The 57,671-nt window shown below is 44.5% G+C and carries 50 protein-coding genes, 1 tRNA gene and 1 riboswitch (1 of these 52 running past the window's edge); of the genes, 38 read left to right on the top strand and 13 right to left on the bottom strand.

The genetic code is table 11. The features are described from left to right. Positions 1 to 1,030, top strand: partial view of a melibiose:sodium transporter MelB gene (gene melB, locus AB4507_RS06765; protein WP_102394332.1) — the 3' portion only. Its footprint begins 344 nt before the window's first position; the window shows 1,030 of its 1,374 coding nt (coding positions 345-1,374); the start codon falls outside the window, past its left edge; its stop codon occupies positions 1,028 to 1,030. A 288-nt stretch (positions 1,031 to 1,318) separates the two neighbouring features. Here the strand turns inward: melB and AB4507_RS06760 are convergent. Further along, a tRNA-Asn gene (locus AB4507_RS06760) sits at positions 1,319 to 1,394 on the bottom strand. A 508-nt stretch (positions 1,395 to 1,902) separates the two neighbouring features. Between AB4507_RS06760 and uvrB the strand changes: the two genes are divergently transcribed. The 3 genes from uvrB (at position 1,903) to luxU (ending at position 5,993) form a co-directional block, all read left to right on the top strand. Next, positions 1,903 to 3,933, top strand: coding sequence for an excinuclease ABC subunit UvrB (gene uvrB, locus AB4507_RS06755; protein WP_017066592.1), 2,031 nt, complete (start codon positions 1,903 to 1,905; stop codon positions 3,931 to 3,933). Between the two features lie 302 nt (positions 3,934 to 4,235). After that, positions 4,236 to 5,624, top strand: a complete 1,389-nt coding sequence (gene luxO / locus AB4507_RS06750) for a quorum-sensing sigma-54 dependent transcriptional regulator LuxO (protein WP_004734031.1) — start codon at positions 4,236 to 4,238, stop codon at positions 5,622 to 5,624. Between the two features lie 24 nt (positions 5,625 to 5,648). After that, positions 5,649 to 5,993, top strand: coding sequence for a quorum-sensing phosphorelay protein LuxU (gene luxU / locus AB4507_RS06745; RefSeq protein WP_017062179.1), 345 nt, complete (start codon positions 5,649 to 5,651; stop codon positions 5,991 to 5,993). Positions 5,994 to 6,067: 74 nt separating this feature from the next. Here luxU and AB4507_RS06740 read toward each other — a convergent pair whose 3' ends face one another. After that, positions 6,068 to 6,955: a YvcK family protein gene (locus tag AB4507_RS06740; RefSeq protein WP_017062178.1), complete on the bottom strand. Its 888-nt coding sequence runs from the start codon at positions 6,953 to 6,955 to the stop codon at positions 6,068 to 6,070. Positions 6,956 to 7,149: 194 nt separating this feature from the next. Beyond that, positions 7,150 to 7,302, top strand: a riboswitch (molybdenum cofactor riboswitch). On the opposite strand from AB4507_RS06740, the gene moaA reads away from it, so the two are divergent. The 11 genes from moaA (at position 7,291) to AB4507_RS06685 (ending at position 17,449) form a co-directional block, all read left to right on the top strand. Beyond that, on the top strand, positions 7,291 to 8,280 hold the full coding sequence (gene moaA / locus AB4507_RS06735) for a GTP 3',8-cyclase MoaA (RefSeq protein ID WP_009848642.1): 990 nt from the start codon (positions 7,291 to 7,293) through the stop codon (positions 8,278 to 8,280). (Overlaps the previous riboswitch by 12 nt.) An 86-nt stretch (positions 8,281 to 8,366) precedes the next feature. Then, positions 8,367 to 8,879: a molybdenum cofactor biosynthesis protein B gene (gene moaB / locus AB4507_RS06730; protein WP_004734027.1), complete on the top strand. Its 513-nt coding sequence runs from the start codon at positions 8,367 to 8,369 to the stop codon at positions 8,877 to 8,879. 12 nt (positions 8,880 to 8,891) lie between these two features. Beyond that, entirely contained in the window at positions 8,892 to 9,371 is a 480-nt protein-coding gene (gene moaC, locus AB4507_RS06725; protein WP_004734026.1) for a cyclic pyranopterin monophosphate synthase MoaC, read from the top strand. Then, positions 9,368 to 9,613: a molybdopterin synthase sulfur carrier subunit gene (gene moaD, locus AB4507_RS06720; RefSeq protein ID WP_136978365.1), complete on the top strand. Its 246-nt coding sequence runs from the start codon at positions 9,368 to 9,370 to the stop codon at positions 9,611 to 9,613. Before moaC ends, moaD begins: the two co-directional genes overlap by 4 nt. 2 nt (positions 9,614 to 9,615) lie before the next feature. Further along, the gene (gene moaE, locus AB4507_RS06715; RefSeq protein ID WP_017062176.1) at positions 9,616 to 10,071 is read left to right on the top strand and encodes a molybdopterin synthase catalytic subunit MoaE; all 456 of its coding nucleotides are present in this window, start codon (positions 9,616 to 9,618) and stop codon (positions 10,069 to 10,071) included. Between the two features lie 652 nt (positions 10,072 to 10,723). Then, the gene (locus AB4507_RS06710; protein ID WP_017062175.1) at positions 10,724 to 12,355 is read left to right on the top strand and encodes an ABC transporter substrate-binding protein; all 1,632 of its coding nucleotides are present in this window, start codon (positions 10,724 to 10,726) and stop codon (positions 12,353 to 12,355) included. Between the two features lie 114 nt (positions 12,356 to 12,469). After that, on the top strand, positions 12,470 to 13,390 hold the full coding sequence (gene oppB / locus AB4507_RS06705; protein ID WP_017062174.1) for an oligopeptide ABC transporter permease OppB: 921 nt from the start codon (positions 12,470 to 12,472) through the stop codon (positions 13,388 to 13,390). A gap of 15 nt (positions 13,391 to 13,405) precedes the next feature. Beyond that, positions 13,406 to 14,308: an oligopeptide ABC transporter permease OppC gene (gene oppC, locus AB4507_RS06700; protein ID WP_017062173.1), complete on the top strand. Its 903-nt coding sequence runs from the start codon at positions 13,406 to 13,408 to the stop codon at positions 14,306 to 14,308. 42 nt (positions 14,309 to 14,350) lie between these two features. Further along, complete coding sequence (locus AB4507_RS06695) at positions 14,351 to 15,322, top strand: ABC transporter ATP-binding protein (protein WP_012603544.1); 972 nt, start codon at positions 14,351 to 14,353, stop codon at positions 15,320 to 15,322. After that, positions 15,319 to 16,305: a murein tripeptide/oligopeptide ABC transporter ATP binding protein OppF gene (gene oppF, locus AB4507_RS06690; protein WP_017062172.1), complete on the top strand. Its 987-nt coding sequence runs from the start codon at positions 15,319 to 15,321 to the stop codon at positions 16,303 to 16,305. The genes AB4507_RS06695 and oppF overlap by 4 nt, the downstream gene beginning before the upstream one ends. Before the next feature lie 205 nt (positions 16,306 to 16,510). Further along, the gene (locus AB4507_RS06685; RefSeq protein ID WP_017069190.1) at positions 16,511 to 17,449 is read left to right on the top strand and encodes a glutathione S-transferase family protein; all 939 of its coding nucleotides are present in this window, start codon (positions 16,511 to 16,513) and stop codon (positions 17,447 to 17,449) included. Between the two features lie 82 nt (positions 17,450 to 17,531). On the opposite strand, the gene pta is transcribed toward AB4507_RS06685, so the two are convergent. Continuing rightward, on the bottom strand, positions 17,532 to 19,697 hold the full coding sequence (gene pta / locus AB4507_RS06680) for a phosphate acetyltransferase (RefSeq protein WP_017062170.1): 2,166 nt from the start codon (positions 19,695 to 19,697) through the stop codon (positions 17,532 to 17,534). A 147-nt stretch (positions 19,698 to 19,844) separates the two neighbouring features. Further along, entirely contained in the window at positions 19,845 to 21,041 is a 1,197-nt protein-coding gene (locus AB4507_RS06675; protein WP_017062169.1) for an acetate kinase, read from the bottom strand. Between the two features lie 341 nt (positions 21,042 to 21,382). On the opposite strand from AB4507_RS06675, the gene yfbV reads away from it, so the two are divergent. The 3 genes from yfbV (at position 21,383) to AB4507_RS06660 (ending at position 24,821) form a co-directional block, all read left to right on the top strand. Next, positions 21,383 to 21,835 carry a terminus macrodomain insulation protein YfbV gene (yfbV, locus tag AB4507_RS06670; RefSeq protein WP_017062168.1) on the top strand — a complete coding sequence of 151 codons (453 nt, stop codon included), beginning with the start codon at positions 21,383 to 21,385 and terminating at the stop codon, positions 21,833 to 21,835. A 302-nt stretch (positions 21,836 to 22,137) separates the two neighbouring features. Beyond that, the gene (locus AB4507_RS06665; RefSeq protein ID WP_017062167.1) at positions 22,138 to 23,103 is read left to right on the top strand and encodes an ABC transporter substrate-binding protein; all 966 of its coding nucleotides are present in this window, start codon (positions 22,138 to 22,140) and stop codon (positions 23,101 to 23,103) included. A 251-nt stretch (positions 23,104 to 23,354) separates the two neighbouring features. Then, positions 23,355 to 24,821 (top strand): sensor domain-containing diguanylate cyclase, encoded by a 1,467-nt coding sequence (locus AB4507_RS06660; RefSeq protein WP_017069188.1) that lies wholly within the window; start codon positions 23,355 to 23,357, stop codon positions 24,819 to 24,821. 132 nt (positions 24,822 to 24,953) lie between these two features. Here AB4507_RS06660 and dusC read toward each other — a convergent pair whose 3' ends face one another. Next, positions 24,954 to 25,910: a tRNA dihydrouridine(16) synthase DusC gene (dusC, locus tag AB4507_RS06655; protein ID WP_372182439.1), complete on the bottom strand. Its 957-nt coding sequence runs from the start codon at positions 25,908 to 25,910 to the stop codon at positions 24,954 to 24,956. A gap of 175 nt (positions 25,911 to 26,085) precedes the next feature. Between dusC and AB4507_RS06650 the strand changes: the two genes are divergently transcribed. Then, on the top strand, positions 26,086 to 26,706 hold the full coding sequence (locus AB4507_RS06650) for a YecA family protein (protein ID WP_017062164.1): 621 nt from the start codon (positions 26,086 to 26,088) through the stop codon (positions 26,704 to 26,706). Between the two features lie 121 nt (positions 26,707 to 26,827). Here AB4507_RS06650 and dsbB read toward each other — a convergent pair whose 3' ends face one another. Then, complete coding sequence (gene dsbB / locus AB4507_RS06645) at positions 26,828 to 27,343, bottom strand: disulfide bond formation protein DsbB (RefSeq protein ID WP_029235613.1); 516 nt, start codon at positions 27,341 to 27,343, stop codon at positions 26,828 to 26,830. A 147-nt stretch (positions 27,344 to 27,490) separates the two neighbouring features. Beyond that, on the bottom strand, positions 27,491 to 29,083 hold the full coding sequence (nhaB, locus tag AB4507_RS06640) for a Na(+)/H(+) antiporter NhaB (protein WP_372182438.1): 1,593 nt from the start codon (positions 29,081 to 29,083) through the stop codon (positions 27,491 to 27,493). 640 nt (positions 29,084 to 29,723) lie between these two features. Here nhaB and fadR point away from each other — a divergent pair. Further along, positions 29,724 to 30,563, top strand: coding sequence for a fatty acid metabolism transcriptional regulator FadR (gene fadR, locus AB4507_RS06635; protein ID WP_372182436.1), 840 nt, complete (start codon positions 29,724 to 29,726; stop codon positions 30,561 to 30,563). Positions 30,564 to 30,759: 196 nt separating this feature from the next. On the opposite strand, the gene AB4507_RS06630 is transcribed toward fadR, so the two are convergent. Beyond that, complete coding sequence (locus AB4507_RS06630; RefSeq protein ID WP_010437231.1) at positions 30,760 to 31,239, bottom strand: DUF1456 family protein; 480 nt, start codon at positions 31,237 to 31,239, stop codon at positions 30,760 to 30,762. Positions 31,240 to 31,460: 221 nt separating this feature from the next. Beyond that, positions 31,461 to 33,521: a methionine--tRNA ligase gene (metG, locus tag AB4507_RS06625; protein WP_017062160.1), complete on the bottom strand. Its 2,061-nt coding sequence runs from the start codon at positions 33,519 to 33,521 to the stop codon at positions 31,461 to 31,463. A gap of 157 nt (positions 33,522 to 33,678) precedes the next feature. On the opposite strand from metG, the gene apbC reads away from it, so the two are divergent. The 3 genes from apbC (at position 33,679) to AB4507_RS06610 (ending at position 37,900) form a co-directional block, all read left to right on the top strand. Further along, complete coding sequence (gene apbC, locus AB4507_RS06620) at positions 33,679 to 34,755, top strand: iron-sulfur cluster carrier protein ApbC (protein WP_372182435.1); 1,077 nt, start codon at positions 33,679 to 33,681, stop codon at positions 34,753 to 34,755. 258 nt (positions 34,756 to 35,013) lie between these two features. Then, on the top strand, positions 35,014 to 35,655 hold the full coding sequence (gene udk / locus AB4507_RS06615; RefSeq protein ID WP_004734002.1) for a uridine kinase: 642 nt from the start codon (positions 35,014 to 35,016) through the stop codon (positions 35,653 to 35,655). A 106-nt stretch (positions 35,656 to 35,761) separates the two neighbouring features. Further along, positions 35,762 to 37,900: an AsmA family protein gene (locus AB4507_RS06610; protein ID WP_372182434.1), complete on the top strand. Its 2,139-nt coding sequence runs from the start codon at positions 35,762 to 35,764 to the stop codon at positions 37,898 to 37,900. Positions 37,901 to 38,123: 223 nt separating this feature from the next. On the opposite strand, the gene cobO is transcribed toward AB4507_RS06610, so the two are convergent. After that, positions 38,124 to 38,729: a cob(I)yrinic acid a,c-diamide adenosyltransferase gene (cobO, locus tag AB4507_RS06605; protein WP_017062158.1), complete on the bottom strand. Its 606-nt coding sequence runs from the start codon at positions 38,727 to 38,729 to the stop codon at positions 38,124 to 38,126. 84 nt (positions 38,730 to 38,813) lie between these two features. Between cobO and AB4507_RS06600 the strand changes: the two genes are divergently transcribed. After that, positions 38,814 to 39,263, top strand: coding sequence for a low molecular weight protein-tyrosine-phosphatase (locus tag AB4507_RS06600; protein ID WP_017067202.1), 450 nt, complete (start codon positions 38,814 to 38,816; stop codon positions 39,261 to 39,263). Between the two features lie 114 nt (positions 39,264 to 39,377). Here the strand turns inward: AB4507_RS06600 and AB4507_RS06595 are convergent, their stop codons facing one another. Both AB4507_RS06595 and rne read right to left on the bottom strand, forming a co-directional pair. Beyond that, positions 39,378 to 40,925 (bottom strand): SulP family inorganic anion transporter, encoded by a 1,548-nt coding sequence (locus AB4507_RS06595; RefSeq protein ID WP_017063477.1) that lies wholly within the window; start codon positions 40,923 to 40,925, stop codon positions 39,378 to 39,380. Between the two features lie 258 nt (positions 40,926 to 41,183). Continuing rightward, a complete protein-coding gene (gene rne / locus AB4507_RS06590) occupies positions 41,184 to 44,351 on the bottom strand; it encodes a ribonuclease E (RefSeq protein WP_371724735.1) in 3,168 nt (1,055 codons plus the stop codon). A 618-nt stretch (positions 44,352 to 44,969) separates the two neighbouring features. Between rne and rluC the strand changes: the two genes are divergently transcribed. After that, complete coding sequence (gene rluC / locus AB4507_RS06585) at positions 44,970 to 45,914, top strand: 23S rRNA pseudouridine(955/2504/2580) synthase RluC (RefSeq protein ID WP_372182433.1); 945 nt, start codon at positions 44,970 to 44,972, stop codon at positions 45,912 to 45,914. A gap of 265 nt (positions 45,915 to 46,179) precedes the next feature. Here rluC and AB4507_RS06580 read toward each other — a convergent pair whose 3' ends face one another. After that, the gene (locus AB4507_RS06580; protein ID WP_017067204.1) at positions 46,180 to 46,761 is read right to left on the bottom strand and encodes a nucleoside triphosphate pyrophosphatase; all 582 of its coding nucleotides are present in this window, start codon (positions 46,759 to 46,761) and stop codon (positions 46,180 to 46,182) included. Positions 46,762 to 46,910: 149 nt separating this feature from the next. Between AB4507_RS06580 and yceD the strand changes: the two genes are divergently transcribed. From yceD to AB4507_RS06515, 13 genes are all read left to right on the top strand, one after another. Beyond that, positions 46,911 to 47,438, top strand: coding sequence for a 23S rRNA accumulation protein YceD (gene yceD / locus AB4507_RS06575; RefSeq protein WP_372182432.1), 528 nt, complete (start codon positions 46,911 to 46,913; stop codon positions 47,436 to 47,438). A gap of 35 nt (positions 47,439 to 47,473) precedes the next feature. Next, positions 47,474 to 47,644 (top strand): 50S ribosomal protein L32, encoded by a 171-nt coding sequence (rpmF, locus tag AB4507_RS06570; protein WP_004737376.1) that lies wholly within the window; start codon positions 47,474 to 47,476, stop codon positions 47,642 to 47,644. A gap of 9 nt (positions 47,645 to 47,653) precedes the next feature. Then, positions 47,654 to 48,679 (top strand): phosphate acyltransferase PlsX, encoded by a 1,026-nt coding sequence (gene plsX / locus AB4507_RS06565; protein ID WP_017062152.1) that lies wholly within the window; start codon positions 47,654 to 47,656, stop codon positions 48,677 to 48,679. A 5-nt stretch (positions 48,680 to 48,684) separates the two neighbouring features. Then, positions 48,685 to 49,635 carry a beta-ketoacyl-ACP synthase III gene (locus AB4507_RS06560; protein WP_017054985.1) on the top strand — a complete coding sequence of 317 codons (951 nt, stop codon included), beginning with the start codon at positions 48,685 to 48,687 and terminating at the stop codon, positions 49,633 to 49,635. An 80-nt stretch (positions 49,636 to 49,715) separates the two neighbouring features. After that, on the top strand, positions 49,716 to 50,639 hold the full coding sequence (gene fabD, locus AB4507_RS06555) for an ACP S-malonyltransferase (protein WP_372182430.1): 924 nt from the start codon (positions 49,716 to 49,718) through the stop codon (positions 50,637 to 50,639). A gap of 25 nt (positions 50,640 to 50,664) precedes the next feature. Further along, entirely contained in the window at positions 50,665 to 51,399 is a 735-nt protein-coding gene (gene fabG / locus AB4507_RS06550; RefSeq protein WP_029235138.1) for a 3-oxoacyl-ACP reductase FabG, read from the top strand. Between the two features lie 166 nt (positions 51,400 to 51,565). Then, complete coding sequence (gene acpP, locus AB4507_RS06545) at positions 51,566 to 51,799, top strand: acyl carrier protein (RefSeq protein ID WP_004737381.1); 234 nt, start codon at positions 51,566 to 51,568, stop codon at positions 51,797 to 51,799. 93 nt (positions 51,800 to 51,892) lie between these two features. Further along, entirely contained in the window at positions 51,893 to 53,137 is a 1,245-nt protein-coding gene (fabF, locus tag AB4507_RS06540) for a beta-ketoacyl-ACP synthase II (RefSeq protein WP_010437291.1), read from the top strand. A 104-nt stretch (positions 53,138 to 53,241) separates the two neighbouring features. Further along, the gene (gene pabC, locus AB4507_RS06535) at positions 53,242 to 54,120 is read left to right on the top strand and encodes an aminodeoxychorismate lyase (protein WP_065583975.1); all 879 of its coding nucleotides are present in this window, start codon (positions 53,242 to 53,244) and stop codon (positions 54,118 to 54,120) included. After that, positions 54,117 to 55,133 (top strand): endolytic transglycosylase MltG, encoded by a 1,017-nt coding sequence (gene mltG / locus AB4507_RS06530; RefSeq protein WP_372147745.1) that lies wholly within the window; start codon positions 54,117 to 54,119, stop codon positions 55,131 to 55,133. Before pabC ends, mltG begins: the two co-directional genes overlap by 4 nt. Positions 55,134 to 55,143: 10 nt before the next feature. Then, complete coding sequence (tmk, locus tag AB4507_RS06525; protein ID WP_017062148.1) at positions 55,144 to 55,776, top strand: dTMP kinase; 633 nt, start codon at positions 55,144 to 55,146, stop codon at positions 55,774 to 55,776. A gap of 6 nt (positions 55,777 to 55,782) precedes the next feature. Further along, on the top strand, positions 55,783 to 56,748 hold the full coding sequence (locus AB4507_RS06520) for a DNA polymerase III subunit delta' (RefSeq protein WP_372182428.1): 966 nt from the start codon (positions 55,783 to 55,785) through the stop codon (positions 56,746 to 56,748). Then, positions 56,739 to 57,506, top strand: a complete 768-nt coding sequence (locus AB4507_RS06515) for a TatD family hydrolase (RefSeq protein ID WP_017067206.1) — start codon at positions 56,739 to 56,741, stop codon at positions 57,504 to 57,506. Before AB4507_RS06520 ends, AB4507_RS06515 begins: the two co-directional genes overlap by 10 nt. The last annotated feature ends 165 nt before the right edge of the window (positions 57,507 to 57,671 follow it).

Raw genomic sequence — 57,671 nt, 5'->3', positions numbered from 1 at the left:
TATTCTGTGGGGCCTTACGTACACTATTATGGACATTCCATATTGGTCTTTGATTCCTGCACTATCGAGCTCTCGTCAAGAACGTGAAAAGCTGGTTGTTTGGCCACGATTATTTGCTAGCTTGGCGTGGTTTATTACGGGTACTTACGGGCTACATATTGTCGGTAAACTGGGTGACGGCGACCAAGGACAAGGTTTCTTCAACGTTGCTATGTTGATTGCTGTGCTGTTCGTGATGAGTGCATTCTTGATTGCTCGCAACGTAAAAGAAAAATCGGCACCAGCAAATGCGAAACCAGCTGAGCGTTTCAGCTTTAAAGATGTAATGGTTATCATTGGTAAGAATGACCAACTAAAAGCACTTATTGGTACCGTATTGTCGTTCCAAATAGCAAACTTGTTGGTGGGTGGTTTTGCGATTTACTACTTCTCTTACGCTTTAGGCAACGCTGACTTGTTCCCCGTTTATATGATGGTGGCAGGTATCGCTGAAGTTGCAGGCGTATTCTTGTTCCCTCGTATTGCATCAGTGTTACCACGCAAACACCTATGGGTTATCGCTTGTGGCTTCCCAGTGCTGTCTTGTACCACTCTACTTATCATGGGCTTTATCGCTCCAGGTAACGCGATTCTAATCGGTATCGCAGGTGCTGCTATCAAGTTTGGTGTGGGTATCGCTAACGCACTGCAAACTGTAATGCTTGCCGATGTTGTTGATTACGGTGAACACAAAACGGGTCGTCGCAGTGAGAGTGTTATCTTCTCTGTTCAAACGATGCTTGTTAAGTTTGCAGGCGCGGCTGGTGGTTTTATTGTTGGTATGGGCTTGTCTGTGGTGGGTTATGTACCAAACGTGGAACAGTCTGACAGCACTATCATGGGACTGCAGTTTATGATGGTAGGTTTACCAGCGATTCTAATGACGGTAAGTGCTCTTGTTTATAAGCGCTACTACCACCTGCATGAAGGATTTGATCAAGACCAAGCCGGTAAAGAGACTCAGACAAATGTTGTTACAGCAGAAGCATAACCGCTAAACGACGTCTAATCTAGAATAAAGCTCAGTTTAGTCACTAAGCCCAAACGCCTCCTTGTGAGGCGTTTTTTTATGGATGTGAGTTAATCAAAGCTGTGCCTGTAGGGCTTTTGTTTCGACTAAAACGCAAAAAGCCGCATCGAGTGATGCGGCTTCTTTAAATTTGGCCCCCTTGTCGAGACTTGAACGCGGGCGGCTAGGTTTGTGACATTAACTTGGAACAAGTTAGTCGCAGTTATATACGAAAAAGCCCAATCTTTCGATTGAGCTTTTTTCTGAATTTGGCTCCCCTTGCAAGACTTGAACTTGCGACATACGGATTAACAGTCCGCCGTTCTACCAACTGAACTAAAGGGGAATTGCTTGTTAGCGACGCGAATTCTAATAATTGTCCGGATTTCTGTCAATAAAAAATATCAGAAAAAAGTAAGATAAAAAACTTTACTTTCTTGAACGCCTTATAGGATTTAGCTTTGCTTTAGTTATCCACCAAAATTGTGGATAAGTGTGTGTGTGAAACTTTAACAACAATAATCGGGATAAATCGAAAAATGTAAAAACCTTATCTAACGTAATGTATTTAAAAGATTTATAGCAAAATGTCGCAATTGTATAACTTTTGTAGATTATAAAACGAACAGTAAAACAAGCGGTATTTTTAGGTTTTTTGGGGAAAAGTAGTGGATTAAAATTCGAGTAATTTAGCTGGGGAAACTTTGCAGGGCACGGATAATACCAAGTTCTAAAAATAAAAGCTATAACTGATCTCTGATCTTAAGATGCATTTCTCTAGATAATTGTTGCAACGACACTCCTCCTAGAGTGACAATGACCTGATTAAAAAAACAGTATGGAAATGGCGACCTATGAGTAAACTCTTTGACTTGGTATCGGACTACAGCCCGTCCGGTGATCAGCCGACAGCGATAACCAAATTACTAGACGGATTAGATTCTGGTTTGGCACATCAAACTCTACTAGGGGTAACGGGCTCAGGTAAAACCTTTACCCTTGCCAACGTCATTTCCCAATCTCAAAGACCTGCGATTCTGTTAGCGCCTAACAAGACATTGGCGGCTCAACTTTACGGTGAGATGAAATCTTTCTTTCCAAACAATGCCGTTGAGTATTTCGTTTCTTACTACGATTACTACCAACCTGAAGCCTACGTTCCAACCACGGACACGTTCATCGAGAAAGATGCGTCTGTGAACGCTCATATCGAACAAATGAGGCTTTCGGCAACCAAAGCCTTATTAGAACGAAAAGACGCCATCATTGTGGCTTCTGTGTCGGCTATCTACGGTCTGGGTGATCCTAAGTCTTATTTGAAGATGATGCTTCATTTGAGTCGTGGCGAGGTGATGGATCAGCGAGACATCCTGCGTCGATTGGCTGAGCTGCAATATTCAAGAAACGATGTCGCCTTTGAACGTGGTCAGTTCCGTGTTCGTGGTGAGGTGATTGATATCTTTCCGGCTGAATCTGACCAAGATGCGGTTCGAATTGAGATGTTCGATGACGAAGTGGACTGCATTAGTATTTTTGATCCTCTGACTGGTGCGGTGAAACAAAGAGACTTGCCGCGCTTTACGGTTTATCCAAAAACTCACTATGTAACGCCAAGAGAAAAAATCCTTGAGGCGATTGAGAACATCAAGGACGAACTGCGCGATCGTGCTCAATACTTAAAAGACAACAATAAGCTTTTGGAAGAGCAGCGTATCTCTCAAAGAACTCAGTTTGATATTGAGATGATGACTGAGCTTGGCTTCTGTTCCGGTATCGAAAACTATTCACGATACTTGAGCGGCCGTGCGGAAGGGGAAGCGCCGCCAACGTTATTTGACTACCTGCCTGATGATGGTTTGCTGATCATCGATGAGTCACACGTGACTGTGCCGCAAATTGGTGCGATGTATAAAGGTGACCGTTCTCGTAAAGAAACCTTGGTCGAGTTTGGTTTTAGACTGCCTTCTGCATTGGATAACCGTCCAATGAAGTTTGAAGAATTTGAGTCTATAGCCCCACAAACGATTTTTGTGTCGGCAACACCAGGTAATTACGAGATTGAAAAATCAGATGGCGAGATTGCTGATCAAGTGGTACGTCCTACTGGTCTGTTAGACCCAATCATCGAAGTAAGACCTGTCGCGACGCAGGTGGATGACTTGCTGTCTGAAATCAGAATCCGTTCAGTGAAAGAAGAGCGTGTTTTGGTTACCACGTTGACCAAGAGAATGGCAGAAGACTTAACCGAATACCTAAGTGAGCACGGCGTTAAAGTGCGTTACTTGCACTCGGATATCGATACCGTTGAGCGTGTAGAGATCATCCGAGACCTACGTTTGGGCAAGTTCGATGTGTTAGTGGGCATTAACTTACTTCGTGAAGGTTTGGATATGCCTGAAGTGTCGCTGGTGGCGATTCTTGATGCAGATAAAGAGGGCTTCTTGCGTTCTGAGCGTTCTCTGATTCAAACCATTGGTCGTGCTGCTCGTAACTTGGAAGGTCGAGCAATCCTTTATGGTGATTCGATTACTAAGTCGATGAGAAAAGCGATTGATGAAACCGATCGTCGTCGCGAGAAACAGCAAGCCTACAACGAAGAGCAAGGCATCACTCCGCAAGCGTTGAAACGCAATATCAAAGACATTATGGAACTGGGTGATCTAACCAAGTCGAAGCAGCAGCGCCAATCGAAACAAGTTCCACTATCTAAGGTGGCAGAGCCTTCTGAAAGTTATGCAGTACTTACGCCGCAACAGCTTGATAAAGAGATCAGCAAGCTAGAATCTGCGATGTATCAGCATGCTCAGAATCTGGAATTTGAATTGGCCGCACAGAAGCGTGATGAAATTGATCAGTTAAGAAAGCAGTTTATTACCAACAGCTAATCTCACTTTTCGCTCGAGAATTGATCCCCCTCAACACAAGAATTGAGAGTGTTTCAGACAAAAAAACAGCCAGTAGTAAATGTTCTACTGGCTTACGTTTGTGAACAATCGGTCCACTAACAACGTCAGTTGGCTAGGTGACCCGAAGGTCATTTATACCGTTGCATCGTTCGTGCCAGATAGATAAAACATTGATTGTTTGAAGCAAGTAAAAAAACACACTACAAATACTGTGGCTAATTTGCATAATGCAAAGCGGAATGCGACTATAATAAGAAATGCAAATTATAAATGGCTAGGATATGCAATCAAAAACGCTAGATAACAAATCGAAGTATTTGTTGATGGTAGAGGATACCGCTTCGGTAGCAGCTTTATATCGCTCGTATCTTACACCGCTCGAAATTGATATCAACATTGTCGGCACTGGCCGCGATGCAATCGAGAGTTTGAATCATCGAATCCCAGACCTTATTTTATTAGATCTACGTCTGCCTGATATGACGGGTATGGACGTACTATTTGCTGTAAAACAAAAATACCCTGAAGTTCCAGTTATCTTCATGACGGCTCACGGCTCTATCGATACCGCTGTAGAAGCGATGCGTCATGGCTCTCAAGATTTCCTTATCAAACCGTGTGAAGCCGACCGACTCCGTATTACGGTGAATAATGCGATCCGCAAAGCCACCAAACTTAAAAATAGCTCGGAACACCCGGGAAACCAGAACTACCAAGGTTTTATCGGCAGCAGCCAAACCATGCAGCAGGTTTACCGAACTATCGATTCTGCTGCATCGAGTAAGGCGAGCATTTTCATTACTGGTGAAAGTGGTACCGGTAAAGAGGTATGTGCAGAAGCCATTCATGCGGCGAGTAAGCGTGGCGATAAGCCGTTCATCGCGATTAACTGTGCCGCTATCCCTAAAGACCTGATTGAAAGTGAGCTGTTTGGCCACGTTAAAGGTGCCTTTACCGGTGCTGCGACCGATCGCCAAGGTGCTGCTGAGCTTGCTGATGGTGGAACACTGTTCCTTGATGAACTGTGCGAAATGGACTTAGAGCTGCAAACCAAGCTGCTGCGCTTTATCCAAACCGGTACTTTCCAAAAAGTCGGCTCTTCGAAGATGAAGAGTGTCGACGTTCGTTTTGTGTGTGCGACCAACCGTGACCCTTGGAAAGAAGTACAAGAAGGTCGCTTTAGAGAAGATTTATACTATCGTTTATACGTGATTCCATTGCACTTGCCGCCATTGCGTGAGCGTGGTGAAGATGTCATCGAGATCGCGTATTCTCTGCTAGGCTATATGTCGGTCGAGGAGGGGAAGGCGTTTGTACGTTTTGCTCAGGAAGTACTTGATCGCTTTAATCAATATGAGTGGCCGGGTAACGTTCGTCAGCTACAAAACGTGTTGCGGAACGTGGTGGTTTTGAATAACGGCAAAGAGATTACTCTCAACATGCTTCCACCACCGTTGAACCAACCGATTGAAAACAGTCTGCGATTGAAAGAGAAGCAGAATGAAGACATCACGGTAAAAGATATTTTCCCATTGTGGATCACTGAGAAAACGGCTATCGAGCAGGCCATTAAAGCGTGTGATGGCAACATCCCTCGTGCGGCAGGTTTCTTAGATGTCAGTCCATCGACGATATACCGTAAGTTGCAAACGTGGAATGCGAAGCAGTAATCAACAAACAATAAGAAAATAATAATGACGAAAGTATTAAATCAGCAAAAAGTTGATGAGCTTGCCGGCGAAATAGGCCAAGAGAATGTCCCGGTTTTACTGGAAATCTTTTTAGGTGAGTTGAAAGGCTACTACGAACACCTAGAGATAAATAAAGAGTCGGATACCTCTAAGTACTTGGCTGATATCAGTCATGCGCTTAAGAGCAGCGCAGCAAGCTTTGGTGCGGATTCTTTGTGTAGTTTTGCGATTAGCTTAGACGCAAAAGTGAAGCAAGCGTTGCCTGTAACCGAGATTGATTTTCAAGATATGCAAGACCTCCTGTTATCGACGTACACTGAATATCAGCAGTTGATGACGGACCTTTAAAACAGCGAGTTATTACTGAGATTAAAAAAGGAGCAGCATGCTCCTTTTTTGTTGTTTGTCGCTTGAACCTATGGCTACGCCAACTGGGCTTCAATGGCTTGTTGAAGCTTCACACGGTCGTGTCGCCAATCTCGGTTTGCCGATGCAAGATCTGTGGTCACACAATTCCATTGCACTTCTAGTTCCGGGTGAGGTTCATTGCCTAACACGATGTCTATTTTCCTTGCCTTACAGGTACGTTCACACCACTCCAATTGCTCTTGAAGCGTCATTTTCCCTGCGGGACCGTGCTCTGGTGAAAGGTTTTCAACGAAGATAACTTTTGCCTTGGTGTTCTCAGAGATTGCTTTGCCAATCTCTGGAAGGAGAAGAGGGGGCATCACACTGGTTAAAAAGCTTCCAGGGCCAAGGACAATGCAGTCTGCTTGCTCAACGGCAGCAACGGCTTCTTTGGTTGCTGGCACTTCTGGAGACAAGTCCATCATGCGCAGCTTTTCCGTCATGTCATCAACGTTGGTTTCGCCGGTAACCCAGCGGCCGTCCATTGATAGAGCCGTGAGGTCTGAAGGATGCTCAGTCATCGGCACGATATTGACATCGACCTTGAGCATATTTCGAATCAGGTTAATTGCTTCCAATGGGCGAACGGAAAGGTTGTCTAACGCCGTCAGCATTAGGTTACCCAAGTTATGACCGTCTAGCTCACCTTGACCACGAAAGCGGTATTCGAACATCATCGAACTGATTGAAGGCTCTGTGATTAATTGGTTGATACAGTTGCGTGTATCTCCCCATGCGATGCCACCTTGGCAATCTCTAATACGTCCGGTGGAACCGCCGTTATCTGTCGTTGCAACAATGCCAGTTGCGTTGTTACCAAAGTCTTTTAATGCAGCTAACATGCGACCTAAGCCATGGCCACCGCCGATTGCTACGACTTTCTTTGAAGAGTAAATATTCATTTATTGTTCTTGTTAGGTTATTACCAACTATAATTTAGGTTAAATGCTTCTCGCTATATACTCAACAAGAGTTATTTTGAGCGTTTGATACGTTTTTTTTGCCGATGTGACCCGTTTTTTACCATCAGAGCTAGATTCACGTACAAATATTAAGTATTTTATTACTCAGCTACTGCGCGTGTGAATATAACGCTCAGTTGCCATAACTCCGAGCTCTCGCATGCTAAGTCGCACAGTGGTATTTGCTGTACCGATACGCATCAAGAGCCAGTGACATGTTGTCACAAGGGCTTAATTGGAAATGATTATGCCTCCCGTGTTTGGAAAGGTGTTCCGTGGCGCAACAATTCGAAGATAGATTCCATCGCAAGTTTTATTACTTGCGCTTGTCGGTTACAGACGTCTGTAACTTTAAATGTACTTACTGCTTGCCAGATGGTTACAAACCGTCAGGGCAAAAAAACTCGTCTTTTTTAAGTGTTCCCGAGATCAAACGCGTTGTTAAAGCGTTTGCAGATTGTGGTACCTCAAAGATCCGCATTACAGGCGGAGAGCCGAGTCTGCGTAAAGACTTTCCTGAAATCATACATACCGTTGCTTCTACTCCAGGCATCGAAAAAGTAGCCACCACAACGAATGGCTACCGCATGGAGAAACAAGTAGGGCAATGGCGTGATGCTGGTTTAACCCATATAAACGTGAGCGTGGATAGTTTAGATTCGCGCATGTTCCATCAGATCACTGGTGAGAATAAGTTTACTGAGGTTATGCGAGGCATTGATAAAGCGTTTGAGGTTGGCTTTGAACAAGTCAAAGTCAACGTCGTATTAATGAAAGACCTCAATAGTCAGGAATTACCAGCCTTCCTTAATTGGATCAAAGACAAACCTATTCAATTACGTTTTATCGAGCTGATGAAAACCGGCGAGATGGACGAGTTGTTCGATAAACATCATGTGTCTGGCGTTGCGATTCGCAACCAGCTTATTGCTAATGGTTGGCTGTTAAAAGTCAAAGCCGTTAACGATGGCCCGGCGCAAGTGTTTGTCCACCCAGACTACAAGGGTGAAATCGGTTTGATCATGCCTTACGAGAAAGACTTTTGTGAGAGTTGTAACCGACTGCGCGTTTCTGCGACCGGTAAACTTCACTTATGTCTGTTTGGCGACCATGGTGTTGAACTGAGAGATCTGATTCAAGAAGATCAACAAGAGCAAGAACTCATTGATCGAATTCAGGCTCAGCTTCAAACCAAGTCCGTTAGCCACTTCTTACACGATGGCAACAGCGGCATGACTCCAAACTTGGCGTCAATCGGCGGTTAACCCGCTACACACTCTAAAGCATTTTATCGCTCAGCTTCTTCAGGCTGGGCGAATCAGTCTAATGAAAAATTTATATAGGTGAACAAATGGGTCACGCAGAAAGCAAATTCCAAGCAGCAAACATCGCAGTACTAACGGTTTCAGATACTCGTACAGAAGAAAACGACACTTCAGGCGGTTACCTAGCAGAGCATGCTAAAGAAGCGGGTCACAACGTGGTTGATAAGCAAATCGTTATTGATGACATGTACAAGATCCGTGCGATCGTATCTAAATGGATCGCTGATGAAAGCGTACAAGCTATCATGATCACGGGTGGTACTGGTTTCACTTCTCGTGACAGCACGCCTGAAGCGCTTAAGCCACTGTTCGACAAAGAAGTAGAAGGCTTTGGTGAGCTATTCCGTCAAGTATCTTACGAAGAGATCGGTACTTCGACAATTCAATCTCGTGCGATTGCGGGTTTTGCTAACCACACGGTTATCTTTGCGATGCCAGGTTCTACAGGCGCTTGCCGCACCGGTTGGACTAAGATCATCAAGCAACAGATGGATGCTAGCCACCGTCCTTGTAACTTCATGCCACACCTTTCTGTATAAGGCGGTTTGAGTATGAGCCAATTTACACACATTAACGCGTCTGGCGAAGCAAACATGGTCGATGTATCGGCTAAAGCGGAAACAGTACGTGAAGCGAGAGCGGAAGCCTTCGTTCAAATGTCGGCAGAAACGCTAGAGCTGATTGTCTCTGGTAGCCACCATAAAGGTGATGTTTTCGCAACGGCACGTATTGCGGGTATTCAAGCGGCGAAGAAGACGTGGGATCTGATTCCCCTGTGTCACCCTCTGCTATTAACTAAAGTAGAAGTGCAGCTTGAAGCTATCGAGTCTGAAAACAAGGTTCGCATCGAATCTGTTTGTAAGCTTGCGGGTAAGACGGGCGTAGAGATGGAAGCGCTAACGGCTGCTTCTGTGGCTGCGTTAACGATTTACGATATGTGTAAAGCTGTTCAGAAAGACATTGTTATCGAAAACGTGCGCCTGCTAGAGAAGACAGGTGGTAAATCTGGTCACTTTAAGGTGGAGTCATGATTACAGTACTTTTCTTTGCTCAAACTCGTGAACTTGTTGGTGTGGACAGCGTTGAAGTTGATGCACATTTTAAGACGATTGAAGCGATTCGTAGTCATCTTGTGACACAAGAAGGCAAATGGGATATCGCATTGGAAGAGGGGAAGCTTCTGGCTGCACTTAACCAATCAATCGTACCTCTGACAGCTGAAGTGAAAGACGGCGACGAAGTGGCTTTCTTCCCACCAGTGACTGGAGGCTAAGCATGGATCCAAGAGTATTAGTGACAGCTGAGGACTTCTCGGTAGGCGACGAATACGACTACTTGGCTCAAGGTACAGCTGCCGGAGCGATTGTGACGTTCGTTGGTAAAGTTCGCGACATGAACCTTGGCGACAATGTGATTGGTTTGTCTCTGGAGCACTATCCGGGTATGACAGAAAAATCACTGAGCGAGATCTGTGACCAAGCTGAGGCTCGCTGGCCTATTCAGAAGATGCGTGTTATCCACCGTGTAGGTGACTTAGATATCGGCGACCAGATTGTTTACGTTGGTGTATCCAGTGCACACCGTGGTGCTGCATTTGAAGCCTGTGAATTCGTTATGGACTTCCTGAAAACCAAGGCTCCCTTTTGGAAAAAGGAACGCACGACCGAAACGACGCGTTGGGTTGATTCTCGTGATTCAGACACGAAAGCAGCGGAACGCTGGGAGAAGTAATTTCTCTTAAAGTGATGTTGCTTCAGCATTTACTCATTTGTATATGAGACAGTCAAAAACCGACCACTTAGGTCGGTTTTTTTGTACCTGCTATAAATCTATTTATAGATAATCATTGATTTGACAAATGATAATTCATTGTGGTTGCATATAAATTCAGCGCGTAATTTTGTCTTAATTGGTGCATTGCATAACCCGGTTTGGTGCAGAGCATTATGCTGTCTTGTATAAAGTGATTATCCTCACAAATAGTGTACACGGTTTAGGTGATATGTGATGTGCAATTAGATTTCATGTGGCATTAATGTTAATTTGCGCTCAGTGTTCTAGCATAAGATGCTAAAAAAAAGTATCAACACAGATACATCAACACTAAAGGCTGTTTTTTAATTAATCCCTCTACGCAAGTCACTACTGATTTGGGGTTTTTTAGATATTTACACTGATACCTTAAGTATTTCGGAGAATTATCCGATTTTTTGCGACTTGTTTGTGGCAAATTACTTCAATGGTTGATAGTGTGTGCCTCAATCTTTGTAAGGTTTTAGATTTTTATGCTTAAATTTTGAGCTAAATAAATCTAAATCACTGCCGTTCAGTGAACCAAGCAAAGAAGTCATGGATGCAATACATAAAACTTGGAGTTTATTAAATGTACAAGAATAAAATCACTCAGGCCCTTCTTCTAGGTGCTGGTTTGGCAGTGGCTGCCTCTTCTACTCTTTCTATCGCTGCTGAAGTTCCAGCAGGCACAGAACTGGCAAAAGTTCAGGAACTTGTTCGCGGTAACGGTACTGAAGTTGCAACTATCGACCCACACAAATCTCAAGGTGTACCAGAATCTCACGTAATTCGTGATCTTCTAGAAGGTCTAGTGAACCAAGACGGCGACGGCAACACTATCCCTGGTGTTGCGGAAAGCTGGGAAACGACAGACAACAAAACATTCACTTTCCACCTACGCAAAGACGCAAAATGGTCTAACGGCGATCCTGTAACAGCTCAAGATTTTGTATACAGCTGGCAACGTGCAGTTGATCCTGCAACGGCTTCTCCATACGCTTGGTACATGGAATACACCAAGATGGCGAATGCGAAAGATATCGTAGCGGGTAAGAAAGACAAGAGTGAACTAGGCGTTAAAGCAGTGGATGCAAACACTCTAGTTGTTGAATTAGAAACAGCGGTACCATACTTCGTAATGATGATGGGCCACACAACAATGAAGCCAGTACACCAGGCAACTGTTGAAAAATACGGTGACCAGTGGACTAAGCCAGAGCACTTTGTTGGCAACGGTGCATTCTCTGTTGATAAATGGGTTGTTAACGAGCGTCTAGTACTCAAGCGTAACGAACAGTACTGGGACAACGATAAAACAGTTCTTAACAAAGTAACGTTCCTACCAATCGAAAACCAAGTAGCGGAAATGAACCGTTTCCTATCTGGTGAAATCGATTTCACAAACGAACTTCCAACTGAGCACTTCAAGCGTCTTCAAAAAGAGTACGCAGAAGATGTATCTGTAGCGGGTAACCTATGTACTTACTACTACATCTTCAATACGAAGAAAGCACCATTTGATGATGTTCGTGTTCGTCAAGCAATCTCTTACGCGATCGACCGTGATATCGTAACAGGTGCTATCCTAGCGCAAGGTCAAAAACCTGCGTATTTCCTAACGCCTGAAATCACAGCTGGCTTCGATCCTGAGCTACCTGCTTACGGCAAGATGTCTCAGAAAGAGCGTAACGCAGAAGCGGAACGTCTTCTTGAAGAAGCGGGTTACGGTAAAGACAACCCACTTAAATTCAACCTGCTTTACAACACTTCAGAGAACCACAAGAAGATTGCTGTAGCGCTAGGTTCTATGTGGAAGAAAACACTGGGTCTTTCTGTAACACTTGAGAACCAAGAGTGGAAAACGTACCTATCTTCTAAAGATTCTGGTGACTTCGAAGTAGCACGTGCTGGTTGGTGTGGTGACTACAATGAAGCGTCTTCGTTCCTAACGCTAATGAAGAGTAACAACACTACCGGTGGTGTTCACTACGACAGCGCGGCTTACGACCAGATCATCGATAAAGCACTTAACTCAACTTCAGAAGAAGAGCGTAAAGCACTTTACCTAGAAGCTGAGGCGCTAATGGCAAACGACATGCCAATCGCTCCTATCTACCAATACGTTAAATCTCGTCTACTTAACCCGCATGTTGGTGGTTTCCCAATCAACAACGCGGAAGACAAGATCTTCTCGAAAGACCTATACATCAAAGCTCAATAATAAGCTTCGATTCTAAAAAGTTAATATAACTATAACGATACAGGCACTACATGCGCAGGGCGCGCATGTAGCGTCTTTCTAATTTTAATTGTCACAGACTGAAAGAGTGAGTTTATGCTTAAATTCATTATGAAACGGATATTTGAAGCGATTCCAACCATGTTGGTGTTGATCACTATATCTTTCTTTCTCATGCGTTTCGCACCGGGTAACCCGTTTTCAAGCGAACGTCCATTACCGCCAGAAGTTATGGCTAACATCGAAGCTAAATACGGCTTAGATAAACCAGTATTTGAACAATACACCACGTATTTGACAAATATCTTACAAGGTGACTTCGGCCCCTCGTTTAAGTACCAAGATTACACAGTAAATGAGCTGATCGCGGTTGCACTTCCAGTATCTGCGAAGGTAGGTTTCGTTGCCTTTATCTTCACACTATTGATGGGGGTCACTGTCGGGACGATTGCTGCCTTGAAGCACAACACCTGGGTCGACTACACCATAATGTCGACCGCCATGCTCGGGGTGGTAATGCCATCTTTCGTGTTGGCACCGGCGCTTATTTACCTTTTCTCCCTGCACTGGAACATATTCCCAGCAGGTGGTTGGCATGGCGGTACATTCATGTACATCGTGCTGCCTGTTATCGCGATGTCTCTTCTTTACGTAGCAACCTTTGCTCGTATTACTCGCGGTAGCATGATTGAAACGCTAAACAGTAACTTTATCCGAACTGCGCGTGCAAAAGGTCTAAGCTACCGTTATATCATTCTAAAACATGCACTTAAGCCAGCAATGCTACCTGTTGTTTCTTACATGGGACCTGCGTTCGTAGGTATCATCACAGGTTCAGTTGTTGTTGAAACCATCTTCGGCCTACCAGGTATCGGTAAGCTGTTTGTTAACGCCGCGTTTAACCGTGACTACTCGCTAGTAATGGGTGTAACCATCTTGATTGGTTTCCTATTCATCTTGTTCAACGCAATCGTTGATATTTTGCTAGCGCTTATTGACCCGAAAATTCGCTACTAACAGGGACGCATGGTTATGTTGAAGAAAAAAGAAAATTTAGAAGCGATCGAAAAGTTCTCTGAGAGCTTAGAGATTGAAGGTCGTAGTTTGTGGCAGGACGCGCGCATTCGTTTCATGCGAAACAAAGCTGCGATGGTGAGTCTGTTCATTCTTACGCTTATGGTACTGGCAGTTATCTTCTTACCAATGCTGGCTCAGTACACTTATGATGATACTGACTGGTACGCAATGCACGTTGGTCCGAATGCGGATCACTGGTTTGGTACCGATAGCTTAGGTCGTGATTTGTACGTTCGTACTCTTGTCGGTGGCCGCATCTCATTGATGGTTGGTGTGATGGGGGCCTTCGTAGCGGTACTGATTGGTACGCTTTACGGTGCAGCTTCAGGCTTCATCGGCGGTCGTACTGACCGAGTGATGATGCGTATCCTAGAGATCTTGTACGCAGTGCCATTCATGTTCCTAGTAATCGTACTGGTAACGTTCTTTGGTCGTAACATCGTCCTAATCTTCGTTGCTATTGGTGCGATTGCTTGGCTAGATATGGCGCGTATTGTACGTGGTCAAACGTTGAGCCTACGTAGTAAAGAGTTCATTGAAGCTGCACACGTATGTGGTGTAAGCAAATGGAAGATCATTACACGTCACATCGTACCGAACGTACTGGGTATCGTAGCGGTTTACTCTACGTTGCTTATTCCAAGCATGATCCTTACAGAATCATTCTTATCTTTCCTTGGTCTTGGTGTTCAAGAGCCTATGACAAGCTGGGGCGCATTGCTTCAAGAAGGTTCGCAAACAATGGAAGTTGCAATCTGGCAATTGACATTCCCTGCGGCATTCATGGTAGTTACGCTGTTCTGCTTTAACTACGTAGGTGATGGTCTGCGCGACGCGCTTGATCCAAAAGACAGATAACGAAATAGCAATTAAAAGCTATAAAAGATTAAGGAAGCAATAATGAGCTTATTAGATGTCAAAGATCTGCGCGTCGAATTTACCACACAAGATGGTATCGTAACCGCAGTAAACGACTTGAACTTCTCACTTAACCAAGGCGAAACGCTGGGTATTGTTGGTGAGTCGGGTTCAGGTAAATCACAAACGGTATTTGCACTGATGGGGCTGCTGGCTAAGAACGGCATCATCTCAGGCAGTGCAAAGTTTGAAGGCAATGAAATTCTCAACCTGCCTGAAAAAGCACTGAACAAGGTTCGTGCTGAACAGATCGCGATGATCTTCCAAGATCCAATGACCTCACTGAACCCTTACATGAAAGTAAGTGATCAGCTGATGGAAGTACTTATGCTGCATAAAGGCATGGGTAAAGCAGAAGCGTTTGAAGAATCAGTACGCATGCTTGAAGCGGTGAAAATCCCTGAAGCACGCAAGCGTATCACTATGTACCCGCACGAGTTTTCGGGCGGTATGCGTCAGCGTGTGATGATCGCAATGGCACTGCTGTGTCGTCCTAAATTGCTTATCGCTGATGAACCAACAACGGCACTGGATGTAACCATTCAAGCGCAAATCATGGAATTGCTGAACGAACTAAAAGATGAGTTCAATACAGCAATCATTATGATCACCCATGACTTGGGTGTTGTTGCTGGTTCTTGTGACAAAGTACTTGTGATGTACGCGGGTCGTACAATGGAGTACGGCACGGTTGATGAAATCTTCTACGAGCCAAGCCACCCATACGCGGAAGGCCTGCTTAAAGCGATTCCTCGTTTGGATACCGAAGGTGAAATTCTACCGACGATTCCAGGTAACCCACCTAACTTACTTCGCCTACCAACAGGTTGTCCTTACCAAGACCGTTGTCACCGTGTAATGGACCGTTGTAAGCAAGAAGCACCGATTTTGCAGCCATTTGCTAAAGACCGTCAGCGTGCTTGTTTTTCAGACTGGGAGACTTGGACAAAATGAGTAAAGAATTACTATTAGATATTAAAGACCTGAAAGTTCACTTTAGCATTGCAGCTAAGTCTGCTTGGCCTTGGGCAAAACCATCAAACCTTAAAGCGGTTGATGGGGTTGATGTTCACCTTTACGAAGGCGAAACACTAGGCGTAGTGGGTGAGTCTGGTTGTGGTAAATCAACTTTTGCCCGTGCGATTATCGGCTTGGTTGAAGCGACTGAAGGTCAAGTGATGTGGTTAGGTCAAGACCTAACTAAGATGCAGGAAGTGAAGCGTCGTGAGACTCGTAAAGAGATTCAGATGATCTTCCAAGACCCGCTAGCGTCGCTTAACCCACGTATGTCAGTAGGCGATATCATTGCTGAGCCTCTAGAGACTTTCTTCCCTGAACTTTCTAAACAAGAAGTGAAGGACAGAGTTAAAGAGATGATGGCAAAGGTTGGTCTACTACCAAACGTAATCAACCGTTACCCACATGAATTCTCTGGTGGTCAGTGTCAGCGTATTGGTATTGCACGTGCACTTATCTTGAAACCTAAGATGATCATTTGTGACGAACCTGTTTCGGCACTTGACGTATCTATCCAAGCTCAAGTTGTTAACCTTTTGAAAGAACTGCAAAAAGAGCTAGGTCTTTCGCTGGTATTTATCGCGCACGATTTGTCAGTGGTTAAGCACATCTCAGACCGTGTATTGGTAATGTACCTAGGTAATGCGGTTGAGCTGGGTGAGTCAGATGCACTATTCTCTGATCCAAAGCACCCGTACACCAAGGCGTTGATGTCTGCGGTTCCTATTCCAGATCCTCGCTTAGAGCGTAGTAAAACTATCCAGATGCTGGAAGGTGACCTACCATCGCCAATCAACCCACCATCAGGATGTGTTTTCCGTACTCGTTGTCCACAAGCGACAGAAGCGTGTGCGCAAACTAAGCCAACGATTCAAGGCGATGATGTGCACGCAGTATCTTGCTTGCACGTACAAGTCTAGGGCCAATTTAAAACGGTTCAGCCTGTGACAGGCTTAAGCGCGACTAGTTTTTAGAGTCGCGCTTTTTTTGTACTGCAGACCTAGTTCCTATATTTTGCTCAACAACTTCATCAAATAATTCGAACAACTAAGCCAACTTCTTCTAGTTTTGAAAAAGTTGGCTTTTTTTATACTAGAGAAAAGTTAGCATCACAGAGGTTTGGATATGGGCAAATTAGTTGAAGGTGTTTGGCATGATGTGTGGTACGACACGAAAGAAAGCGGTGGTAAGTTTGTTCGTGAAGATGCGGGCTTTCGTCATTGGGTAGAGAACAAACCGGGCGCGCAGTTTGAGCCGGAAAGCGGCCGTTATCACTTATACGTATCGTTAGCTTGCCCTTGGGCGCACCGAACCCTTATCTTCCGCGAGCTGAAAGACCTAACCGATCACATTGACGTGACGGTTGTTTGCCCAGACATGATGAGTGAAGGTTGGCAAATGGGGTTACCTGAACCTCTATTTGGCCATACCCGCATGCACCAAATCTACACCCAAGGCAAACCGGACTATTCAGGTCGAGTCACGGTTCCTGTTTTATGGGATAAGAAAACCAACACCATTGTGAGTAACGAGTCGTCTGAAATCATTCGCATGTTTAACTCAGAGTTTAACGAGCTAACGGGTAACACCGATGATTACTACCCGTGGGAGTTGTCCAAGAAGATTGATGAGTGGAATGATTATATCTACCCAAACATCAACAACGGCGTATACCGAACCGGCTTTGCGACAACACAAGAAGCCTACGAAGAAGCGTATGACGCCTTGTTTGAAGCCTTAGACAAAGTAGATGCGCACCTTAGCGAACATCGCTATTTGGCGGGTAACGAGATTACAGAAGCGGATTGGCGCTTGTTTACCACTCTGGTTCGATTTGATGCGGTTTATGTGGGTCACTTCAAGTGTAACAAGCAACGAATTGCGGATTACAAACATATCCAAGGTTATCTAAAAGAGCTCTATCAAATAGAGGGTATTAAAGAGACTACGGATTTCTACCACATCAAGCGCCACTACTATTACAGCCACACTGGTATCAACCCGACTCAAGTGGTGCCTAAAGGGCCTGATCTGGATTTAGATTCGCCTCACGGACGTGGTTAGAATCATTAATTAATCCGCTTTTCTTCAGGCGTAAAAAAACCCTAGATAAACATCTAGGGTTTTTGCTTTCTGAAAAAGAAAATTAGTTAACTACTTTTTCTTCAGCTTGTGCAGCTTGGTCTGCTTGGATAGCCGTTAGAGCTACTGTGTAAACGATGTCGTCTACTAGAGCGCCACGAGACAAGTCATTTACTGGCTTGCGCATACCTTGAAGCATTGGACCGATAGATACTAGATCTGCTGAACGTTGTACCGCTTTGTAAGTCGTGTTACCAGTGTTTAGGTCTGGGAATACGAATACAGTCGCTTTACCAGCTACTGGAGAGTTCGGTGCTTTAGAAGCAGCAACGTTTTCCATGATAGCAGCATCGTATTGTAGAGGACCGTCGATCACTAGATCTGGACGTTTCTCTTGAGCAAGCTTCGTCGCTTCACGTACTTTATCTACGTCTGCACCCTTACCAGATTCACCAGTAGAGTAAGAGATCATAGCAACGCGTGGGTCGATACCGAATGCCGCAGCAGAATCTGCAGATTGGATAGCGATTTCAGCAAGCTGTTCAGCTGTTGGATCTGGGTTGATCGCACAGTCACCGTATACAAGAACTTGATCAGGCAGAAGCATGAAGAAGATCGAAGATACGATAGAAGCATCAGGAGCAGTCTTGATGATCTGGAACGGAGGAACGATAGTGTTCGCCGTTGTGTGAACAGCACCAGAAACTAGGCCGTCAACTTCGCCAGCTTCAAGCATCATAGTACCTAGGAATACTGAATCTTCTAGCTTCTCACGAGCAACAACTTCAGTCATACCTTTAGCGCCACGAAGTTCTACTAGACGAGCTACGTAGTTTTCGCGAACTGATGCAGAATCGATGATCTCAACGCCAGCGCCAAGCTCAACACCTTGCTGCGCTGCAACGCGACGGATTTCTTCAGGGTTACCTAGAAGTACACACGTTGCGATACCGCGCTCAGCACAGATAGCCGCAGCTTTAACTGTACGTGGCTCATCACCTTCAGGAAGAACGATGCGCTTAGCCGCTTTACGAGCAAATTCAGTTAGCTGGTAACGGAATGCTGGTGGGCTTAGACGACGGATGCCTTGAGTACCTTCAGATAGAGAATCAATCCAAGGGCCATCAATGTGGCTTGCAACGTGATCGTTAACGAACTCGATACGCTCTTTATCGTCTGCAGGAACTTCTAGGTTGAAGCTCTGTAGGTTTAGAGATGTCTGCCAAGTGTTACCTTGAGCCTTGAAGATCGGTAGACCTGAAGCGAATGCTGGTGCACAAAGGTTAGCAATGCTTTCTGGAATGTCGTAACCGCCAGTAAGCAGGATTGCGCCAATCTCAACACCGTTTTTCGCAGCAAGAGCCGCAGCAACGATAACGTCAGGACGGTCTGCAGAAGTTACTAGCAGTGAGCCTGGTTTGAAGTGCTCAATCATGTGCGGTAGAGAACGTGCACAGAAAGTGATGCTCTTAATACGACGAGTTGAGATTTCACCTTCGTTAACGATTTCAGCGTTAAGGTGCTTAGCCATATCAACCGCACGAGTTGCGATTAGATCGATGCTCCATGGCACGCAGCCAAGAACACGGATAGGGCTAGAGTTGAAGATTTGCATTACTTCAAGGTTCGCTTGCTGAGCGCTGTCTGCATCGTCAAAGATTTCAGATAGGTCAGGGCGAGTACGGCCAGCCTCATCAACAGGAGCGTTAAGCTTGTTGATGATTACGCCTTTGATGTTTTTGTTCTTAGTACCGCCGAAGTTAGAACATGCTACTTCTATACGCTCTTTAAGCTGCGTAGGGTTGTCAGTACCAGGAGTCGCAACGAATACGATCTCCGCGCCAAGTGTTTTTGCGATTTCCGCGTTCACTTGGTTAGCAAATGGGTGCTTACGAGTAGGTACTAGACCTTCGATTAGCGTAACTTCTGCGTCTTTGTTGATCTTGTTGTATTGCTCAACAACAGACTCAAGAAGTTCGTCCATTTTTTCGCTACCGATCAAAGCTTCAGCTTTAGTCATTGCGATTGGCTCACCAATCTTAATGTCGCTGTTTGCGCTGATGATAGTAGACGTTAGATCTGGTTGGTTACCACCGCTGCGAGGCTGAGCGATTGGCTTGTAGAAAGAAACACTTACGCCCTTACGCTCCATAGCGCGAAGAACACCCATGCTAACACTAGTAAGACCAACACCAGCGCTTGTAGGGATAAGCATAATAGTACGTGACATTGACGAACACCTTTGACTATTGGAAATAAAAAAAGCTCAACTGCTATTCCCACCGATATTTAAATTGGGGTAGGAATAGAAGTTGAGCCCCATTTTCTTGATATGAAAAACTGACTAGCTTCGAATGAAGCTAGTCAGGAAAATCAATTAAAGACCTGCTAGTTTCGCAGTGTCTTCAGCAATTACTAGCTCTTCGTTAGTAGAGATAACCATTGCAGGGATACGGCTGTTAGCTGTAGTGATAGTACCTTCGCCGCCGAAACGAGCTTTAAGGTTAGCTTCACCGTCAACTTCGATACCGAAGATGCCTAGGCGGTTAAGAACCATTTCACGGATTGGGCCTGAGTTCTCGCCGATGCCGCCAGTGAAAGTGATTGCGTCTAGACGACCTTCTAGAGTTGCAGTGTAACCAGCTACGTACTTAGCTAGACGGTGACAGAACACGTCCATTGCACGAGTTGCTTCTTCTTTCTCACCGTAGTTGTCTTCAACGAAACGACAGTCAGAAGTCACTTCAGTTAGACCAGCAAGACCAGACTCTTTAGTTAGCATGTTGTTGATTTCTTCAACAGAGTAACCAAGTGCGTCGTGTAGGTGGAAGATGATTGCAGGGTCTAGGTCACCACAACGAGTACCCATTACAAGACCTTCAAGAGGAGTAAGACCCATAGAAGTGTCTACAGATTTACCGTTCTTGATTGCACATACAGAAGCGCCGTTACCTAGGTGACAGTTGATGATGTTAACTTCTTCAACTGGCTTGTTTAGTAGGCCTGCAACTTCACGAGTGATGAATAGGTGAGAAGTACCGTGCATGCCGTAACGACGGATGCCGTGCTCTTTGTACAGGTTGTACGGTAGAGCGTATAGGTAAGACTCAGAAGGCATTGTTTGGTGGAACGCAGTGTCAAAAACAGCAACGTTTTGTAGACCAGGGAAGTTCTGTTGAGCCGCTTCGATACCGATAAGGTGAGCAGGGTTGTGAAGAGGTGCGAAAGTCGCAGCGTCTTGAATACCCTTAAGAACTTCATCAGTGATAAGTGCAGAAGAAGTGAACTGCTCGCCACCGTGTACGATACGGTGACCGATAGCGCCAAGGTTAGCTTTAAGCTCAGGCTTAGAAGCAAGAATAGTTTCTACCATGAAAGATAGTGCTTCTACGTGAGCTGCGCCCGCGCCTAGTTGTGCTTCATGCTTGCCATCAAGTTTCCACTTCATACGAGCTTCTGGAAGACCTAGACACTCAGCAAGACCAGTTAGGTGCTCTGCACCTGTTTCTGCATCAACAACAGCGAATTTAAGAGAAGAACTACCACAGTTTAAAACTAAAACTAGCTTAGACATTAATGACTACCTGTTTATTTTTCTGATCGAAATCAGTTAAGGATGAAAATTAATCTCAAGAATAGTCGAAGCACATAGGCTTGCGTACTAACCTTGGTCAAAAAAACGTTAATTTCCGTATAAAGTGAAAGCGCTCTTTATCAAAAAGAGGCTTGTGCATTCCTTGCAGAAGTCTTCTCAAAGTTGCTTAAATTGTAAATAAGGGCAACAATGAGATTGAGGTCTGCAAATAATAGCGATATTGTGCAAATATAACAAAAAAATTTGAAAGAATATTATTTTTCGTCAAATTTTTGTGTTTTTAGTTGATGATTTCAACTTTTTTTTAATGGGAGACTCATATGAGCAATAGAGTTGGTTTAGCTAGTAGTTTAAAAGATGGCCAAAAGTACATGGATCTCTGGCCCGTCCGAAAAGAGTTAAACGCGATCTTCCCAGAACAACGCATTATTAAAGCGACCCGTTTTGGCGTGAAAGTGATGCCTGCGATTGCCGCTATCAGTGTTCTTACACAAATGGTCTTTAATAATTACCAAGCGATGCCACAGGCTGTGGTTATGGCTTTGTTTGCGATCAGCTTGCCGCTACAAGGTATGTGGTGGTTGGGCAATCGCTCAAATACACAACTTCCGCCGGCGCTAGTATCGTGGTACCGCGAACTGCATGAAAAGATCACTGAAACGGGTTTTGCGTTAGAGCCTATGAAGCCGCGCCCTCGCTATAAAGAATTGGCAATCATTTTAAATCGTGCCTTTCGTCAGTTAGATAAATCCTCAATGGAGCGTTGGTTCTAAAGAATCCCAGCTCTCCCTCTTGTCTGAGAACAACTATTCATCTTCTATAGCTTGTTCTCAGATTTGCTCCTCTTTTTGTTACCTCGCTTACTTTCCGTTTAGCTTACCTGTCCTTATTCACTTGGTTTCTTACCTTCCTCCGAAGTCAATATAACCTTTCTCACATAACTCGAGCCTTGTTGTATTTTTGTTAAATATCACTTCAAGTTATCAATGGTTACTGGTAATAATGCCAATAGTGATTTTGATGTTGTTCTCTTTGAGCGAGTAATGACGGGTAGAGCTTGATTCAGGGAGCGATAATGAGTTCTGTAAGAAAGGTATTGGCAGCGGTTTTAAGTTGCTTGATGTTGCTATGGACTGGCAATGCAATGGCAAACGTTGCCAAAGTGTCGGTTTCACAAGTTGTTGACCATCCAGATCTGAATGCGACACGTTTAGGGCTTCTTGAAGGATTGAGAGCCAATGGTTATGAACCCGGTAAGAACTTAGAATTCTCCTATGAAATGGCGAATGGTAACCCGGCTCAGGCAGCCAAGATTGCCAGAGAGCTCGTCAGTGAAAATCCACATGTACTTGTTGGTATCGCGACACCGACTTCACAAGCCTTAGTGTCGGCGACTCGCTCGATTCCTATCGTGTTTACCGCGGTTACGGATCCTATCGGCGCTAGGCTCGTTAAACAATTAGAAAAGCCGGGGCGTAATGTCACAGGGCTTTCTGACTTATCTCCGATCACTCAGCATGTGTCATTAATCAAAGAACTGCTCCCTGAAGCTAATTCAATCGGTGTAGTTTACAACCCAGCAGAAGCAAATGCCGTTGCGTTAGTTGGGTTATTGAGAAAGGCAACTCGAGATTTCGGTTATACACTTCACACCGAAAAAGCGCTGACTGTTGACGATGTCGAAGCAAAAGCAGAATCCATTGCTAAGAAGTCCGATGTTATCTATGCCTTGACCGATAATACGGTTGCAAGCGGCATGGAGGGTCTTATCAAAGCGGCTAACCATGCAGATACGCCAGTCGTCGCAGGCGCCACATCTTATGTCGGAAAGGGAGCGATTGCTGGTTTAGGTCTAGATTATTATGATGTTGGGGTTCAGACCGCGGATTATGTCGCAGCCATTCTGGAAGGACAGAAGCCCGGGAAGTTGAGTGTCAAAACTGCTCAGAGCTCTCAGCTGGTGGTCAACCTAGATGCTGCTCGTGAGCTTGGCGTGACAGTGCCTCAATCTGTGATTGAGCGTGCGGTCATTAGCCGGTGAATTGAGTTTGGTGTTAGGTGAGCTAATAGGCCATAAGTCATATTATTAACAGCATTGAAATGGGCTCAGATAACAAACTCACCTGCTCTATATGTTGGCGCTTCTCTATTTTATTCATTTGTAAGCGGTTATTTGACCGTTAGGTGTGTCGTTAATATCAATTTACATTATTTTACGTCGAGCGAATTGCCGATTAATGTAATAATATTAATGGGGAAAATGAAAATAGCTGAACGCTAAGAGCACATTATATGAAAGTAAATAGGCACTTTAGCCTAACCTTTGTTTTCGGGTTTCCCGCTGTGATCGCCGCGATGTTACTTGGCCTAATAGGAAAGAATCATTTTGACGCGGTAGAAAAAGATATCAGTAGTGAGTTTCATCGTATTGAAGATGTGTTCAAAAGAACCACAAAAGTGGCGACAGCCCTAGACTACAGCTTCTCCAACTATTATAAATCAGGAAACCCTCTCTTTCTTGATCACAACAAACATGTTGTGGATGGTCTTTGCCAAATCTGGCCTATTGATGTATTGCTACTTGCCGACGGTAAAACCTCAGACATTCCCTCTGTTGATATCGACTATATGCTAATTGGTCAAGAGTCTCTTTGTTCTGAAAGCAGTGATAGTTATAAGAGCGCGTCAGAAAAAATAGCGTTAGCTCCTATTCTTTCATTTTTATCCCAGCTTGATGAATACCATGCCGGCGTGCACTTTATTGATACGAGCGGCTATGTGATCTCTTCACCTGAAGGTTTTGCCAAAGGGCTGAGCAAAGAGTTACTCTCGACCATAAAGAGTCGTCCTTATTGGCAGAAAACAGCCAACAACCCTGACCAACTTACCCTTTCAGGCCCTGGTTATCGTTTTGATTCCCTTGACCGTATAATCAGTATGACGATCCCTGTATTCCATAAAGGCGTTCACCAAGGGATGCTGTCGGTGGATATTAATGCTGACAAGCTGCTCGCAAACTCGAATGAGCATCTTGCAGGTCGGATCGATATCATTGATACCACTTTAGCGACTCCGGTAGATTCTGCTGCTTTTTATCACGAGATCAAACTGGATGGTGTCTCGTCTCACCATGCGATGTATTACAAATTAGACATCGCGAAAGAGGTTGAGCACTTTTTCGTCTACGAGAAAGACAGCCTTATTGTTGCCATCATTGTGTATCTGTTCTCAGTAACCATCTTCTTCTACGTCAATTCCAATATTGAACGTGGTTACTTCAAAGATCTCGCAGCCAAAGACCCTATGACAGGGTTATTGAATCGTCGTGGCTTAGAAGCGTTCTGGCGCAGTGTAGAGCACGATCAACTGTTTGCATTAACCGTCTTCGATATTGATGATTTTAAGTCAATTAACGACACCTACGGCCACGATAAGGGGGATGATGTGATTCGTTATATGTCGCGTCAGATCAGCAACAGTATTCGAAGCAGTGACGTTGCAGCACGGTTTGGCGGTGAAGAGTTTGTCGTTTATATGAAAGGCGAAGATCGTGAAACTTTGATGAGAACATTAGAGCGAGTGAAGAATGCGATTTGTTCCACTTCAGCCGACATTATTCCAAATGGATTTACGGTGTCTGGCGGTGTCTGCATTGTTGAAACTGAGCAAAGTAAACTTAACTTCGATGAGATATTTAAGTACGCCGATGAAAAGCTGTACGTGGCTAAGACGACGGGCAAAGACCGTCTTAAATTTTAACCACGTTATTGAATCGATGCTTTGTATGAAAATGAAAATGAAAGAGGGAAGAGCGAACGTGTCTACCAAGCAAAGCTTATTTGCACCGGTAAACACGTTTGTAGCGTTGGGTATTTAACCCTAAACATAATCTTAAACAGGTTGGCGGCGTTCTTTTTGATAACGCTGAAGGCGTTCTACAATCGGTGGCGCCTTTTTGAAAGTACGAATTTCTTTAAACAGTTCGTTCGCTTCAGGGTAGCCTTTACTTAGATAAACAAACCACTGCTTCACTCTATTGGGGTAGTACATGCCTTTGTCCCCTTTAATTTGAAACTCTGAATAGCGCAGCAAAAGTTCAATGACTTTATCCCACGGCATTTTCTGGTGGTTGTGCTTAACGACGTTACCAAGGTTTGGAATATTGAAAGCACCACGGCAGACCATTAATGAATCGACGCCTGTTGCTTCTATGCAATCTTGACCATCTTGATAGTTCCAGATCTCCCCATTAGCAATCAACGGCAGAGATGTTTTTTCTCTTATTTGATTGATGAAGTCCCATTTGATTTCGCTGGCTTTATAGCCGCCAACTTTGGTTCTTGCATGCACGGTGAGTTCGTCAGCTTTGGCTTGTTCGATGGCATCGACGATTTCAAAGCACTCTTCCGGATGCTCCCAACCTAATCGAATCTTTGCGGACACAGGAATGTGTGCCGGTACCGCTTCTCGACAGGCGTTCACCACTTGATAGATGAGCTCTGGCTCTTTTAGCAATGAAGCGCCACCATTACTTTTGTTGACCGCTTTTGCTGGGCAACCAAAATTAAGATCGATCCCTTTCGCGCCTAAGCTAGCAGCTTGAAAAGCATTCTCGGCCATCCAATTTGGGTGTTGCCCTAGAAGTTGGAGATGGATTGGCACACCAGCCATGGTCTGAGAGCCTTGATGTAGCTCAGGGCAAATACGGTGGAACACATGCGGGGGAAGAAGTTGATCTACGACGCGCACAAACTCTGTCACACAGAGATCGTAATCATTAATCTCTGTGAGAATTTCACGCATTAGGTGGTCTAGAACGCCCTCCATAGGGCCAAGTATTACGCGCATGTTGCTTTACCAAAACTGAATGAACCGAAAAATTCGAGGCGTGATTGTACGGTGTGCTTACAGAATTGTCACTATGAGTGTGGTGCATGTCTTAATGATGGTTTCGTCTCTTAATAGCGACATCTTTGGGAGGATGGCGTTATAATATCGAAAATGCCCAATATCCAGAGCTTTCATGACATATCAATTATTAAGCCTACCAGAATCAATCACTGACATTACTCCGCAGTTTATGGAAGGTGCAATCCTTGCCTCTAACTTAGCGACCAAACCACTCGATCCAGAAGAGTGGCTGGTTATCGTTGCGCCTGAAGCGGGTAAAGAGCTGGTAACAACGGTAACAGAACAGATTAATCGCCAGCACAACCTGATTCAGCGTAATGAATACCTATTAACAGACGTACTGGCTGAAGGTGACTTTAACGAACAGTTCGCTGATTTTTCTGAAGGCTTCATGATGGTTTGGCCAACAGTGGAAGAGCAGTGGCAGAGCGTGACAGTCGCGGATGGTACTCTGCGCATGTTGCAAGCGCTCTTAACCACCTTGATGCTTGCGATTGATGAAGAGCAAACTCAACAACAAATGATCGCTGCAGGGCTTACTAACCCACCATCGCTTGCCGATTTAGTGGGTCAAGTCGATCTGATGATCTCAGAAGTGGCAATGGCAGCGGATGAAGCTATGTTGGGCAATAAGTCCCAGAGCGTGAACCCGTTTAAAGACATTGGTCGAAACGACCTTTGCCCTTGTGAAAGCGGCAAGAAGTTTAAACAATGCTGCGGTAAAAGCAGCTAATCACGGCTTGTTGAGCAACTTAGTTTGTGTGAATAACAGACTCTCTTAATATGTTCAAAAGCTTAAGTAATAAAAAAGTCGACCTCGTGGTCGACTTTTTTGTTGTCCAAGTGTCAACGGCTTACTGCAAGTCCTTTTTCGACTTCACAAATTGAGAAATAACCACAATACCGAAAGCAACCAAGTTACCTGCAAAGATAATTACTAGCCACTGAGGCATAGAAAGATCGAAGAACTGCCACACAACCTTGCTGCAATCGCCGTAAGCCTCAAACATCCACGGAGCCCATTGGTTTAAAGGCGCCCAGCTAGGGAAGGTTACGAATAAGTCGCAGGTTGCGAAAGGGGACGGATTGAACTGGTAATCGACGTGCTCTAAAGCAAGCATCAAACCTTTGTATGCGCCAAATCCCCAGCTAGCAAGGCCTAACCAGCGTGATATTGGGTTATTCGGGGCAATCGCACCAATCATGGCGGCAACACCGATAGCGAGCATAGCAACGCGCTCATAGATACACATCACGCAAGGACCAAGCATCATCACGTGTTGGAAGAAGAGAGCGCACGCTTCAAAAAAGACAATAAAAGCCAGCAGTAAAAGCCAAGATAAACGTCCCTTAGAGAAGTCTTTGATCATTGCTAAAAAGTTCACGAATTGAATCCTGTCTATAAAATAAAAAAGCCCTGATTACTCAGAGCTTTTTATCTTGGATAAGTTTCCTAATCAACTAATATTTTTGATTAGTTAGTTATAGTTATTGTGGTTTGCGACACAATGTTTAGCTTAATGACCACCAGAGATAACTGGAGCAACGACTTCACCAGTGCGTTGAATGATCCAACCTGCATCATAGAACCATGCTGTCATTGGCTCTACGAAGAACACAATGCCTGCTAGGCCAACCAGTGCCAATACGATGGTGTATGGCAACGCCATGATAACCATGCGACCGTAAGACAATCTAATTAACGGAGCAAGTGCTGATGTTAATAGGAATAGGAATGCAGCCTGGCCGTTTGGCGTTGCAACAGAAGGTAGGTTAGTACCAGTGTTGATAGCAACAGCAAGTAGGTCGAACTGATCACGAGTGATGATGCCTTCAACCAGTGCAGTTTTCACTTCGTTAATGTAAACCGTACCGACGAACACGTTATCTGAAACCATCGATAAAATACCGTTGGCAATATAGAAGAGTGCGAGCTGTGCGCCTTTATCTTCAACGTGAAGTACTGCATCGATGACTGGCTTAAATAGAGCTTGGTCGATGATCACAGCAACAACAGCGAAGAAAACGGCAAGAAGTGCAGTAAATGGCAGCGCTTCTTCAAAGGCTTTACCCATAGAGTGTTCTTCAATAACACCCGTAAATGCTGTAGCTAAGATGATCACAGACAGGCCAATCAAACCTACTTCAGCAACGTGAAGTGCAAGGCCGACGATAAGCCAAACTGCGATTGCACTTTGAACCCATAGTTTTGCTACGTCTTGCTTTGTGCGGTTTGCACGTTCTTTGTTGTCAAACTCAACTAAGATTTGGCGAACATTCGTTGGCAGTTCTGCACCGTAACCAAACACTTTGAATTTCTCGACAAGTGCACAAGTTAAAATACCGCAGAAGAAAACAGGTAGTGTTACTGGCAGCATACGGATGATAAATTCACCGAACTCCCAACCTGCTTGCTTAGCAATTACCAAGTTTTGTGGTTCTCCTACCATGGTCATTACACCACCCAGTGCTGTACCCACACCAGCGTGCATTAGCAGTGAACGTAGGAAAGCACGGTAGTTTTCTAGGTCATCACGAGTTAGCTCTGAGATCTCTTCATCATGAGTATGATCGTGCGAAGACGTTGTGCCCTTGCCTGATGCAACCTTGTGGTAGATAGAGTAGAAGCCGACCGCAACGCTAATAACTACGGCGATTACTGTTAGTGCATCTAGGAATGCTGATAAGAAAGCGGCAGCAACACAGAAGGCAACGGAGAGTAAAATTTTAGATTGGATGCCAAGCAAGATCTTCGTGAAAATGAACAAAAGCAGTTCTTTCATGAAGTAAATGCCAGCAACCATGAATACGAGTAAGAGTAATACAGGAAGGTTTGCTTGCAGCTCGTGATAAACCATTTCTGGTTTGGTCATGCCAATGGCGACTGCTTGAATAGCTAATAGACCACCCGGTTGAAGTGGGTAGCATTTGAGAGCCATAGCTAGAGTGAAAATAAACTCAACCACCAATAGCCAGCCCGCAACAAATGGGTCAACTAGGAAGAAAACAAACGGGTTGATGATTAAAAAGGAAATGATGGCAAGTTTATACCAATCAGGAGCTTTACCAAGGAAGTTCTTGATAAAAGCGTTTCCGAGAGACATCGGCATGTTAATACTCTTTTATGTTGATTATGAATAGACAAGCAATACAACATTTTGAGAATCGAGCTATAGAAATTGTTAAAAACTATGACTAACAGTGACTTAGAAAAACTACATTCCATGTAATGTTCTGTGGTCTTGCCAAGTCACTCCCTTAGAAACTCAAGCACTGCTTATTTTTGAGCGCAACTTTACTCTTAGATAACATTTAGTCAACAGGAAAAGCCCTGTAGCCCTAAAAATACCTCTTTTTTGTTGAGAAACGCGATCAAAGTAGCGCAAGCATACCACTTAAAATGTGATAAAAACCGACTAGAATCAATATTTCAGCGAAATGATTGAAAATTACAGAATAACGACGGCTTATATATGATTATTACAACTTAATATTGCAAATTAATAGCTTTAAAAATATGACCAATCCCATTGATTTTAAAGAAAAATTGTTGTGTTAACGGTTTGTTTAAATGGTGGTTTAGAGTCGCTTGCTTTACAAACCTGAGGTGCAAACGTGTGCTGAACTTTAGAGTTATAACTCTAACGGTGTTTAGGGTGAGTAAAATTTTTGAGGGTGTTTCCGCTAGGTGTGAACTAGTGGTATGATGAGTAAATTAGAACAGAATAATTAAATTGGATTGAAGTGTAGATGGTCATTAAGGCGAAGAGCCCGGCAGGATTTGCAGAGAAGTATATCATTGAAAGTATTTGGAATGGCCGTTTCCCTCCAGGTTCTATCTTGCCCGCAGAGCGTGAGCTTTCTGAGCTGATTGGTGTTACACGTACTACGCTTCGTGAAGTACTACAACGTCTTGCTCGTGATGGTTGGTTGACAATCCAACATGGCAAACCAACTAAAGTTAACCAGTTTATGGAAACCTCAGGTCTTCATATCCTTGATACGCTAATGACGTTGGACGTTGATAACGCAAGCAAAATGGTAGAAGACCTGCTTGCTGCTCGTACTAATATCAGCCCGATCTTTATGCGTTATGCATTCAAAGCAAACAAAGAAGCTTCAGAGCGTACTATCAGTAACGTGATTGAATCTTGTGAAGCGCTACTTGCGGCACTAACTTGGGATGAGTTCCTAGAATCGTCGCCATACGCTGACAAGATCAAACAAGCGGTAAAAGAAGATTCAGAAAAAGATGAAGCGAAACGTCAGACGATCTTAATCGCGAAGACTTTCAACTTCTATGATTACATGCTTTTCCAACGTTTGGCATTCCACTCAGGCAACCAGATTTACGGCCTGATCTTTAACGGTGTGCGTAAACTTTATGACCGTATCGGTAGCTACTACTTCTCTAACCCAGAAGCACGACGTTTAGCGATGGACTTTTATAAAGAGTTGTTCATTATCTGTGAAAGTGGCGAGCGCGAAACTTTGCCACTAGTGATTCGTAACTACGGTATCGCAAGTGCACAAGTTTGGAATGAAATGAAAACGACATTGCCGACGAACTTCACTGAAGACGACAGCTAAGGCATAGGTTTACTATTGTTGTTCCTGTTTAGTCAGTGACGTAAAGAAAACGAAAAAAAGCGGCGAGATAATTCAATTATCTCGCCGCTTTTTATTTATCTGTCGTTACTAGAAAATTATCAGTGGGTCAGTTACTTACCTATGACGAGTAATTTATCTATGTGTAGCAACTTAAAATTTATCTAGGAGTAGTAACTTAACCCGCAAACTCTTCTGAGTCTGGACGGTTGGTAAATTGCACACCGTTTAGAAAATCGCAAAGTAGTTGGTCTTCACACACTTTGTAGTTTTTGTTTTCTGGCTTGCGGAAGTAAGCGCCGATTTCGTACTTGCTCAAGCTAATGCCAACCACTTCTAGTACGTCCAAAACATCTTCTGCTTTCATGTTTAATGCGATACGAAGCTTCATGAAGATCATGTTGTTCGTCAGTGCAACTTCAGGTTTAGGTTGCTCGCCTTCTTTTTTGCCACGCTTAAGGTTGATGAAACCATTTAGGAATACCGCCAACTCTTTATCTTTCATCTTAGAGCATGACTTGTCGTTGTCATCTTTTAGCCAGTTAATCACTTGGTCATGAGCAACAGTCACATCAGCTTGTTCGATAGCTTTGATGATTTGTGCATTTTTAAGGTTTAGTGCGTGTTGAATACGACGCAAGATTTCGTTGTTAGTCACTGGGGATTCCTAAAAAGGGTTTTAGAGTAAAGAGGTGTTGGTTTAGCCTATTTTTGTCGACGAACCAATTTCTACTCTACATAGCATAGTTGACGGCGACTCTAACAGAGAACGCTAATTTTCGGTAGATATAAAAAATCCCCAATGCTGATTAACTCTTTCAAGTCAAAAATGCATTAGGGATTTAGTGATGGGTGCTTGTTATCTGACTGGAGTCAGAATTACATTACACGCATACCAGGTTGAGCACCTTCGTGTGGCTCAAGGATCCATAGGTCGCTGCCGCCAGGGCCCGCTGCTAGGATCATGCCTTCAGACATACCAAACTTCATCTTACGAGGTTTTAGGTTTGCTACCATTACAGTTAGCTTGCCTTCTAGCTCTTCAGGTTTGTATGCTGATTTGATACCAGAGAATACTTGGCGAGTCTCACCACCGATGTCTAGTTGGAACTTCAGTAGTTTGTTCGCTTTTGGTACTTCTTCACAAGAGATGATACGAGCGATACGCATGTCTACTGCTGCAAAGGCATCGAACTCAATCTCGTCTGCGATTGGCTCTTTGTCTAGCTCAGTTTGGCTTGCTTGCTCTTTTTCAGCTTCTGCTTTTTCTTTCGCTGCTGCTTCAGCTGCTGCATCTTCTTTAGAAGACTCAACCATTGCTTCCACTTTCTTAGGGTCAATGCGGTTGAATAGCGCTTTGAACTTAGTGATCTCGTGATCAGTTAGCGGAGTAGCAATCGCTTCCCACGTTAGCTCTTCGTTTAGGAAAGCTTCAGTGCGAGCTGCAAGCTCTGGCATCACTGGTTTCAGGTAAGCCATCAGTACGCGGAATAGGTTAATACCTACAGAAGAAACTTGTTGAAGCTCAGCTTCTTTGCCTTCTTCTTTTGCAAGAACCCAAGGTGCTTTTTCGTCGATGTACTGGTTAGCTTTATCCGCTAGTGCAGTGATTTCTCGGATAGCACGGCTGAATTCACGAGTTTCGTATAGTTCACCGATACGCTCAGCAGCAGCAACGAATTCGTTGTATAGCTCAGGCTCTGCAAATTCAGCAGCTAGCTTGCCTTCAAAACGCTTAGTAATGAAGCCAGCGTTACGAGAAGCTAGGTTAACAATCTTGTTTACTACGTCAGCGTTTACACGTTGAGTGAAGTCTTCAAGGTTAAGATCTAAGTCATCGATGCGGCTGTTTAGTTTCGCAGCGTAGTAGTAACGTAGACACTCAGGGTCTAGGTGGTTTAGGTACGTGCTTGCTTTGATGAATGTGCCTTTCGACTTAGACATCTTCGCACCGTTCACTGTTACGTAGCCGTGTACGAATACGTTGTTTGGCTTACGGAAACCTGCGCCGTCTAGCATTGCTGGCCAGAATAGGCTGTGGAAGTAAACAATGTCTTTACCGATGAAGTGGTAAAGCTCAGTTGTGCTGTCTTTCTTCCAGTATTCATCGAAGTTTAGATCGTCACGTTTGTCACATAGGTTCTTGAAAGAAGCCATGTAGCCAACAGGTGCGTCTAGCCATACGTAGAAGAACTTGTCTTTTTCGCCTGGGATTTCAAAGCCGAAGTAAGGTGCATCACGTGAGATATCCCACTGTTGCAGACCAGACTCAAACCATTCCTGCATTTTGTTTGCAGTTTCATTCTGTAGAGAGCCAGAACGAGTCCACTCTTTAAGCATGCTTTCGAACTGAGGTAGGTCGAAGAAGAAGTGCTCAGAGTCTTTCATTACTGGAGTTGCGCCAGAAACCGCTGATTTAGGGTTAATTAGCTCAGTTGGGCTGTATGTCTCACCACAGTTATCACAGTTATCACCATACTGGTCTTCTGACTTACACTTAGGGCAAGTACCTTTTACGAAGCGGTCTGGTAGGAACATCTCTTTCTCAGGATCGAAAAGCTGAGAAATAGTGCGGCTAGAAATGAAGCCGTTCTTTTTAAGTTCTAAGTAGATGTGAGAAGCTAGTTCACGGTTCTCTTCGCTGTGTGTGCTGTGGTAGTTATCAAAGCTGATATCAAAGCCAGCGAAGTCTTTTTGGTGCTCTTCACTAACAGCAGCGATCATCTCTTCTGGCGTGATACCCATCTGTTGAGCTTTAAGCATAATTGGCGTGCCGTGAGCATCGTCAGCACAGATGAAATTTACAGTGTTGCCACGTAGACGCTGGTATCGAACCCAGATATCAGCTTGGATATGCTCAAGCATATGGCCAAGGTGAATAGAGCCGTTAGCGTACGGAAGCGCACAAGTTACCAAAAGTTGTCTTGGATCAGTTGCCATACTTAATAATTCGCTTTTTTGATAGGTATAAATTTGAGAGGTAATACTACTTTATAACGTGTGATACGCCAAGGTATCAGACTAAGGATTCCCCTAGTTTTTTAGGGGTTCAGTCTTCATCTCGTGGGTGATAGCATAAATAAAAAAAGGAGTCCCAATGCGTAACTTTACTTCTAAGCAAGATTTCTGTTCATGGTTGAATGAGTTCGAGTCACCAATCCTCATCCCAGAGTGGGCGCTACACCAAAATATTGTATCGGTTGATCCGCGTGGATCATTTGTTATCACCTTACCTTTTGCCGCTAATCAGCTTGCGGTTGAATTGGAACAGTGGATTCACTCTCAGATTGAACAACAGCTTGTTAGCGCTTTTCAGTTTGAAGTGAAGGTGAAGCCGTCTGCGTTAGAAACCACGGTTGCGACACCATTGAAGGGGGTGAAGAACATCATCGCCGTGACATCTGCAAAGGGTGGGGTGGGTAAATCGACCACTTCAGTCAACCTTGCTTTGGCTTTATCTAAGTCTGGTTCAAAAGTGGGTTTGTTGGATGCGGATATCTATGGTCCTTCTGTACCTATGATGCTTGGCCAATTAGATGCGAAACCAGAAGTCCAGAATAACAAGTGGATGATGCCAATCGAAGCGCACGGTATTTTCACTCACTCTATCGGTTATCTTGTGTCGAAAGATGACGCTGCGATTTGGCGCGGTCCAATGGCGGCCAAGGCTTTAGGTCAGCTTGTTAACGAAACCGTATGGCCAGAGTTGGATTATCTAGTTATTGATATGCCACCGGGCACGGGCGATATTCAGCTGACGTTATCGCAACAGATCCCAGTGACCGGGGCTGTAGTGGTGACCACTCCTCAAGATTTGGCGCTAGCGGATGCACGTAAAGGCGTAGCGATGTTTGATAAGGTGAGTGTGCCAGTCGCAGGCTTAGTTGAAAACATGAGCTATCATATTTGTAGTCACTGTGGTGAGAAAGAGCATATCTTTGGTGTTGGTGGTGCCGAAGCTATGTCAGAAGAGTTTTACCTCGATATTTTGGCACAGATCCCTCTTCATATTGATGTGCGAGAAGATATCGATGCAGGTTGCCCGACGGTGATTCGTCGTCCAGATAGTGAACATACACGTCACTACTTAGAGCTTGCAGAGAATGTGGCTGCGAAAATGTTCTGGACGGGAAAAGCAAGACCGGAAGCGATCAACTTTTCTATGGTTGATTAGAGTAGATCAGCCCTAAAGCAGTATAAATAATATTTGGGTGAGATAAATAGTTTTTGGATTTGGCTAAATAGTCATTGGATTTGTGCAAATAGTTGTACGCCAGTTATTCTAAAGCAAACGATTGCATTCATTAAATGCATTGATATCATCAATTTGACTGCAATTAGCTAAAATGGCGACTAGAATCTATGTGCTTTAGCCCCTATAATCAGGCGGTTTATCTCTTCCCACCACCAAACCATATCGGGTGCAAAATTAATGTCTGATAATAATCAATGTGTCATCGTAGGTATCGCTGGCGCTTCAGCTTCAGGAAAAAGTCTGATTGCTAGTACAATTTATAATGAGTTGCGCGAGAAAGTAGGCGACCATCAAATTGGTGTTATCACGGAAGATTGCTATTACAGCGACCAAAGCCACTTGAGTATGGAAGAGCGTGTTAAAACTAACTACGATCACCCAAATGCACTAGATCATGATCTTTTATGTGAACATCTACAGCAGCTAATGAGTGGCAACGCCGTAGAAGTTCCTGAATACAGCTACACAGAGCACACACGTACTTCTGAAACGACTACACTTACTCCAAAGAAAGTGATCATTTTAGAGGGTATTCTGCTTCTAACAGACCCGCGTCTTCGTAAACTAATGCACGCAAGTGTGTTTATGGATACACCATTAGACATCTGTCTATTACGCCGTGTTAAGCGTGATGTAGAAGAGCGTGGTCGTACAATGGACACTGTACTTAAGCAATACCAAGAAACAGTACGTCCAATGTTCATGCAGTTTATCGAGCCTTCAAAACAACATGCAGACATCATCGTTCCTCGTGGTGGTAAAAACCGTATTGCGATTGATGTGCTAAAAGCGCACATTGCGAAGTTGTTGAAGTCTTAATCGAATAAAATTTTGCCTAAGTGACTCACTTAGCTTTATTTTTTACCGAATCAGTGGCACTTTTATAGTGCCACTTTCTTTTGGAATCTAAGCAAGGAATATGCGGATGAAGAAACTACTCATTTTCATAGCTGTACCAGTGTTTGTTGTCGTTGCAGCAATTCTGGCACTAGTGCTGTTAGTGAATCCCAACCAATTTAAGCCATTAATTGTCGAACAAGCCCAAAAACACACAGGCCTAGAGCTAGTGATCGAGGGTGATATCAGCTGGCAATTCTTCCCATCCATTGGCTTTGAACTTGGTCAAACTGAATTACGCAACCCTGAAGGTTTTACGCAACCTAACCTATTTAAGGTTGATACCGTTGGCGTTGACGTTTCGGTTACTCCGCTATTTAGCAACCAACTAGAGATCGGCAACATTACTCTAGATGGTGCAGAATTCTATTTAGAAACGCTTAAAGATGGTCGCAAGAACATTGATGCACTAACGCAAGCGTCAGCGCCTCAAGAATCTGAGCCTGCAGCAGGCACAAGTTCTGAATCAGCGCCTGCCCCTCAAGAGCAAACTACCACAGACGCATCGGGTTGGACGATCAACCTTGCAGGCGTAACTGTATCAAACGCATTGTTTGAAATGGACGACAAGCAAGCGGGTTCATTCACTAAGCTATACGATGTGTCTTTGAATCTTTCTGAGTTTGCCGTTGATACATGGACAACCGCGACATTTGCGGCTTCTGGTGAGAACAATCAACAGAAGTTCTCTGCACAAGGCAGTGCAGAATTCAAATTAGCTGAAGGCTTTGCAAGTTACGCACTTCGTAATATCGACTTAAACGCTAAGTTCAATGATCCAGCGACGTCGATTGAGTCAGCAAAAATTGGCTTGAATACGTTTGAGTTCGATAAGGTAAGCCAACTGACTTACGCTGTAATCGGTAATGCAGCTGGCCTTGACCTTGATCTTAAAGGTGGCGGTGAACTTACTGTTGATAGCGCGATTTCAAAAGTAACGCTGAACAAGTTAACGTTAGACTCAACATTCAAAGGCGACACGCTTCCTCAGTCTCCAATGAAAGTCGACATGCTGTCTGACTTAAGCTTCGATCTTAACAAGAGCCACCTGAGCTTTGTGTTAGAGAAGCTACAAGCTAACGCTATTGCATTAGACGGTAAAGCAGACGTAATCCTATCTGAAATACCAAAGGTTCGTTTCTCTCTTCATAGCCCGAATATTGATTTAGATGAATTCTTAGGCTTAGGCAATACAACAGAAACAGCGAGCACAGCGCCTTCTGGTTCTGCTGGTGGTTCAACGTCAAGTTCTGGTAGTTCAGATCCAGCTAAAGAAGTGGAACCTGATCTGTCGGCTCTGAAAACGTTAGACGTGAAAGGTGACATCACGATTGATAAGTTCAAGGCGAACAACGCGAAGATGCAGAATGTTAAAACCGCATTTTCGGTTAACCGTGGTATCGCAGAGCTAACCTCATTCACCTCGAATCTTTACCAAGGTTCTATTTCTGCTACTGCAAAGTTAGACGCTCGTAAAACACCAGCGACTTACACGGCTAAGAAGAAAATCAAAGGCGTGAAAGTACAACCGTTACTGGTTGATGTTGCAGATAACGATATGCTGGAAGGTACCGGTAATATTGATGTCAACGTGAAAGGTAAGAGTCTAACTCCGACGGGTATCAAGAAAAACCTAGTCGGTACTATCGCGATTAACTTTGAAGATGGTGCAGTTAACGGCATCAACGTAGCTCAACTGATTCGAGAAAACTACGCTAAGATCAAGGGCGAGAAAGTTGAAAGCACAAATGAAGCTCAAAAAACGGACTTCAGTGCAATGAAAGCGACGCTGAAAGTGGATAAAGGTTGGGTTTCAACTAACGACTTATCAGCACAGTCGCCACTGTTACGTGTGACAGGTCAAGGTAAAGCAAACTTCATCAATGAAACGGTCGACTTCCTTGTGCGTACATCAATTGTGGGTTCACTTGAAGGTCAGGGCGGTAAGAGCATCGACGACCTGAAAGATGTGACTATCCCAATTAAGGTAACAGGTCAGTGGGCAGCCCCGAAATTTGCACTTGTTTTTGATGATGTATTGAAACAGAAAGCACAGAAAGAAATTGATCGTGGTTTAGAAAAGTTAGACGAAAAGTATGGTGACAAGATCAAAGATGAGAAAACAAGAGACGCAGTAAACGGTCTACTAAAAGGTTTGTTTAACTAGTCTTCATCTCATTTAAAAATGAACAAAGCGCCACTCCTGTTGTAGGAATGGCGCTTTTTATTTTTGGCTCGATAATACTCAAGAGAGATTCCCTATGACACTCGTCCCTCGCTCTAGGGAATGACGATAGGCCGTCGTCCTTTGTTCAAGAGCGTAACGGCCTAGTGGTCGTCATCCTCGAGAGGGAAGAATGACCGAGTCGGGGACCTCTGGTTGAAGGTGATTACCAGTCAACGCCTTGTAGCGCTTTAACACCAGATTCAAAAGCGTGTTTCACATTGCGAACTTCAGATACTGTATCTGCTATCTCAGTAAGAGTACGGTGCGCGCCACGACCTGTAATGATGACAGACTGCATCTTCGGGCGGTTATTCAACGCCTCAACCACTTCATCGAGTTCGATGTAACCGTAGCTAACCATGTAAGTCAGTTCATCAAACAGAATCACATCGATCGACTCATCAGCCAGCATGCGTTGGCACTCTTTCCATACACGCTGCGCAGCTTCAATATCTTGCGCTTTGTTCTGAGTTTCCCAAGTAAAGCCTGTGCCCATGACTTGGAACTCGACATCAAGCTTTTGCAGAACGTTTTTTTCGCCGTTATCCCAGGTACCTTTAACAAACTGAGCAACGGCGCATTTCTTACCATGACCAACTGCACGTGTAATCGTACCAAAACCGGATGTTGATTTACCTTTACCGTTCCCCGTGATGACCAGCAATAGGCCTTTTACTTCTTGTGCTGCAGCGACACGTGCATCGACTTGTTCTTTTACTTTCTGTTGTCTTGCTTTGTGGCGTTGTTCTTTGTTGTCTTCAGTCGACATAACAAATCCTTTTAAGTTGTGATTGCGTCTATCATAGCCTAACTTAACGATAGCAAAAACCATCGGAAGAACAGGTGATTAGGGATGAAAAAGATACTCGTAGTTTGTATGGGGAATATTTGCCGCTCGCCAACAGGTGAAGCGGTGCTAAGGAAGAAAGCGCAACAGCTGGATATTGATGTTGTGGTCGACTCTGCGGGGACGATTGGTTTTCATCAAGGCAACCCGCCAGACTCGCGATCCAAATCTGCAGGAGAGAAGCGAGGCTACAGCTTTAAGGGGATTACTTCTCGTAAAGTGGTAGATAATGACTTCGAAGAATTTGACCTGATACTCGCGGCCGATAGGGCGAATTTAGACGACTTAATGAGCCAATGCCCAGTTCACCTCCAATACAAGCTCGCATTATTTTTGAGCTTTGGAGAGTCACAATATCAAGAGATCCCCGATCCGTATTATGGTGAGGGAAATGGTTTTGAATTGGTGTTGGATTTAATCGAAGAGTCTAGCGAAGCGATACTGCGTTCGATGTAGTGTAGGAACAATGTACGTCGTTTTGTTATCAGCGTAAGGGCTGACCGATAGGTATAAAAAAGGCCGACATTGAATGTCGGCCTCTCTAAATCTAACTTAAAGCTACAGCTAAGATTACTTAGACATTACTTTGTAGATTGGGTCTTCTGCAACGTTCGCTTCAACTAAGCTACCTGCTTTGTGCAGCATAGCAACACAGTCTTGGCTTAGGTGGCGAAGGTGAAGTGTTTTACCTAGCGCCGCGTAACGGTCAGCAATCGTGTCGATCGCTTCAATTGCAGAGTGGTCAGTCACGCGTGAGTTTGCGAAATCAACGATTACATCTTGTGGATCGTTGTATGCGTCAAACAACTCTAGGAAGTTAGCCGTTGAACCAAAGAAGATTGGGCCGTTAACTTTGTACTCTTTTGAGCCTTCAGCGTTTACTGATGTATCTGCGTAGATGTGTTTAGCATGTTGCCAAGCAAACATTAGCGCAGAAGCGACAACACCAACACCTACTGCCACAGCAAGATCAGTCAGTACTGTTACTACGGTAACAAGAACGATAACGAAGAAGTCTTGTTTAGGAACGCGACGCGCAAGCTTGAAGGTTGCCCATTCAAATGTGCCGATAACAACCATGAACATTACGCCCACAAGTGCTGCTAGAGGAATCATTTCAATCAGTGCAGAACCGAACAGGATGAACATCAGTAGTGCAACTGCGGCGACGATACCTGAAAGACGACCACGACCACCTGAGTTTACGTTGATCATCGATTGACCGATCATCGCACAACCACCCATCGCACCGAATACAGAACACGTTACGTTAGCCATACCTTGACCAACACATTCACGGTTAGATTGACCACGAGTGTTTGTCATTTCATCTAGTACTGTCAGTGTCAGTAGAGACTCGATCAGGCCGATAGCCGCAAGGATAATTGCGTACGGTAGGATGATCTGTAGTGTCTCAAAAGAAAACGGAACAGCAGGAATAGAGAACGTTGGTAGAGAACCCGCTAGCGTTGCAGCTTCGTCACCAGACATTGTACGTAGGAAGTCGACAACAGTGCGAGTTTCAAGGTCAAGACCGACAACCAAAGCCGTTACTGTAACAATAGCAACCAGTGAAGATGGTACCGCTGTTGTTAGCTTAGGTAGGAAGTGGATGATAGCCATTGTAAGGGCTACTAAACCCAGCATGAGTGTCATTTGACCGCTTGGTAGCCAAGTTAATGCACCTGTTACGTCTGGCGCTTTAAACTGACCAAGCTGAGCTAGGAAGATAACAATGGCCAAACCGTTCACGAAACCAATCATTACTGGGTGTGGAACGATACGGATAAATTTACCTAGTTTAAATACACCTGCTGCAATTTGCAGAAGGCCAGCCAGCATAACGGCTGCGAATAGGTATTGAACACCATGGGTTGCCACTAGGCTCACCATTACAACGGCCATTGCGCCGGTTGCGCCAGAAATCATACCTGGACGGCCGCCAAAGACAGAAGTGATTAAACCTACGATGAATGCTGCATAAAGACCAACCATTGGGTCAACGCCAGCAACAAAGGCGAATGCTACAGCTTCAGGTACCAGAGCCAGGGCTACTGTAAGACCTGAAAGCACGTCATTCTTTACAGAGTGCTTTGAAAATTGTGGGAATTCGAACATGTTTGCTCAGCTATGCTTAAGATGGATTTACCGACACGGGTGTATTGCGTAGCCAAACAGTGATGGAAAAGAGCGGCAATAGCGAAGTGTCGAAAAGATAAGTGCGCGAATGCTACCCAAAAATGTGATTAAGTTCAAGGTTGAACCTAACTTTGAGTAATATATCTGTTAATTTTTATTCGATTAGTAGATATGAAAAAGGCTGCTTTAATAAGCAGCCTTTGATTCTATTTACTCGCGATTACCTATCAGTAATCACTAGTAGTTTGGCTTAGTCATCGCCGCGCCAGCTTTGTTCGACGCTGCCTGACTGCCTGCACCTTTCGATACAAAACGTTCAGTGCGGAACGGAGCTGCAATCACTTCAATCTCTTTGATCTCTTGAGGACCAGGAGCTTTAGTCATTGGTGAACCGGCTTGCTTCTTAGCAACAGCTGCCTTTGGTGCCGCTTTAGGAGCTTCTGCTTTAACAACAGGTGCTTCTTCAACTTTTGCACTTTCAGCTTTAGGCGCTTCAGCTTCAACAACTGGTGTTGCTTCTGCTTGCACAGCTTCTGCTACAACAGGCGCTTCAACTTTCGTCGCTTCTGCAATCACTGGAGCTTCAACTTTCGCGGTTTCAACAACCACTGGTGCTTCTTCAACGACTGCAGGAGCTTCAACTACAGCAGGAGTCTCAGCTACTTGAGCTTCAACAGCAGCATCTTCACGACGGATGATAACTTTACCCATTGCAAGCTCTGGACATGCGAAGCCGCCAGTCATTGCTACGTTGCTTTGTGGTGCCGTCTCTAGAGCAACATTCTGCTCTTGAACAGATGTTTGAGCTTCAGCTGCTACTTGAACTTCAGCCACTTCAGGCTTTGCCTGCTTGTGGTGAGGTTTTGGAATGAAGCGAGGCATCACTTTACCCATAGCCATCTCTGGAGAAGCTACACCACCTTTACGTAGGCGGAATGGGTTAGGGCGACGATCACGACCGCGACGACGACGTTGACCACTTGCACGTAGGTGACGTGGAGAACGACGGTTACGACGTTGTTTCGGCTCTTCCTGTTCAGTTTGCTCTGCATTCGCTTGAGTTGCTTCTACTTGTTCCGCAACTTTTTGCTCTTGAGCTACTGACTGTTCTTTTGAAACAGATAGTTCTTTAGCAGCAACCTGCTCTTTTGAAGCGTTATCTTCAGCTTGAGCTTGTTGGTCTTTAACACGAACTTGCTTGTTCAGTTTACGACGCTGACGACGCTCTTTAATCTTAGCTGCTTTCGCTTCAGGTTTAGCCTTAGGCGCTTCCGGTTTACCAGCTTGTGCTTCTGCTGCTAGCTGTAGACCTTCTTCTGCTAATTTAGATGGTGCTTGCTCTTCGCGTTGCTTCTGCTCATCACGTGGCTTGTTGCGACGGTCTTGCTTAGGCTTGCGAGGCTGACGAGTTTGCTGTGGAGCTGCTTCTTTTTGCTCTTCAGGCTTCTCATCACGAGCTGGCTTACGGCGGCGTTTGTTGTCACGGTTTTCGTTACGATTGTCACCACGTTCACCACGGTCGTTACGCTGTTCGCCACGCTCACCACGTTGGTTACGACGACGGTTATCGTTACGATCACGGCGTTGACGGTTGCCGTTGTTACGATTGTTTTTAGGTTTTTCTTCTTCTTTCTTCTCTTCTTCTTTTTTCTCTTCTTGAGTTGAAGAGCCAAATAAGAAGCTACCGATAGCTTTGAAGAAACGACCAATTAGGCCTGGTTCTTGAGTCGCTGCTGGTTCAGCTTTCTTCTCTTCTACAGCTTTAGGTGCTGGAGCAGGAGTTGGTGCTGATTGAGCAGGAGCTGCGAAGCCTTTCAGAGCAGGTTCTTCGATCTTCTTAGGACGAATAGTCTGTTCAGCAGGCTCTTTGCTTTCCGCTTCTTTTAGAGCTTCTAGCTTGTTAGGCAGCAAGTAAGATAGTAGATCGAACTCTTCACCTTCACGAACACGGATAACCTCAAAATGCGGCGTTTCCATGTCTGAGTTAGGAACAACAGTGATCTTAACTTCTTGGTTCTTCTCGATGTGGTTTACTGAGCGACGTTTTTCGTTCAGAAGGTAAGAAGCGATTGGAACAGGCACAACAGCAAGTACTTGTGCTGTGTTGTCTTTTAGAGCTTCTTCTTCAATCAAACGTAGAACAGAAAGTGCTAGAGATTCGTTATCACGAACAACACCAGTACCTGTACAACGAGGACAAATGTGGTGGCTTGCTTCTGCTAGTGATGGGCTCAAACGTTGACGAGACATCTCTAGAAGACCAAAGCGAGAAATACGACCAATCTGAACACGTGCGCGATCTAAACGAACGGCATCACGTAGACGGCTTTCTACTTCGCGTTGGTGGCGAACCGGGGTCATATCGATAAAGTCGATTACAACAAGACCACCTAGGTCACGTAGACGTAATTGACGTGCAATTTCATCGGCAGCTTCTAGGTTAGTGTTAAGTGCTGTTTCTTCAATATCGCCGCCCTTTGTTGCACGAGCAGAGTTGATATCGATAGAAGTCAGTGCTTCTGTTGGGTCGATTACGATAGAACCACCAGATGGAAGACGAACTTCACGTTGGAAAGCAGATTCGATCTGGCTTTCAATCTGGTAATGGCTGAATAGTGGTACTTCACCATCGTATTTCTTAACGCGATTCATGAAATCTGGGCGTATTAATTGAATGTGCGCTTGTGCACGTTCAAAAATAGTATTGCTGTCGATTAGAATCTCGCCAATATCACGACGTAGATAGTCACGAATTGCGCGAACAATAACGTTACTCTCTTGGTGAATTAGGAAAGGAGCTGCATTTGAATCAGAAGCTTGCTTGATAGCGCCCCAATGGTTCAATAGAACATTCAGGTCCCACTCTAGCTCTTCTGCGCTTTTGCCAACACCCGCTGTACGCACGATTAAGCCCATACCTTGAGGAAGCTCAAGAGTGCTTAATGCTGCTTTCAGTTGAGTGCGTTCATCACCTTCGATACGACGAGAAATACCGCCAGCACGAGGGTTATTAGGCATAAGAACTAAGTAACTACCAGCCAAAGAGATGAAAGTTGTCAGTGCAGCACCTTTGCTACCACGTTCTTCTTTCTCTACTTGTACGATTACTTCTTGGCCTTCTTTTAGCACTTCTTTAATGCTAGGACGGCCTTGGTATGTATAACCTTCAGGGAAGTATTCGCGGGCAATTTCTTTAAGAGGGAGGAAACCGTGACGTTCTGCGCCGTAATCAACGAATGCCGCTTCTAGGCTTGGTTCAATACGGGTAATACGTCCTTTGTAGATATTCGCTTTCTTTGACTCGTGACCTGGACTTTCGATATCTAGATCGAACAGTCGTTGGCCATCAACCAAAGCGACACGCAACTCTTCTTTTTGAGTTGCGTTAATTAACATTCTTTTCATTTAGAAATTCTCATTGTCTTTTCTTATTTTCATCATTGTTCTTATCGCTTTATTTCGTTTCTCATGGTGCCAGATCCCATGGCTTTATCGGTGCAGCCTCCCGGCTGGAGAGGGATGCTCTGGGGCACGTCAGTCATCATAGGGAGTTAGCCTATGATCCGCGATGTGGCGGTGAATACTCAACATGAGTGTACGTGAGTAGAGCGATAAGGAACTCAGTTGACCGTGTCTTACGCCGATTGCAGCACTGTCTAATCTGAGTTATCTACTCATTTACTTGCTTATGAATGGTTAACTGTTTAAATAATAGTCAAACCACTGATAGCAGCTGTGAACTATAGCAGCGGTCGGTAAACACAGCAATCTGCTTTGTCGGAATGCTGTAAAAAAAACAGTTTTTGTTTGGGTTTTGATAGCTCTAACTCACTGTCTATAAATAATTTATCAATTGATATTTTAATTTGCAGGAATCTTGATGCTTTTTTGTTCGAAGAATCAAAGAAATATAGAACTTCAATGACCATTTTGGGATAGATCGGTAAGGATTAGGGATAAATAAGTTCGGAATAGGGCTAAGAAAATATCAATTATCAAAAGTGACAGTGATACAATAGCGCAATGAGCGAAATTAGAACCCAAGTCCAATTCGTCGACATTGACGAAGATATGGCTGGTCAGCGTATTGATAACTTCTTACGCAACCAATTAAAAAACATCCCGAAAAGCATGATTTACCGAATCGTGCGTAAAGGCGAAGTCCGCGTAAATAAAAAACGCATTAAGGCTGAGTACAAACTAAAAGCTGGCGATTTAGTTCGTATCCCTCCGGTTACTATTGAAGAGAAAACAGAAGAGAACGTGCCGAGCACGAAACTCAACAAGGTTTCAGAATTAGAACAGTGCATCATTTATGAAGATGATCACATGCTAATTCTTAACAAACCGTCTGGCACTGCTGTTCATGGTGGTAGCGGATTAAAATTTGGCGCGATTGAAGCATTACGTGCTCTTCGCCCTGATGCTCGTTTTCTTGAATTAGTGCACCGTATCGATAGAGATACGTCTGGCATTTTGCTTGTTGCTAAGAAGCGCTCGGCGCTAAGACACCTTCAAGCACAGTTCCGTGAAAAAACGGTTCAAAAATACTACTTCGCTTTAGTTATGGGCGAATGGAAGAACAGCTGCAAAGTCGTCAACGCACCTTTGTTGAAAAATGAAGTGAACAGCATTGTTCGAGTTAACCCGAATGGTAAAGCTTCTGAAACCCGTTTTAAGGTTTTAGAAAAATTCCAAGAGGCGACGTTGATTCAAGCAAGCCCAATTACAGGCCGAACACACCAAATTCGTGTGCACGCTCAGTATACTGGTCACCCAATTGCTTGGGATGATCGCTACGGTGATCGTCGTTTTGATGCTTACACGGGTAAGGTTGGTCTTGATCGTCTGTTCCTACATGCAGCAAACATCAAGTTCACACACCCAGGTAGTGAAGAGAAGATGGATATCTCGGCGCCAATGGAAAGAAGGCTAGATAAAGCCCTAACTGGTTTACGTAAGCTTTAAGAAGATACGAGATACGAAGGTATAGAGTGCCTCTAAATTTGTTCTTCAGTATCCATAAATGAGAAAGGTTGACGAATATCGTCAACCTTTTTTGTTTTCATCTGTTGTAGAAGATCCCCAAGTCGCTCGTTCCTCGCTCTTGAGGATGACGACTTTTTAAAATACGCTCTATATCATTAGTTGGTTAGATAAAATTGCGTGTTCCGCCATTCCCTAGACTGACGAAGGAAGGAGTAGGGAATCTCTAACAAAGAGAGCGTATCCGTTATAGTACCCCCATTCCTTGCGCTTCTAACATATCGACTAGATCGATCAGCGGTAAGCCGATCAAAGTATTTGGGTCTTTCCCTTCCATCTGTTTAAACAACGCGATGCCTAACCCTTCACACATAAAGCTACCTGCGCAGTAATAAGGCTGCTCTTTTTCAACATAACTAATGATCTGTTGCTTAGTTAAATCGCGGAAATGCACTACAAAGGTGTCGAGACGTGTGTCAGCTTCATTGGTTTCGTTGTTCCAAACCGAAAGCCCAGTATAAAAAGTAATGCTCTTGCCGCTTTGACGAGATAACTGCTCGATCGCTTTTTCTCGAGTGTGAGGCTTACCAATGATCTCTCCATCAATTACGCAAACCTGATCAGAACCAATGACTAAGCTAGGTTGCTCCACAACACAAGACTTAGCTTTGGTCTCAGCAAGGCGCATCACCAGCTGTTGAGGCGTCTCTTCAGGAAGCGGCGTTTCATCGCAGTCTGGCTTGGCTGTAATGAAGCTTAACTGTAGTTTTTTGAGGATCTCTTGCCTAAATGGTGATGTAGAGGCTAAAACTAGTTGGTAATTTCTCATTTTAATTTACAATTCAAGGAAGCATTTATCTCAGGATAACGTAACTTGTCCTGCTATTCATAATGCTCTGAATAGGAAAGGCAGGAAAGTACATTTTTTTTGCCATTTCCTTTGACTAAACACGATTTGGAAGATAAGATTCGCGCCCTATGCAAAAGGAAAAAATACCGCGTACAGTTGATCCGGCAAGAACGGCTCAAAAACGACTCGATATGGATGGTATCATCCAGGTCAGTCTTTTGAAGCGTTTAACTGAAGCAACTGAAGGCGTAAAACGTGACGCGCAAGTCTCAATGTCATTTGGGCTTGATGAACAACGATTAGTCGTTATCTCTGGTAAAGCTAACGTCGAAGTCGATTTAGAGTGTCAACGTTGTAATGAGGTTTTCGCACATGAGTGCGATGTCCAATTTACTTATACTCCTATTTACAGTGAGAAAAGTGAAGAGGAAGCACCGGAAGAGTACGATTTGGTAGATCTGAACGAGTACGGTGAGTTAGACCTGATTCAATTAGTTGAAGACGAGTTCATCCTTGGATTGCCACAAATAGCAATGCACGACGATGCGAAATGTAGCGTTAACTCAAATAACTTGGTGTTTGGTGAACTTCCTGAAGAAATTGAGGAAGACAAAAAGCCGAATCCATTTGATGTTTTAAAAAGCTTAAAGAAGTAATTGCTTCTTTAAGAATTTACATAGGAGTAGGGTCAATGGCCGTACAAAAGAGCAAGAAATCACGTTCAATGCGTGGCATGCGTCGTTCACACGATGCGCTAACTACAGCTGCACTTTCTGTAGACGCAACTTCAGGTGAAACTCACCTACGTCACAACGTGACTGCCGAAGGTTTCTACCGTGGCAAAAAGGTTATCAACAAGTAAGGTTGACCTTTGCAAAATCTAACCGTTGCGCTTGATGCAATGGGCGGGGACTTCGGTCCTCGTGTAACAGTGCCTGCCGCCGTGCAGGCACTGTCGTATTTCCCAGAGCTAAAAGTCATTCTAATAGGTGATCGAAACGCGATCACATCTCAATTATCTTCATTAGGTCGAATGCCTGATTCTCGTTTGAGTATCCAGCATTGTGATCGAGTCATTTCCAATTCTGAAAAACCTTCACTAGCCTTACGTAATAGTCAGGGTAGCTCTATGCGTGCCGCTATCGATCTGGTTGCCGAATCACAGGCTGATGCTTGTGTGAGCGGTGGTAACACTGGCGCACTGATGGCTTTATCCCGTTTCAGACTCAAGCTTCTTCCCGGTATTGATAGGCCTGCATTGGTTTCAGCTTTGCCTACTGCATCCGGAAATCGCACATGGATGCTTGATTTAGGGGCGAACGTTTCTAGTGACGCAGATTCACTGTTTCAGTTTGCTGTCATGGGCAGTGCATTAGCAGAACAACATTTAGGTCGCGCACCACGTGTCGCTATCTTGAATATCGGTGCAGAAGAAATTAAAGGCAATGACCTTGTAAAACGATGCGCTGAAATGTTGTCTAATACTCAGTCTGTGAACTTCATAGGCTATATTGAAGGTAATCAATTACTTCAAGATGCTGCTGATGTCGTCGTATGTGATGGTTTTGTGGGCAATGTCTGCTTAAAAACGTGCGAAGGTACGGCTCAGCTCTTTATTGATAAGCTAAAAACGCGCATGATGGCTTCAACAATAAAGGGTTGGATAGCCAGAATGCTGTTTTCTGAGCTATTTACTGAATTAAAAACCTTGAACCCCGACCAGTATAACGGCGCAAGTTTGTTAGGATTGCGCGGCATTGTCATTAAAAGTCATGGAAGTGCTGATGTGTCTGCAGTCGTCAACGCGATTGGTGAAGCAGTACACGAGGTCAAACGACAAGTCCCCAGCCGCATTAGCGATCGTTTGGAAGCGGTTTTACTCGAGAGGCATTATTAGTCTTCATGTATAGCAAAATTTTAGGTACTGGCAGCTACTTGCCATCTCAGGTGCGTACTAACGCAGACTTAGAGAAAATGGTAGAGACTAGCGATGAGTGGATCGTTGCTAGAACGGGTATTAAAGAGCGTCGTATTTCAGCGGAAAACGAAACCGTTGCTGATATGGCGTTTTACGCTGCTGAAAATGCCATTGAAATGGCAGGTATCGACAAAGAAGAGATTGATTTAATCATCGTTGCGACAACCAGCAGTAGCCACACATTCCCGTCTTCGGCATGTCAGGTACAAGGCAAGCTTGGTATCAAAGGCTGCCCTGCGTTTGATTTGGCTGCAGCGTGTTCTGGTTTTGTCTACGCACTGTCTGTTGCTGATCAACACATCAAGACTGGCATGTGTAAGAACGTTTTGGTAATTGGTGCTGATGCACTGTCAAAAACCTGTGATCCGACTGACCGCTCTACTATCATCCTATTTGGTGATGCAGCAGGCGCGGTGGTTGTAGGCGCAAGCGAAGAGCCAGGTATTTTGTCTACTCATATTTACTCTGATGGTAAATACGGTGAGCTTCTAAGCCTAGAAGTACCAGAGCGCGGCGGTGATGCAGACAAATGGCTGCACATGGCGGGCAACGAAGTATTTAAAGTGGCGGTAACTCAGCTTTCTAAGCTAGTTAAAGACACCTTAGCGGCGAACAATATGGATAAGTCAGAGCTTGATTGGTTAGTTCCACACCAAGCGAACTACCGTATTATCTCGGCAACCGCTAAAAAGCTGACGATGTCGCTTGATCAAGTAGTGATTACTCTTGATAAGCACGGCAACACGTCAGCAGCTACCGTACCAACGGCCCTAGATGAGGCTGTTCGCGACGGGCGAATTAAACGTGGTCAAACGCTTCTACTTGAAGCATTTGGCGGCGGCTTCACTTGGGGTTCTGCGTTAGTTAAATTCTAACCCTAAGCGATAATCAACAAACAAGGCACATAACTTATGTGCCTTATTCAATTTTTTGCTTTGCTTAAAGGAAAATTACAATGAGCAAATTTGCTATCGTATTCCCAGGCCAAGGCTCTCAAGCTATCGGTATGCTTGCTGACCTAGGCGAACAGTATGATGTTGTTAAAAAGACATTTGCTGAAGCTTCAGAAGCACTTGGTTACGATCTATGGGCATTGGTTCAAGATGGTCCTGTAGAAAATCTAAATGAAACTTTTCGCACTCAACCGGCTCTATTAACAGCGTCTGTTGCAATTTGGCGTGTATGGCAAGAGCTTGGCCTAGAGCAACCTGTAAATCTAGCAGGTCACAGCCTAGGTGAATATTCTGCACTTGTATGTGCCGGCGTTATCGACTTTAAAGAAGCGATCAAGCTGGTTGAACTACGTGGTCAACTGATGCAAGAAGCGGTTCCTTCAGGTGTTGGTGCAATGTACGCAATCATCGGTCTAGACGATGAAGCGATTGCTAAAGCGTGTGAAGAAGCTGCGCAAGACGAAGTTGTGTCTCCAGTTAACTTTAACTCTCCTGGCCAAGTTGTTATCGCGGGTAACAAAGCGGCAGTAGAGCGTGCTGGTGCACTTTGTAAAGAAGCGGGCGCTAAGCGTGCACTTCCGCTACCTGTTTCTGTGCCGTCTCACTGTGCACTGATGAAGCCAGCAGCAGACAAGCTAGCGGTGGCTCTAGAAGCTCTAGAGTTCAACACGCCAGCATTGCCTGTTATCAATAACGTTGATGTTATCGCTGAAACAGATCCTGCAAAAATTAAAGACGCACTTGTTCGTCAGCTGTACAGCCCAGTTCGTTGGACTGAAGGCGTACAAGCGATGAATGAGCAAGGCGTTGAGAAGCTACTTGAATTAGGCCCTGGTAAAGTTCTTACTGGTCTAACAAAACGAATCGTAAAAACTATGACAGCTGCTGCAGTTAATGACACTGCATCACTAGAAGCTGCTAAGTAAATAACCACTTAATAGAGAAGTTATGATGAATTTAGAAGGCAAAGTTGCACTAGTTACAGGCGCAAGCCGTGGCATCGGTCGTGCAATCGCTGAACTTTTAGTTGAGCGTGGTGCTAAAGTTATCGGTACTGCGACATCTGAAGGCGGCGCAGCTGCAATCAGCGAGTACCTTGGTGAGAACGGTAAAGGTCTTGCTCTTAATGTAACGGATACTGACTCAATTGCTGCTACACTGAAAACCATCAACGATGAATTCGGTGCGATTGACATTCTAGTTAACAACGCAGGTATCACTCGTGATAACCTACTGATGCGTATGAAAGACGACGAATGGAATGACATCATCGATACTAACCTAACGCCTATCTTCCGCATGTCTAAAGCTGTATTGCGTGGCATGATGAAGAAACGTCAAGGCCGTATCGTAAACGTTGGTTCTGTAGTAGGTACTATGGGTAACGCTGGTCAAGCTAACTACGCAGCTGCAAAAGCAGGCGTAATTGGTTTTACTAAATCAATGGCTCGTGAAGTTGCGTCTCGTGGCGTTACAGTGAACACTGTAGCTCCTGGTTTCATCGAAACTGACATGACTAAAGCGCTAAATGATGACCAACGTGCAGCAACTTTGGCGAATGTACCAGCAGGTCGACTAGGTGACCCTCGCGAAATCGCTGAAGCTGTGGTATTTTTGGCGTCACCTGCGGCAGCTTATATCACAGGTGAAACACTTCACGTCAATGGCGGTATGTACATGGTGTAAATTATGTGCAACATTTGTGCATGATTTAAGTCAAGATCATACGTAATTTCGGTTAAAATCGTGAAAATTGTGGTTTGACCAGAAAAGTTGACCTTGCAACTTTCAATAGATTGAATAAACTACGGAAAACATCGCATAAAGCGAACTCTGTAAAGGAAAAGAAAAAATGAGCAACCTCGAAGAACGCGTAAAGAAAATCATTGTTGAACAGCTAGGTGTAGACGAAGCTGAAGTTAAAAACGAAGCTTCTTTCGTTGATGACCTAGGTGCAGATTCTCTAGACACAGTAGAGCTAGTAATGGCTCTAGAAGAAGAATTCGACACTGAAATCCCAGATGAAGAAGCTGAGAAAATTACTACTGTTCAAGCAGCTATCGATTACGTAACTAGCGCTCAGTAATAATCTCTCCCAGGCGGTCACCTCGACCGCCTGTGTTTTATCTAACTCATCTATCCTCATCTTAAATCACCTCAATCCCCGGAGTGTAAAATCGTGTCCAAGCGTCGTGTAGTTGTCACTGGCATGGGTATGTTGTCACCGGTAGGCAACACTGTAGAATCTTCTTGGAAAGCCCTGCTAGCTGGTCAAAGTGGTATCGTTAATATCGATCATTTTGATGCAACCAATTTCTCAACTCGTTTTGCAGGTCTAGTTAAAGACTTTAACTGCGAAGAGTATATGACTAAAAAAGATGCTCGTAAGATGGACTTGTTCATCCAGTACGGCGTCGCAGCAGGTATTCAAGCTTTAGATGATTCAGCCCTAACTATTACTGAAGAAAACGCTCCACGTGTGGGTGTTGCTATCGGTTCTGGTATTGGTGGTCTTGGTTTGATCGAAGCCGGTCACCAAGCTCTAACTGAAAAAGGCCCTCGTAAGATCAGCCCGTTCTTCGTACCGTCGACGATCGTGAATATGATTGCTGGTCACATGTCTATCATGCGTGGCCTACGCGGTCCAAACATCGCGATTTCTACTGCATGTACGACTGGCCTACATAACATTGGTCACGCGGCTCGTATGATTGCATACGGCGATGCAGACGCAATGCTAGCGGGTGGTGCTGAAAAAGCATCAACTCCACTAGGTATGGGCGGTTTTGGTGCGGCTAAAGCACTTTCTACTCGTAACGATGAGCCTCAAAAAGCTTCTCGTCCATGGGACAAAGGCCGTGATGGCTTCGTTCTTGGCGACGGTGCAGGCATGATGGTTCTTGAAGAGTACGAACATGCGAAAGCTCGTGGCGCTAAGATTTACTGTGAGCTAGTTGGCTTCGGTATGTCGGGTGACGCTTACCACATGACATCTCCAAGTGAAGATGGCTCAGGTGGCGCACTAGCAATGGAAGCGGCTATGCGTGATGCTGGCATTACTGGTGAACAAATCGGTTATGTAAACGCACACGGTACTTCGACTCCTGCAGGTGACGTAGCGGAAGTTAAGGGCATCAAGCGTGCTCTTGGCGAAGCAGGCAGCAAGCAAGTATTGGTTTCTTCTACGAAATCAATGACAGGCCACCTTCTAGGTGCTGCTGGTTCTGCTGAAGCTATCATCACGGCTATGTCTCTGGTTGACCAAATTGTTCCACCAACAATCAACCTAGATGATCCTGAAGAAGGCTTAGATATTGACTTAGTACCTCACACTGCGCGTGAAGTTAGCAACATGGAATATGCTGCATGTAACTCATTCGGTTTCGGTGGTACAAACGGCTGTTTGATCTTCAAAAAGATTTAATCATCTTATTAAAGACGTAAACACTCGTAGATAGTCACAATTAGACTTGTTTTTAAACGGCTTGATGCTTTAGCATTGAGCCGTTTCTTTTTATGGGGAAAAACATGTTTTGGGTTGATGGAGAAAGCCAGCAAACTATCGATATTTTGGATCGCTCGTTTCAGTACGGAGACGGCTGTTTTACGACAATGCTCGTGAGTGATGGTGAGATACAACATCTTCACGATCATCAGCACCGTGTCGACGAGTGCCTTAAAGCACTACGCATTTCTGCTCTTGATTGGGATGTTGTTAGTCTTTGGCTCGATACTGCGCTTCAACACATCCAACATAACGCTCTTCATGGCACAAAGAGCCTTGATGGTTCAAAGAAGCTCCATAACGCCAACAAGCCTCATAATCAAAAAGCAGGGATCAAGCTGCACGTTAGTCGTGGAGCGGGTGGGCGTGGCTACAGTACCAAGAATATCGCCAAGCCGACAATCACCATCAGTACCTTTGATTACCCAAGCCATTATTCAGCGTGGCAAGACTCCGGTGTTGAACTCGGTATCTGCCATCAAGCGCTAGGTTTGAGCCCACTACTGGCTGGCCATAAGCACAATAATCGCCTGGAGCAGATTTTGATGAAAGATGAAATGGATCAAGCTAATGAAGTGGATGGTGTGGTTCTTGATATATCGGGCAATGTGATTGAAACCACCATGGCCAATCTGTTCTGGCGCAAAGGTCAGTCGATATACACACCTCAACTCACTCAAAGTGGTGTCGCGGGGGTTATGCGTAAGCAAGTGTTAACCGCGCTGAATCAGGCTGAACTTTCCGTTACAATTAGTGACTACTGCTTATCTCAACTCATGCAAGCTGATGAGGTTTTCATGACAAACTCCATTTTAGGGGTTGCCCCAGTTACCCGTATTAGTGATACCCAATTTAACATTGGAACCGTTACTCGTAGCCTTCAAGGACAACTAAACTCGTGATCAAAAAGTTATTTATTTTTATTATCTTGTGCTTAATTGCAGCCGGTGCTGCTGGTTTTTATGTTTACAACCAAGCGCAAGATAACCTGAAACAAGTTATTCAATTAGAAAAACCACAAGTCGTGACTGTTGCTTCAGGTAGCAGCTTTAACCGCGTTCTAGCCCAGTTGATTAACGAGGGGCTGTTTGAGGCTTCTCCTTACGAGAAATTAATCCGTAAGTTACATCCTGAGCTTGTAGACGTAAAAGCGGGTACTTTCCTGCTTGAACCGGGTTTAACCTTAGAGCAAGCGCTACAGGTGCTTGTAGAAGGGAAAGAACACCAGTTTACTATTACCTTTGTTGAAGGCAGTCGTTTTGACGAATGGCTTGTTCAGCTAAAAGACAACGAATTCATTCAACAGACATTGGATGGCGTTTCTGAAAAAGAGATCGCTGAAAAGTTGGGTATTGAAAACGAAAAGCTAGAAGGTCTCTTCTTAGCAGAAACGTATCACTACACCTACGGCACCACTGATTTAGATTTGTTGAAGCGCGCGCATCGAGACCTAATGAGCGTGGTGAATGAAGAGTGGGAAAATCGAGCGGATAAGCTGCCTCTTAAATCGCCATACGAAGCGTTAATTCTTGCATCTATCATTGAGAAAGAGACCGCTGTTGCGTCTGAACGTGAGCGTGTTTCTTCTGTGTTTGTTAACCGTCTAAACAAGCGTATGCGTTTGCAAACTGACCCAACGGTTATCTATGGCATGGGTGACAGCTACGATGGCAACATCCGTAAGAAAGACTTACGCACGCCAACGCCTTACAACACCTATACAATGAGTGGCTTGCCACCGACACCTATCGCTATGGCAGGCAAAGCGTCTATCAACGCGGCGTTGAATCCAGAGAAGAGCAACTACTTGTATTTCGTTGCGAGTGGAACAGGTGGGCACGTATTTTCAAAGAGTTTGCCTGAGCATAACCGTGCAGTGCGAGCTTACTTAAAGCAATTAAGAAAAAACAGATAAAGAAATAATTATGAATCAGTCGAAATTTATCGTGGTTGAAGGCCTTGAAGGCGCTGGCAAAAGCACAGCAATCAATGCCATCGTTGAGACATTAAAAGCATCGGGTGTTGAAGATATTGTTAATACTCGCGAGCCGGGTGGTACTGTCTTAGCTGAAAAGATGCGTTCATTGGTTAAAGAAGAGCACGAAGGCGAGAAGCTTCAAGACATGACTGAATTGCTGTTGATGTATGCAGCACGTGTTCAATTAGTCGAGAACGTCATCAAGCCGGCACTCGCCAATGGTCAATGGGTATTGGGTGATCGTCATGATATGTCTTCACAGGCATACCAAGGTGGTGGTCGCCAGATCGCGCGCACGACTATGGAATCACTGAAAGCAACCACGCTAGGCGGCTTTAAACCCGATCTAACGCTATATTTGGACCTAGACCCTAGAGTAGGGCTAGAGCGTGCTAGAGGCCGTGGTGAGCTTGATAGAATTGAAAAGATGGACATCTCATTTTTCGACCGCACGCGTGAGCGCTATCTAGAAATTGCAGAACAAGATGATTCTGTACTTGTGATTAACGCGCAGCAAGAAATTGAGCAAGTAGCCGCTGATATTAAAGTCGCGCTAACTGCTTGGCTCGACAAACAGTAGGTAGTCATGGCTGAAGTGTATTCTTGGCTCACACCGGTATGGAGTGAGTGGAAAAAAAGTCTCGATGCGGAGCGTTTTCCTAACTCTGTGATTGTTAATGCACCGGAAGGGCTCGGCGTTGATGCTTTGATTAGCCAACTTACCGACGCATTGATGTGCACGAACTATGAAAGCGAGTCGTGCGGGTTTTGCCACAGCTGTGAGTTAATGAAGTCGGGCAGTCATCCTGATTTTCATGTGATCTCACCCGAGAAAGAAGGTAAGTCGATCACGGTTGATCAAGTGCGTGCCAGTAACCGCTGGGCTCAAGAGTCTTCTCAGTTAGGTGGTTTGCGCGTTATTTTGCTTAACCCTGCTGAAGCAATGAACGAATCGGCTTCCAACGCACTATTGAAAACTCTGGAAGAGCCATCAAGCAAGTGCATCTTCATTCTGTCTACTCGTAACAGTAATCGCTTAATGCCGACTATTATTAGCCGTTGTCAGCAATTCAATGTGGTTAGTCCGCAGTTAGAGACAGCATCAGCGTGGTTAGATGGTGAAGTGGGCAAAGCGGTACCGCAGTATATTTTAGCACTCAATGACAACGCGCCTTTAAAAGCAAAAGCGATGTTTGAGCAAGGTGGCGTTGAAGCTTCAACAAAAGCGCTCGATGGCTTTGTGAATGTGATAAAAGGCACTCAACCTGACATGCTAAAGTTCTCTACAGAGCTTAGCAAAGACCCTTTGATTCAACTTGGCTGGCTTTGGCATCTATTGTCAGATGTACAGAAGCTGCATTTTGGTTTGGCGAATCAGGATTTCACTCCGAGTGCGAAAGCACTGTGTGAGGCGATGTCTTATCAAAGTGCTTATGCAGCATCGAATAAACTGCTGACATTGATTGAGCAGTTAAAGCAACACCCTGGGCTCAATACGGAGCTACTCATAATGAATTGGCTGATAGCCACTTGCGAGGAAACATGTTCGTAGATTCCCACTGTCATTTAGACAAACTGGATTACCAAGATTTACACACCAGCGTAGAAGATGTGGTTAACAAGGCGAAGGCTGCTAATGTAGACCAATTGCTTTCTGTCGGTGTGACACTCGATTCGTTTGAAAATATGCTCGAGATGATCTCGCCGTTTGATAACGTTAAAGCCTCTTGTGGCGTTCACCCTCTCGATGTTGAAAGTGATTTCAGCCTAGAGACAATGCGTGAATACGCGAGCAACCCTAAGGTTGTGGCGATTGGAGAGACAGGTTTAGATTATCACTACCAACCAGAGACGGCGGAGCTGCAACAGCTACGATTTAAGCAGCATGTTGAGTTGGCTGTTGAGCTGAATAAACCTTTGATCATTCACACTCGTAACGCACGTGAAGACACATTAGCTATTTTACGTGATGGCGGAGCTGAGAAGTGTGGCGGTGTGATTCACTGCTTTACCGAAGATCAAGCGTTCGCTGAAGCAGCAATGGAACTAGGTTTCTATATCTCAATTTCAGGTATTGTGACCTTTAAGCAGGCTACAGAACTTAAAGAAGTTGTTAAGAACCTACCGCTAGACAGGTTGCTGATCGAGACAGATTCTCCATATTTGGCGCCCATTCCATATCGTGGGAAGCAGAATCAGCCTGCATATGTCGTCGAAGTGGCGGCCTACATTGGGCAATTAAAAGGTGTGTCGATGAAAGAGGTTGCCGAACAAACGACCAAAAATTACCAAAAACTTTTTTTGCGATAAAAATCTAAGTAAACAAATAAAAGGGAGCGAAAGCTCCCTTTTTGTGTTTTTGATCACTAAAAATACGTTTTTTTTTAATGTTTACGAATTATGTTGAACTTGAGAGCGCTAATTATAACATTTGTAATTTTGTTACTAAAAATAACATTCGCTCCTATTTTATTT

It is taken from the genome of Vibrio sp. 10N.222.54.A3, assembly GCF_041474095.1.
GTDB classification, from domain to species: domain Bacteria; phylum Pseudomonadota; class Gammaproteobacteria; order Enterobacterales; family Vibrionaceae; genus Vibrio; species Vibrio crassostreae_C.
The sequence above is the reverse complement of the archived record's forward strand: the minus strand, read 5'-3'. Positions and strand labels throughout refer to the sequence as shown.

Coding starts and splice junctions, on each gene's coding strand:
- uvrB (WP_017066592.1), top strand. CDS start 1,903: ATGAGTAAACTCTTTGACTTGGTATCGGACTACAGCCCGTCCGGTGAT.
- luxO (WP_004734031.1), top strand. CDS start 4,236: ATGCAATCAAAAACGCTAGATAACAAATCGAAGTATTTGTTGATGGTA.
- luxU (WP_017062179.1), top strand. CDS start 5,649: ATGACGAAAGTATTAAATCAGCAAAAAGTTGATGAGCTTGCCGGCGAA.
- AB4507_RS06740 (WP_017062178.1), bottom strand. CDS start 6,955: ATGAATATTTACTCTTCAAAGAAAGTCGTAGCAATCGGCGGTGGCCAT.
- moaB (WP_004734027.1), top strand. CDS start 8,367: ATGGGTCACGCAGAAAGCAAATTCCAAGCAGCAAACATCGCAGTACTA.
- moaC (WP_004734026.1), top strand. CDS start 8,892: ATGAGCCAATTTACACACATTAACGCGTCTGGCGAAGCAAACATGGTC.
- moaD (WP_136978365.1), top strand. CDS start 9,368: ATGATTACAGTACTTTTCTTTGCTCAAACTCGTGAACTTGTTGGTGTG.
- moaE (WP_017062176.1), top strand. CDS start 9,616: ATGGATCCAAGAGTATTAGTGACAGCTGAGGACTTCTCGGTAGGCGAC.
- AB4507_RS06710 (WP_017062175.1), top strand. CDS start 10,724: ATGTACAAGAATAAAATCACTCAGGCCCTTCTTCTAGGTGCTGGTTTG.
- oppB (WP_017062174.1), top strand. CDS start 12,470: ATGCTTAAATTCATTATGAAACGGATATTTGAAGCGATTCCAACCATG.
- oppC (WP_017062173.1), top strand. CDS start 13,406: ATGTTGAAGAAAAAAGAAAATTTAGAAGCGATCGAAAAGTTCTCTGAG.
- AB4507_RS06695 (WP_012603544.1), top strand. CDS start 14,351: ATGAGCTTATTAGATGTCAAAGATCTGCGCGTCGAATTTACCACACAA.
- oppF (WP_017062172.1), top strand. CDS start 15,319: ATGAGTAAAGAATTACTATTAGATATTAAAGACCTGAAAGTTCACTTT.
- AB4507_RS06685 (WP_017069190.1), top strand. CDS start 16,511: ATGGGCAAATTAGTTGAAGGTGTTTGGCATGATGTGTGGTACGACACG.
- pta (WP_017062170.1), bottom strand. CDS start 19,697: ATGTCACGTACTATTATGCTTATCCCTACAAGCGCTGGTGTTGGTCTT.
- AB4507_RS06675 (WP_017062169.1), bottom strand. CDS start 21,041: ATGTCTAAGCTAGTTTTAGTTTTAAACTGTGGTAGTTCTTCTCTTAAA.
- yfbV (WP_017062168.1), top strand. CDS start 21,383: ATGAGCAATAGAGTTGGTTTAGCTAGTAGTTTAAAAGATGGCCAAAAG.
- AB4507_RS06665 (WP_017062167.1), top strand. CDS start 22,138: ATGAGTTCTGTAAGAAAGGTATTGGCAGCGGTTTTAAGTTGCTTGATG.
- AB4507_RS06660 (WP_017069188.1), top strand. CDS start 23,355: ATGAAAGTAAATAGGCACTTTAGCCTAACCTTTGTTTTCGGGTTTCCC.
- dusC (WP_372182439.1), bottom strand. CDS start 25,910: ATGCGCGTAATACTTGGCCCTATGGAGGGCGTTCTAGACCACCTAATG.
- AB4507_RS06650 (WP_017062164.1), top strand. CDS start 26,086: ATGACATATCAATTATTAAGCCTACCAGAATCAATCACTGACATTACT.
- dsbB (WP_029235613.1), bottom strand. CDS start 27,343: ATGATCAAAGACTTCTCTAAGGGACGTTTATCTTGGCTTTTACTGCTG.
- nhaB (WP_372182438.1), bottom strand. CDS start 29,083: ATGCCGATGTCTCTCGGAAACGCTTTTATCAAGAACTTCCTTGGTAAA.
- fadR (WP_372182436.1), top strand. CDS start 29,724: ATGGTCATTAAGGCGAAGAGCCCGGCAGGATTTGCAGAGAAGTATATC.
- metG (WP_017062160.1), bottom strand. CDS start 33,521: ATGGCAACTGATCCAAGACAACTTTTGGTAACTTGTGCGCTTCCGTAC.
- apbC (WP_372182435.1), top strand. CDS start 33,679: ATGCGTAACTTTACTTCTAAGCAAGATTTCTGTTCATGGTTGAATGAG.
- udk (WP_004734002.1), top strand. CDS start 35,014: ATGTCTGATAATAATCAATGTGTCATCGTAGGTATCGCTGGCGCTTCA.
- AB4507_RS06610 (WP_372182434.1), top strand. CDS start 35,762: ATGAAGAAACTACTCATTTTCATAGCTGTACCAGTGTTTGTTGTCGTT.
- cobO (WP_017062158.1), bottom strand. CDS start 38,729: ATGTCGACTGAAGACAACAAAGAACAACGCCACAAAGCAAGACAACAG.
- AB4507_RS06600 (WP_017067202.1), top strand. CDS start 38,814: ATGAAAAAGATACTCGTAGTTTGTATGGGGAATATTTGCCGCTCGCCA.
- AB4507_RS06595 (WP_017063477.1), bottom strand. CDS start 40,925: ATGTTCGAATTCCCACAATTTTCAAAGCACTCTGTAAAGAATGACGTG.
- rne (WP_371724735.1), bottom strand. CDS start 44,351: ATGAAAAGAATGTTAATTAACGCAACTCAAAAAGAAGAGTTGCGTGTC.
- rluC (WP_372182433.1), top strand. CDS start 44,970: ATGAGCGAAATTAGAACCCAAGTCCAATTCGTCGACATTGACGAAGAT.
- AB4507_RS06580 (WP_017067204.1), bottom strand. CDS start 46,761: ATGAGAAATTACCAACTAGTTTTAGCCTCTACATCACCATTTAGGCAA.
- yceD (WP_372182432.1), top strand. CDS start 46,911: ATGCAAAAGGAAAAAATACCGCGTACAGTTGATCCGGCAAGAACGGCT.
- rpmF (WP_004737376.1), top strand. CDS start 47,474: ATGGCCGTACAAAAGAGCAAGAAATCACGTTCAATGCGTGGCATGCGT.
- AB4507_RS06560 (WP_017054985.1), top strand. CDS start 48,685: ATGTATAGCAAAATTTTAGGTACTGGCAGCTACTTGCCATCTCAGGTG.
- fabD (WP_372182430.1), top strand. CDS start 49,716: ATGAGCAAATTTGCTATCGTATTCCCAGGCCAAGGCTCTCAAGCTATC.
- fabG (WP_029235138.1), top strand. CDS start 50,665: ATGAATTTAGAAGGCAAAGTTGCACTAGTTACAGGCGCAAGCCGTGGC.
- acpP (WP_004737381.1), top strand. CDS start 51,566: ATGAGCAACCTCGAAGAACGCGTAAAGAAAATCATTGTTGAACAGCTA.
- pabC (WP_065583975.1), top strand. CDS start 53,242: ATGTTTTGGGTTGATGGAGAAAGCCAGCAAACTATCGATATTTTGGAT.
- tmk (WP_017062148.1), top strand. CDS start 55,144: ATGAATCAGTCGAAATTTATCGTGGTTGAAGGCCTTGAAGGCGCTGGC.
- AB4507_RS06520 (WP_372182428.1), top strand. CDS start 55,783: ATGGCTGAAGTGTATTCTTGGCTCACACCGGTATGGAGTGAGTGGAAA.
- AB4507_RS06515 (WP_017067206.1), top strand. CDS start 56,739: ATGTTCGTAGATTCCCACTGTCATTTAGACAAACTGGATTACCAAGAT.